We start from the raw sequence: 57671 nt of genomic DNA, 5'->3' as shown, positions 1-57671 counted from the left end.
ATCAATACGGAAGTACACATCTCCATCAACCGCATAAGCAAATCCACGCTCAACTAATTCATGAATGAACTGAATCATCTCATCCATATTTTCAGTTACTTTTGGCATTGAAGTGAATGGTAAAGCATTTAATAGCTGATTACATTCTAAAAAGTAATTTAAATATTTTTCAGCAATCTCTGCTTCAGTTACTTCTTCTTCAATGGCACGGTTAATAATTTTATCATCCACGTCTGTTACGTTTGAAACAAACTCAACCTCATATCCTAAATATTTAAAATAACGATGAACTAAGTCGAAAAATAATACAGGACGTGCATTTCCAATGTGAATATAGTTATACACGGTTGGTCCACAAATATACATTTTTACCTTATTTTCTTCAATCGGTTTAAATTCTTCTTTCTCACGCGTATACGTATTATAAATTAACATTGTGAGTCCAACTCCTATCTTTCTAGATGTTATCTTCATTTTAATATATTTCGATTAAAATGGCTAGTTAGTATACTCAATCTCATATCCTGTTTCAATCAGTTTTTGAATTAAGCGTTGTTTATGCTCAACATCTAGTGTTTCAACCACAACTGTCACTTCTAAGTCATACATTGATACACCTTCTCGATGACGACTTTGACGAATGACTACCACATTCCCTAATTCTTCGGCGATTGTGTTTAAAAAGGCACTTAATTCTCCGGGCTTATGATTAATGGACACTTTAATTTCTGTTCGTCGTCCAGTCGCAATCATTGCATGATTAATGATACTTTCAATTAGGTTAATATCAATATTTCCTCCAGAAAGAACAGCACCCACTTTCTGACCTTTAAGATCTAACTGACCTGAAAGCATAGCAGCAACTGAAACAGCACCCGCTCCTTCACAAACAAGGTTACAATTCTCGAGTAACAATAAAAAGGCTTGCGAAATTTCTGTTTCTGATACAGTCACAATCTCATCAACGTATTGTTGAATTAAAGGAAACGTTAAATCACCGGGTCTCCCAACCGCAATCCCATCTGCAATCGTCTTATTTACAGGAATTGATTCAATATGACCACTTCGAACTGACTCATACATTGAAGGGGCATTCTTTGTTTGAACGCCAATGACTTTAATATTTGGATTAATGCTCTTAACGGCTAAAGCAATCCCTGACGCAATCCCTCCCCCACCAATTGGTACTAAAATAACATCTAAATCAGGTTGCTCCTTTAAAAGTTCAAGTCCAATCGTTCCTTGACCTGCAATAACATAAGGATCATTAAAGGGATGAACAAACGTTGCCCCAGTTGCTTCTTTAATTTCTAATGCTTTTTGATAAGCCTCATCGTAAACTTCTCCTTCTAAAACAACCTCACCCCCGTATTTACGTGTCGCATAAATTTTTGCAAATGGCGCACTCTTAGGCATGACAATCGTTGATTTAATTCCTAGCTTAGTTGCACTAATCGCAACACCTTGTGCGTGATTACCCGCACTTGACGCAACAACTCCACAAGCTTTTTCTTCATCTGATAAATGAATCATTTTATTATAAGCGCCTCGAATTTTAAATGATCCTGATTGTTGAAGATTTTCTAATTTTAAATAAACTTCTCCTCCTGTTAAATCGCTTAAAGATTCAGAGTAACAAAAATCAGTCTCTTTAATAATATTTCTAAAGTTTCTTGCCGCCTCTACTATCATTTGAAATGTTACAGTTTCCACTTCAATTCCCTCCATTAAACCACTTATCATTCATCCTATATTTTCCACTTATAATTTATCTTTATTGTATCACACAATATATCGAATCATAACTCTTAAAACCATTATATGGATATGTTATAATGAAAATGATAAGTGCATTTAAAAATCCCAATCATACTCAAGGAGGAAATCAAATGAAAGTTATTGCAACACCAAATGCCCCTCAAGCCATTGGACCTTACTCTCAAGCCATTGAAGCAAATGGAACATTATATATCTCTGGTCAAATCCCACTTGATCCACAAACGATGGAATTTGTATCTGATGAGATCGAAGCTCAAGCACATCAATGTTTAAAAAATATTCAAGCGATTCTAACAGAAGCGGGATATGGTTTAGAAAATGTTGTGAAATGCGGAATCTTCTTAGCAGATATGAATGATTTTGCTGTGGTTAACACGGTTTATGGGCAATATTTCTCTGAACATAAACCTGCTCGTGCTTGTGTTCAAGTGGCTCGTTTACCACGTGATGCCAAAATCGAAATTGAAGCAATTGCTGTTAAATAATTTAAAAGGAACCGTCAAACGGTTCCTTTTTTGGTTCTGTGGATAACTTGTTTATTCTTTTCAATATATAGTTTTAATGCTTGATTAGCTCTGACTAAAGCAGTAAAGACTAACACCCAAAACCAAACAATCAAACCTAATACTCCTAATCCAATGATAGAGGTAAACAGTCCACCTATTAAATTCATCTTATTCTCTCCCCTCAATTTTTTTAAAACTACCTCATATATACTCACCCTTCTAATAAGATATTCACTTTTGATAAATTAAAAAAGAATTTTCAATGACATCCCTTACTTTTAGATGTTTTCTACATAAATTCCCTCCAAGAATCTAATCCTAATGAAGACACTAGATTTGGAGGTTAATATATGTCAAATAGACTTAAATTTCGTAAATATCTAGTCTTAGCCGCTTGTTTTTTAATCATGGCTGTTTCATTCAGTATTATCAATAACATTACGTCTTTATTTATCGATCCTGTGACAAAGCATTTAAGACTTTCGATTTCATCGTTTTCCTTTGTGTTTACGATTGGTGCCATTACAACAGCCTTGATGTCTCCTGTCATTGGTCAACTAATTTCGAAAGTTCCACTTAAAGCCATCATGTCACTAGGTGCGATTCTAGCCGGTGGCGGCTTTTTCTGTTATTCGTTGGCCACTGAGATTTGGATGTTCTATGTGATTGCTGTTATTGTTGGAATCGGAACATCGTGTTTAACAGTCATTCCTATTTCGACTGCTATAACACACTGGTTTGAAGATAAAAAAGGGATGGCACTTGGAATTGCGATGGCAGGTGCGGGAACAGGATCATTCATTTGGATGCAAATTGTTTCAAGAATGCTAACTGATCTTTCTTATCAAGAAACTTATGCCATCTTAGGTTTGATTATTTTAGTTGTTTGTCTCCCACTTACCCTTTTTGTGATGAAAATGCCCCCTGATACAACGATAGAAGCTAAAAAGAAAGAGAAAATCTCCTATAAGGATATTCACTGGAGCATGCAATTGATTCTATTCGCTTTGGGCTTATTTTTACTTGGCGTCAATATTTCAGGAACTAAAATGCATATCCAACCTTATTTAACTCACCTCGGTCACCCCTTAACGTTTAATGCAAATGTCGGTTCAACACAAGCCATTTTTGCTTTATTAGGCAACTTAATTGGCGGGTATGTTTTCGATAAATTAAACTTACGCAACTCTATTATCATTTTTGTATCAATGAGTCTTTTGAGTTACATTTGTTTAATTTATGGTGCATTCGCACCTTTATTGTTTGTTTTCGCAGCTTTGTTTGGACTGTGCTTATGCCTTCCCTCAATGCTTCCATCTTATGGAACCAGTGCTTTGTTTGGTAAAGAGCACTATGCGATGCATCTAGGATTTATTAATATGATTTTCACATTTGGTGGCGCACTAGGGCCAATGATTTCAGGATTTATTGCTGATCACTTAAACTATACCTTAGTTTGGGTAACGTACTTTGCTTTAACCGTTCTCTATTCGATTTTCTTATTAATTTCTTTAAGGTCAAAAAAACCTCAGACTTAATCTGAGGTTTTTTTGTCTTATATTAGATAAATTTCTCAATACGAGAAATAACTGTGTCTTTTCCTAATAAGGCTAAAGCTTTTGGTAAATCTGGACCATGCATTTGTCCTGTTGTTGCAATACGGCAAGGCATGAATAACATTTTCCCTTTAGCTCCGCTTGCTTTTCCAGCTGCTTTAACAGCTGCTTGGATTCCTTCAGCAGTGAAATCTTCTAAAGCTTCTAATTGTTCTTTGAATGCTTTTAATGTATCAGCAACACCTTCTTGAGCAATAAATGCTTGTGTTTCTTCATCTAATGTTAATTCTTCTGAGAAGAATTCATCGTATAAGTCAACGATTTCAGCACCGTATGATAAACGATCGTGGAATAAAGAAACTAATTCAACAGCCCATTGATGTGTGCGTCCTTCTAAAATTCCCGCTTCAACTAAGTGAGGCATACATAATTCTAATAACTCTTCCGCTTCTAAAGCTTTGATATAACGGTTATTGATGTAAGCTAATTTAGCTTTATCAAATGTTGAAGGTGATTTAGATAAACGTTTTTCATCGAATAATTCGATTAATTGTTCATGAGATAAAATTTCTTCTTCGATTCCTGGAGACCATCCTAATAAAGCAATGAAGTTGAATAATGCTTCTGGTAAGTATCCCATGTTTGCATATTGCTCAATGAATTGAACAGTATCTTTATCACGTTTTGATAATTTCTTACCATTTTCATTAACGATTAATGTCATGTGAGCAAATGTTGGTACATCCCATCCAAAAGCACGATAAACCATCATTTGTTTGGGTGTATTTGTAATATGTTCTTCTCCACGGAACACGTGAGTGATTTTCATTAAATAGTCATCCACAACAACGGCAAAGTTGTAAGTTGGGATTCCATTACTTTTCATAATGACCCAGTCACCGAAGTCTTCTGAGTTGAATGAGATTTCACCACGAACGATATCATTGAACGTATAAACTTCATTTTCAGGAACTTTAATACGAACAACATATTCTCCACGTGCCTCTAACTCAGCTAATTCTTCACCTGTTGCATTTAAACAACGACGAGAGTAATGAATATTATCATGGCCATGAGTTGACATTGCTTCGCGTTCTGCCTCAAGCTCCTCACTTGTACAATAGCATTTATAAGCTAATCCTTTTTCGATTAACTCATCTACATATTTACGGTAAATATCTAAACGCTCTAATTGGCGATATGGTCCATACTCCCCACCAACATCAAATGATTCATCCCATTCAATACCTAACCAACGTAAGTAGTTCATTTGAGATTCTTCTCCACCTTCTACGTTACGTTCAATGTCAGTATCCTCAATACGTAAGATAAAATCTCCACCGTGGTGTTTAGCAAATAAATAATTGTATAATGCCGTTCTAGCATTTCCGATATGTAAAAATCCTGTTGGACTTGGTGCATAACGAACACGAACTGTCATAATCTTGCCTCCTAATTAAAATACTACTTTTATTCTTTTCATATTATATACGATTGAAACAAAATATTAAATATTTTCACAGAAAAAAAGCTAAAGTCAACCTTTAGCTTTCAATCTCTTATAAGGAGTTTCACCTCTTTAGTATAACAGGCACTAAACATTAAAAAATGAAGTTCTTGTTAAAATCATGTTAAACCTTGATTAATTGGCACCTTTTTTAAATAATAAGACCACGCATTCAGCTGCAATTCCCTCTTCACGCCCAACGAAGCCTAATTTCTCACCACGAGTTGCTTTAACATTGACTTGATCCAAATTAGCGTCTAAATCTATTGCCAAATTTGCACGCATCGCATCAATGTGTGGTCGCATTTTAGGGCGCTCTGCATAAATCGTCGCATCTAAGTTCCCAAGAACATATCCAGCTTCATCCATCATCGCTTTCGCCCCGCGAAGTAAGACACGTGAATCAGCTCCTTTATATTGTGGGTCAGTATCTGGAAAATGCGCACCGATATCACCTCTCGCTAAAGCACCAATAATGGCTTCTGTTACCGCATGACAAAGCGCATCTGCATCACTATGACCTAGAAGTCCTTTCGTATGCTCAATTTCAACTCCACCTAAAATTAGCTTTCGTCCTTCGACTAGTTGATGAATATCCGTTGAATGTCCAATTCGAATCATCCTTATCTCTCCTTCCTGTTAATCAAATAAATCCTCTAAATCAATTAAACCTAGTGAATATTGTTCAATTAACTCAGAAACAGCCCCATATTGAAGACTTTGTTTAATTGTTGGATTATAAAAAGTGGCTGATACAAAGCTAACTACAATAATCACAATAGATGCAATACTAGAAATAATTAAATAACGTTCTAAACCCTTCTTTCGCATGTAAGTCACCAACTTTCTTAATCTAATTTTTCACTAATTCGCTTATATCCCAAGTAACCAATATAGATTGAGGCAATTCCAATATTTAAAAACAATAAACCTAATCCTAATATCGCAATCATAAGTCCTGCCGATAACTGGAATAGTAAAAAACCTCCAATAATTAAGCGAAGAGCAGTAATTAAAAAGAATAGTGAGACAAACAATGAGATAATGCAAACAACAATAAAAATTGCCTTTTTAATTACATCATCGTTTGTTTTCTCTCTTATATTAAAAACAATCTGCTTGTTTTGTGCGGATACAGTCTCTGTATCAGTAAATGATTGTTTAATCTCCTGTGCAACTTTTTTAGGTGACCCTAGTTTAGATAAGATTTCACGTTCATTGATCTTTAAGTCAATCATTTCATTAATTTGTTCCTCGTAAGATTCTAAAATATCTTTACGATCATCTTCTGAAATTCCCTGTAATTCTTGATATAACTCTTCTAACCATTGATTAAGAACATTCATTAATTAATCACACTCCTTTCAATAAACGTTGAACAGAATCTACCATCTGATCCCATTCTCTTATTAATGTTGCCAAATAAACTTCCCCTTCAACTGTCATTGAATAATATTTACGTGGAGGGCCTTCATTCGATTCTCTATTATACGTACTTAAATATCCTTCTTTCGTTAATCTTCTTAACAATGGATATATCGTACTTTCTGTGACCTCTATATAAAATGAAACTTTCTGAACTGTTTCATAACCATATAAATCATCTTGTTGAATTAATTTTAAAACACATAGCTCTAAAACACCCTTCTTATACTGTGCATTCATAATCCATCTCCTAACAACAATAAGCTGCTATTCTAACCTCCCTTTGAATAAGTTATCTATCAAAAAGACTTGTGATATGATAACACAAGTCCATTAAATTTAAAATATTTTTTCATTTTTATATCATTATTTTATATATTTATTAGTCTAATGTTGAATCCATACTTCTTGAAATAATACTTCCATCAACACCACTGATTTCAAAATCATATTCTGTTGTTCCTTCAACAACCGTCACATCATACACTAAAACACCCATTTCATAGTCAAATGAAATTTCAATAATAGTTCCATTTGGGACTTGACTTAAAGCAATTTCTCTCGCTTTCGCTTCATCAATTGTTACTCCTTGCGTATTCGTTGAATTAGAAACTTGGTTAATTAACTCTTTATCTTGACTTACAATACTACCATCAACAGCACTAATTTCAAAGTCATACTTATATGTCTCATCAACTACTGTCACATCATAAACTAAGCGAGCATCATCGTGATCTAGTTTGATACTAACAATTGTTCCTTTTACTTGATTATTTACAATTTCTTTAACCTTTGCTTCATCAATTGTCACCGTGTTCGTTCCTGTTGGATGATTTTCTAAACTTCTTTTTAAGATACTTCCGTCAACAGCGCTAATTTCATATTCATATTCAGTCGTTCCATTAAGAACCGTAATATCATAATTAGGCGTATAATCATCCATATCATATGAAAATTCAGTGACTTGACCGCCACCGGCTTCTTTTAATGCGATTTCTTTTGCTTGTTGTTCATCAATTTTTGCTTGATTCGTTGTATTAATATTCGTATTAGGATTTGAATTTGTTGTTGGATTAACCGGTTGGTTGTTTGCTGAGCATCCAAATAAAACAAATCCAGTTAATAACATTGAATATAACGCTGTCTTTCTCATAACAGTCCTCCTTATAAATTGAATTATTATTATTTTTATAAAATTTACCTTTTTTATGTATTAAATAGTTATGTATTTTATAATTTATCCTCTAATTATAAATTAACTACTATGCATTATACACTATTAGTATAACAAACACTACTGTATATTGTCTAGTAGTGTGTTAAAAAAAGTAGCTGTATCTATTCAGCTACTAATAATTGTTCAGCCATTAATAAATCTTCTGGTGTCGTTAACTTAATATTTGTATAAGCACCTTTAACGACACAAACTGGTATATCCGTATACTTTTCGATTAAACTCGCTTCATCTGTTCCTAAGAAATGTGTTTTTTTTGCAGCTTCATGAGCCTTTTTTAGTAACTCAGTCGGTGCGGCTTGAGGCGTTTGAACACTGTACATCTCATCACGATTTGGCGTTTCAACAACTACTCCATTTACGACACGCTTCATCGTATCTTTTACTGGAACAGCAACAATTGAAGGATGACCCTTTTTCGCTAATTCAAAGCATTCTGAAATCATTTGTTGTGTCACAAATGGACGTGCTCCATCATGAACTAACACCACTTCTTCACGAACAACCTGTAATCCATGATAGACACTATATTGTCGTTCTGACCCACCTGATACGATTTCAATACGAGGGTTCTTTACCCCGGCATCACTTAAAAGTTGTTGCATCGTTTCAATTTCTAATTCATTGACAACTAAAACAACTTGTCCACATGTTACATCATTTAAAAACTTTTTTATCGTATGAACAACAACTGGTTGTCCTTTGATTTGATGTAACATTTTATTATATCCAAGTCCCATACGACTTCCAATTCCCGCTGCTAAGACTATTGCACTATACATCTTTACACCTCTGATAATAAATAAGCCCCCATTTCAGTGGGGGCTCTTTCATTTTAAAAATTATAAAATAATCTCTTTAATTTGATCATCTTTACGATCTAAATAGTGAACTGATTGAATACGACGAACAGTACGAGATTTCCCACGAATTAATAATGTTTCTGTTGTTGCCATTCCATCTTCACAAATAATTCCTTCTAATAAATCACCTTTTGTGATTCCTGTTGCTGAGAACATCACGTTATCGCTCTTTGCCATATCTTCTAATTTTAAAATTTGACCTGGTTTAACACCCATTTCATCGCAACGACGTGCTTCATCTTTACTCATACGAATATTTTCTTCTGTTTCACCTTTAACATCTTTACGTAAAACTAAACGTCCTTGCATATCTCCATCTAAAGCACGAATAACAGCAGCTGAAACAACACCTTCTGGTGCTCCACCAATTCCATAAACCATATCAACTTCACTAAATGGCATACAAGTTAAGATTGAAGCAGCAACATCTCCATCTGGAATCGCAAACACACGTACACCTAAAGCTTGCATTTGTTTAATTTGCTCATCATGACGTGGTTTAGCAAGTGTCATCACTGTCAAAGCTGATAATGGCTTGTTTACTGCCTCTGCTACACGACGAATATTTTCTTCTAATGATAAATTTAAATCAATAACACCTTTTGCTTTTGGACCAACAATGAGTTTTTCCATGTACATATCTGGTGCTTTTAAGAATGACCCTTTCTCTCCAACGGCTAACGTTGTCATCGCATTTGCTTGTCCCATTGCTGTCATACGTGTTCCTTCAATTGGGTCTACTGCGATATCGACATCATCACCAAATCCAGTTCCAACACGCTCTCCGATATATAACATTGGCGCTTCATCGATTTCACCTTCACCAATGACAATCTCACCGCGAATATTAATCTCATTTAATACGTGACGCATCGCAAGTACGGCAGCTCCATCTGCTGCGTTCTTATCTCCGCGTCCTAACCATTTATACCCTGCTAAAGCAGCTGCCTCAGTGGCACGAGAAAACTCAATTGCTAATTCACGTCTCATGTTGAAACCCTCCTAAATGATAAATTTCCTCTCTCATTATATCAAAAAATGTTAATTATTGCTGAACTTTCGATGATTTCTGAAACAATTTTCACTATCTTACCGCAGTCATCTTATCCATCAAAAACACTAAACTGTCTTACAAATGGCTGACCTTCGCAACTACTTAAAATTTCCTCATTTTATAGAAGCCTAATTAATTTTCGCTTCCTAAAACATTTAGCAAAACTTTAATCTATCAGATGTAGCCATAGAGAATATCTTTTTAACAAACTAGTAGAACACTATTTATCTAGTTTTTAACGAATCAAAGATATCTGTTACGGCATATAGAACCTCTTTTAAAAAATTCAGACAATTAAAATTTATGCTAAAAAGGTGAAAAAATGATCAGTTTCTATATAACTTTTACTTCTTCCCTATCTTTCATACAAAAAAATCACCTCTAATAAATTAAGAGGTGATTTTTTTTAAATAGCTTTAGCTAATGCATCAAAACTAATCGTTAACCATTCTTGGTATTTTTCTTTTTCTATTTGTCCCACTTGTAGAAAATGATAAGCTTCAACAATCATTGAATGAGGATAATCTTTTGGATCAAGTAATAAATGCTTTTTATCTTTTTCATATAAGTCCAAATAATGTTGACTAACTTCCTGTTCACGAATAGTAAACAAGAATTTATTTCCGATATATGCCACAAAAGCCCCAATGATAAGATAAAAAACACGATTTCCAATCACAATAGATCCTGTTGTTCCAATAATAGCAGCCCCTAAAGCTTGAACGGTTATAAAAATCATCTTCAAATCATAACGATTCATATACGTCCCAATATAAGAAGCAACCAAAACAATCATTGCTAGCTGGGAATCATTTTTAAATACGCTAATTAAAATAATAAATAAAATAACACCAACAAAGGTCCCAAGGAATCGATAAATTGTTTTCTGACGACTCTCCTCGAATCCTGGCTGAACAAGGGCAAGAATAGTAAAACAAAACCAACGTCCATAAGTCAGATTAAATAATTGAACAATAAATAACGAAAGTCCAACTAAAATAGCTAATCGAAGTGAAAATTTATAAGCATATGACTCTTTATCAATTCCCTTGACAAATTGTTTTAATAATCCCTGCTTATAAAGAGGATATTCTTGCTTTTTGACACCCTGTAACACTTGAACTGCTTTTTTAAAATTAATGATTGAAACGGGCATTGCGTCCTTTTCCCACTTACTAATTAATTTGTTGGCATCTGATAAATCTCCTTCTTGTAGGTCTTTAATAAAGGTATAAAGTTCATTAAGCACTGTTTTATCAATATGCCCTGCTTTATAATCTTGGGCTACATCGTCTAATAAATAATACATTTTTTCAAATGCAATTATTTCAGTTATGCGATACATACTTTCTGGCGTTAACGGCCCTTCAAAACTTCGTCTATCGTATGTTACTTTCATAAATTGACTGACTCCATCTTGAAGCGACATCGCCTCTTCTGGATAGCTACGATTATCTCCTGCAATGATTCGTTCCATTCGCTGATGCAAACAGGTTAGTACCCTATCTAATTGTGTATTTAAAATGTTAGTGTAAGTGTTTCGATTAAATACCCATTGTAATCCAACAATCATAAACGTCCCGCCAGTTAATGCAACTAGACGTCCAGGTAATTCACTTAATGTTGGAGGAGAATTCAGGGTTAAAAATAAATAACCTAAAATAAAAGAAAAATGATACGGCTTTTTATTTCCTGCTACGGTACCGTAAGTCACATAAAAAATAAAGAAGAAATTAATTACTAATCCTAGAATAGGATTTAATAAGGTTAAATAACTTAAAATTCCCATCAATAAATTAATGATCAATAATTCAATAGTTAACACGCCTAAGTTTTGTGTTAAGTCTTTTTCAGTAATAGCTAATCCAATGATTAAAACAACAATTCCAACCATCTTATTAGTCACTCCAAAAATATTTTGAAAAAACATGACAAAGACCAAATTTAAAATAAACATAATTGTCTTTGAAATAAATTTTTGTTTCACTAGACCACCTTCCCCCAAAAAATTTAATATTGAATAATTTAACAAATAAGGATTAGAAAGTCAAATCATTATTTGTTAAATTATCTTTTGAAAGTTAATGTTTGGTCTATTTTTTATTATTTTATAAATCTTATAACCATTAAATGAAAAAATAAATTATATTGAATAATTGTAAAATTTTACAAAAATGAAATCGTTTTTCATAACTTTTTCAATTGTAAATACTGGAATATGGGGGTATAATTTCTCAATGTGAAAAAATTAGGAGGGAGTAGAAACGATGTTGTCTTACGAATTTCTATTTGACATTGCTTTAATTTTAATGAGTACAAAGCTACTCGGATTACTAACTAAAAAAATTCAATTACCACAAGTTGTAGGTGCCTTGTTGGCAGGATTATTACTCGGCCCGGCTTGTTTAAACATTTTACATGAAACAGATTTTATTCTCCAAGTCGCTGAACTAGGCGTGATTGTTTTAATGTTTACGGCAGGGCTCGAAACAGATATTAAAGAATTGAAAAAGACAGGAAAAGCTTCGATTGTGATTGCTATCCTAGGGATGATTATTCCCCTAGCTGGTGGATTCGCTCTTGCTTCAATGTTTAATAAAGGCGGAATCTCAGATGCAGCTGCTGCACCGCTATTACAAAATATCTTTATCGGAATTATTCTTACTGCGACATCGGTGAGTATTACGGTTGAAACATTAAAAGAACTCGGAAAACTAAATACTCGTGCTGGTAATGCAATTTTAGGTGCCGCCATCATCGATGATATTTTAGGAGTCATCGCCTTAACGGTCGTAACAAGTGCAACAAGTACAGATGTGAGTATCGGACTTGTATTGATTAAAATCGTATTATTCTTTATTGTTGGTGGGGTTGCCGGATTCTTATTCTCTAGAGCAATGGAACACAGCATGAACCGATATAATATGGATCTCAGACGATTCGTTGTTTTATCATTCGTCTTCTGTTTATTATTATCATTCTGTGCTGAACACTTCTTCGGAGTAGCTGATATTACTGGAGCATTCATGGCAGGGTTAGTTTTATCAAACACACCTCGTAAACATTACATCATGAATCGTTTTGAAACAACGGCTTATATGTTATTATCACCTATCTTCTTCGCAAGTATCGGAATTAAAGTTGTTATTCCAGAAATGACGCCGGCTTTAGTCGCCTTCTCAGTTGCTTTAGTTATCATGGCTATCTTAACAAAAATATTAGGTTGCGGACTTGGGGCTAAGCTATGTCGCTATACTACTAAAGAAGCCATTCAAATTGGAACAGGAATGGTTTCAAGGGGAGAAGTTGCCCTCATCGTGGCTAGTAAAGGTTCAGCCTTTGGATTAATGGGAACTGTCTTCTTTGGACCAATCGTAATTATGGTTGTTGTGACAACAGTTATTACTCCTGTCCTACTTAAAATAGTCTTTTCTAAAAAATCTAGTGTTGTTAACAACGAACCCGCTTTTGAGCAAAAAAACGCTTAATCAAAAAAAGACCAAACTTATTTGGTCTTTTTTTATTCTCTAATAATAATATTTTCAGCTGATAAAGAGTAACCAAAAAGATATAAATCATCTGACTGTTCAAAATCTTCATCATCCGTGCCTATTGATTCAAATGAAAAGAGACTGCTAAACGAGGTCATACCGCTACCCGTAGTAAATACTCGAGTTTCTTTATAACATCTATTATAATCTCCTTCTATATCTGCCACAGTTGTAAATGTTTCATACGTTACCCTTCCATCTTTACTCGTTTCAATCCGAACAATCTCTGTCATTGCTGTATATTCTTTTCCTTGATAACTAAATGTTTGTGTCCAACTATTTCCGACTTCAAGCGGCAATTTTAATAAAACTTTATTAGGTATAATCGAATTTAATAATCTGGAGTCTTTTAATTGATTATAAGGATCTTCATTATAAATCTGTTCAATAACCATTTCATCAGTAATTTCATAGGTTAATTGGAATAACCGATCCACGCTTTCTCCATACCCATCCGTCATCATCCCATCAAATATGATCTGAAAGACAGATCCAAATTCTTGAGCTTTTTTTAACGTTTGAAAGTGGCCATATTCAGCATACCCATTAAATAATTGATTCAGACCGACGGTTTTAGGAAAAATATCAAGTAACTCTTGATTATACGGATTTTCTGGAGCCATAGTCATCTCATCCGATTCTTCTTTCGGAATTTGAAGTTGATTTAAAATCTCATATGATTTAGCTTGGGTCTGGGATGGATAACTTTCTGCAATCGTGCCTGAAATGATTACACGTAATTTCATCCCCACTTCAACACCTTCGACATTTGAAACAGAAATTAAATCATAATCCCCCTCCATCCATTCTTCATAAGTCTTCACTAAGTCATCCATGCTGATTTCCTTTTTTTGAGATAATAACACCGAAGCCTCACTAATTTGAAGAACCGTCCCCTCTATCGTCATAGCATTGTCAACTTGCCAGATTTGCGAACACCCCAATAAGATGAGAATGAGGATTCCCCCACTAATCAACCATTTCTTCATCTTCTACCATCCTTTCATCGTTTCCGTTTACGTCCCCTAAATAAACATCGCATAATGAGTATGACCACGAATAAAATGACGACATATGGAACTAGCCCGATCAATTTAACTAATAACCAACGTGTCACTTGGCTAATTCGATTCAGTTGAACGGACAGCTCATTTTGAATCATTACTCCCCATCTTGAATCATCTTGGATTTCTTGCTCTTTCAGTTCAAAAATGATCGTCACTTTATTTCTCGCAACATCATCTTGAGCTTTCAAGGCAGACCATTTATCCATCTCTACTTGAACTCGTGCTAATTCTTCTTCGATTTTGATAATTTCGCTAACGGTCTCTGCCTCTGAAAGCAGTGTCTGATATTTCGATTGTTGCATACTTAAATTCGATAACCAACTATCTATATCTTCCGTTACTAAGACTTCACTATTAGTATATGTCTCCATCTGAGTAATTTGCCCTATGAGCTCAACCTGCTGTAAAAATTCTTCCACCTCTGTTGACTCAATTTCTAAGATACATGAACCCGTGTAGCTTTCCAACATTTGATCTATTGCTACTAAACTAGATGACATCACCGTCCCCGATCCCTGTTGAACTAATACATTTAATTGTGATAAACTCTCACTAATTTGTGAAACATTCATTTTAATTGAAATATTAAAATACGTCTGAGATGACTCATCATTGATTAATGACGACGAAAGCGATGGGATTACCTCATCGCTTTCGTCACTTTCTATTCTTTCCTTAAATGATAATGGAATTAAACTAACAAGAATAAGTACCATAATTGCTGTTATCATCAACCAAAAGACACGCTTTAAAAAATTCCATACTCCCAAATCCGTCGCCCCCTTCAATAAGCTGGCTACGACTAGAACTTCAAATCATCTTTAAACATTGCTTTAAGTGCATCCGAAATGGTATCAACCCCAACAATCTCCATTCCTTTTGGAGCTGTCCATCCACCTATATTTTTCTTTGGAATAATTGCGCGCGTAAACCCAAGTTTTTTCGCTTCTTTGACACGCTCTTCGATACGAGAGACACGTCGAATTTCACCGGTTAATCCAACCTCTCCCATATATACATCGCCACTTGGCGTCATCTTATCTTTATAACTTGAAACAATACTTGCCACAATCGCTAAATCGACAGCCGGTTCATCTAACTTTACACCACCAGTTACTTTTACATATGTATCTTGATTTTGTAAGAAGAATCCCATACGTTTTTCAAGCACAGCTAAAATCAAAGATACACGATTATGATCCACTCCAGATGCCATTCGTTTTGGATTACCAAATGAAGTCGGCGTTAATAATGATTGAATCTCAACTAAGATTGGACGTGTTCCTTCAATTGATGCCATAATCGCCGTTCCTGGTAATCCTTTCGTGCGATCTTCTAAGAAGACCTCTGAAGCATTCGTCACTTCATCAAGCCCCTCTTCTTTCATATCAAAGATTCCAATCTCATTCGTTGACCCAAATCGGTTTTTAACTGCTCGTAAAATACGATACGTATGATGACGATCTCCTTCAAAATATAAGACAGTATCCACCATATGCTCGAGTAAACGTGGCCCAGCGATATTTCCATCTTTCGTCACATGTCCGACAATAAAGACTGAAATTCCACCAATTTTAGCAATTTTCATCAATTGGGCCGTACATTCACGAACTTGCGAGACACTCCCAGGTGCCGATGTTACCTCTGGCATATGAATCGTCTGAATCGAGTCGATAATGACAAACTCTGGTTTTAACTGTTGAATTTGACGTTCAATTAAAGTTAAATCTGTTTCTGCGTAAATATATAAGTGCTCGCTACTTACTCCTAAACGCTCAGCACGAAGTTTAATTTGACGAGCAGATTCTTCTCCTGAAACATATAATACTTGAACATTTTTATGCGCTAAATCTTGTGCCGTTTGTAAAAGTAGTGTTGATTTCCCAATCCCAGGCTCACCCCCACACAGAACAAGTGATCCACGAACAATTCCACCACCAAGAACACGGTTAAGCTCACTCATTGATGTCTGAATACGTGCTTCCTCTTTTGTTTCTATCTCTTGTAGACGTTGAGGTTTTGCCATACTTTCACTTGCTACAAAGCCACGGCGCTGTTCTGCCTTTGTGGGCTTTAATTCCTCCACCATCGTATTCCATTCGCCACAACCTGGACATCTTCCGACCCATTTTAAACTTTCTGTCCCACATTGCTGACAGAAAAATGATGTTTTTGTTCTTGCTTTCGCCATAAAATGCCCTCCTTATAAACTATATTAATTTCTATCTTTAATTATCACATAACTCAATCAGATATCCTAGCAAGAGATAAATCTTTTTCATCCAAACGCATACAATATAATAGAGCGATATCAAACTATATGAGGACTAGTAAACTCACTTAAATTTACGATAATATTTCTATTTTACCTTTTTTCTAGTAAACTTATAGTAGTTTTTGAAAATATGACCTGAGGTGATGAAATGGAAGAAATCATTCAACGCGCCATCTTAGTTGGAGTCGATTTAAATAATGATAAAAATTTCGACTATAGCGTGGAAGAATTAAAAAATCTAGCTGAAGCATGCTCCGTTCAAGTCGTTGGCGTTCTAACGCAAAAACTTGAACGTGTGAACCCAGCTTGCTATATTGGAACAGGAAAAGTTGACGAGGTTGCTTTACTTGTTGAACAAAATGATGCTAATCTTGTCATCTTTAATGATGAATTATCCCCATCGCAAATTCGTAACCTTGAGCATGGACTACAATGTAAAGTCATCGATCGTACGATTTTAATTTTAGATATCTTCGCAAGCCGTGCTAAAACGCGTGAAGCACAACTTCAAGTTGAAGTGGCCCAACTTAAATATATGATGCCTCGTTTAATTGGACTTAATGCTTCCTTATCGCGACAAGCCGGTGGAATCGGATCGAAAGGGCCAGGGGAAAAGAAATTAGAACTTGATCGTCGTCGTATTGAAGAACAAGTTCATAAACTAAACAAAGAATTAGACTCTCTCGTTCTTGCCCGTCAAAATCAACGTAAACTTCGTAAACGCAACTCAACGCCTGTCGTTGCTTTAGTTGGATATACGAATGCCGGTAAGTCAACAACAATGAATGCTTTACTGACTGTTTCAAATGCTCAATCAGAAAAATCAGTTTTCGAGAAAAACATGCTGTTCGCAACACTTGAAACATCAACTCGACACATTCAACTACCAGATAATAAACAATTTTTATTAACAGATACGGTTGGATTCGTTAGTAAACTGCCTCACCAGTTAGTCAAAGCATTCCGTTCAACACTAGAAGAGGTAACAGAAGCTGACTTATTACTTCACGTGGTAGACTTATCACATCCAGAGTTTCAAACTCAGATTGAAATCACGAATAAAGTGCTTGATGAATTAGGAGTTAAAGAAACTCCAATGGTGTATGTCTACAATAAGGCTGATCTTGTTGAAGATGAATTCACACCTAGTACAAAAGAGGCCGTTCGTATTTCAGCTAAAAACTTAACGAATATTGATACCTTAATCGATTGTATTAAATCACACATTTTCCAACACTATGTAAAAGCTAGCTTTTTAATTCCTTACGATCGCGGAAATCTCGTTTCTTACCTAAATGAACATGCGAATGTTTTTGACACAGAGTATTTAGAAAATGGAACGTTAATTACCGTTGAATGTTCTGAGCATGATGCACATCGCTTAGCTGAATATAAAGTAAAACCACTCAACTAGTTGAGTGGTTTTTTTGCTCTTGTGGATTTGTGGATAACCCTATCTACAAAGAATGGTGTAATTTGCTATTAATGATTCAACCAGTTCATCCTGCATATCAGCATACAAGAATAAACTTTTTTCACCTAATCGAATGACTTGCAATGAAGTTTGAGAACACACATCAAAGTTATCCACAGTTGTGGATAATTCAACATAGTAACCTTTAACATCATCCACGATGATTGGTGTTACGGTATAAGATGTTTCAATATGAGGGGTTCCAATCCTATAAGTTAGATTTAGTTGATCCATAACCATTTTTAGTGTGTCAAGTGGAGTTTCTACCTGACGAGTATTGACACTCAAGTCATCATTTAAGGTAGAAATAAGGTTTAATGAATGATTGGTTGATTCCACTTTTGGAATTAAAATAAATGCCATCAAACAAACAGCAACGAATCCTAATCCACTACTCATCCATCTCCAGCTTAATCGAGACGTTAGCATTGGTTTCTCGTTCATAATATAACGCAACGTCTTTTCTTTTAGTTGTTTATCCATTTCAAGTGAATCGAGTTGTAACTTCATCGCTGATTTAATCTTCTGATCATCCATACCTCACACCTCACTTTCATTCATCATTTTTTTTAATTTTTGACGTGCTCGAGATAAACGACTACGTACTGTTCCTTCAGGAATTTTTAATATTTCAGAAATCTCTTCATATGATAACTCTTTATAATAAAACAATAAAATAACTTCTTTATATTTTGATGGTAGTTTTTGAATTAATTCATATAACTCTCGATTCGTCTCTTGTTGCGCTATATCAAAAGGTTTTTCGTAATCATTCTTCGAATCTTGATAAACCCCAAAGGTGGTGACTCGCTTAATCCAACTCGTTCTCAACATATCTTTACACGTATTGATTGTAATTCGAATGAGCCATGTTTTTTCACTGCTTTGATGTTGAAATTTATCATAATTTTTCATGACCTTATAAAAGACTTCTTGAAAAACATCTTCTGCTAATTGCGTATTTTTCATATAGAAATATGCAATTTTATAAACTTCTTGCCCGTATGTTTCAATAAGTCGTTCGACTGGTTCATGGGTGCTTAAACTCACTCATTTCACCTCTTTCATATATTAGACGTTTCATCCTATGATTTCATTCCCATATGACTGAATAAATTATAACTAAAAAAACGACAAAAAAAATATTTTTTTGTCGTTTTTACTACTTTTACTCATTTTAAAAGCGACTCCCAAGAGTCGCTTAATTTAGATAGAAATGGATAAAAACTTTAAATAAACGTCTTAATCGACCTTGAAAACAGGCTAGTAATAAAAACGGTCAAATGTTAACAGTACAAAAAATCACTGCTTCTTATCTATATAAGTCCAGATAAGTTTTTTACATCGTAAAAAACTTTTAGCTGGACTATAGTCTGCCTTTTACGGCATAACTATCAAACATTTAGTGTGTCGTGATAAATGTAGATTTTATTTCTGTTTATATAGTTAAAATTATGATAACAATGTAGAATCTACATCAACTAAGTGATCCTTATCTTTATCTTTTTGTTTTCGATCACGTTTCCCATCCATAACCACTTGAATGACAGCTGGTCCCCCATCAGTTGGTAAGGCCATATTATCAGCCCCAACTAATTGTTCAATTAATTCTTTGAAAAAACTAAACTTATGATCCTCATATTTTGAAAGAATTTGAACTAATAATTCACTCGTTAAATGAATGCCTTCCCCTTCTAAATGTTCACATAGTTCTTCAATAAAATCAGAGTCTGGTTCTAAAAACGACTCAATTCCTAAGTCCATATTCATATCCTGCTTCATCTCGTGTCACCTCTTCATACTAAAGATTAACATTTCGTGCGTATTGAATTATCGCCTACTCGTTTTATAATCTCTATTATGACGCATTTCATTTAATTAAACAACTAATTTTCTTTGATAATAGCTTCCACTCACAACATCAATTCCAAAATCCCTAATCAAATGAAGACTAGATTCATTTTCAATTTCTGAACAACAAATCTTTACATCTTTACTCATACAAACATTAATTAACGAATTCATCATACTTAAACAATTTTTCGAAGACTTAAGATATTGAATAAAACATGAACTAATTCTTAAATAATCAATACTTAAATTACGAATAGACCCTGTTAAAGCACCAGCACCATATTCATCTAATGCAATATTAACGCCAAATTCACGTAATCGTTTAATTGCCTTTTGAATTAAAACATTTTGTTCAAATAAGATATCCTCATTCACACTAATAATCACTTGATTTGGATCAATGCCATCTTCTTTTAAATGAGTTAAAATACGAGAACACAAACATTTATTTAAGAGTGTTTGACGGGAAAACTTAATAAATAGTGATAATTTAACTGAATTTTTTTCATCGTAATCCTTTAAATAATCACAACCTAATTTAAATAAATAAATCTCTTTTTCAATATTTAAAAAAGGTGATGCCTCTTCACGCTCTTCGACAGGTAATTGATTTAAAATACTATAATCATCTAAAATATTGTGGCACTCAATACCAAATAACTGATGTCCATCTCGATAATATAGAGGACTATAATTTAACGTAAATTCACCTATGTGATTAGCCTTCTCTAATAATTGATGAATTTTAACTGAAAAATTATACCGTGTGAATTTTTCCTGACAAAAGTTAACTTCATATGAGAGTTTAGACCTTGATTTTAAAATCATTCCATAAAAACTAGATTTAACGCGTTCAATAGTTTCTTCAAATGAATCTGTCGTTGATTGGGGTAAACAAAAAGTAACAAAATAAGACTGCCCAAGCTTTTCATACCATCGTTCGACTAAGCGATTGAGCTTTCTCTTAAGTTTGATTTCACTACAACACGCTTTAAAATAAAACCATAATCCTTCTTTCTCTACTGAAAAAGTAATACTTTCTCCAATAAACTCATCAATCATTTCAATCACTTGTTTCAAAAGGGATGTGTTGAAGTCACTATAGAAACAATGATCTAATTTAAAATAACCAACGACAGTTTTAGACGTATACTCGTATCGATAAGAAATAGGAAGTTGCTTCCAACTAACTACTTTATATTTTCGTTTATTTCGAATTAAATGAATCCCGTTATAATATTGTCGATAGTTATGATATATCCCTTGCATTCGATGTTTTAATCTTTGTTCTTGATAAGAAACTTGTTGAGTTAGCTTATTTAAACTATCTTGAAATTCACTCCCCTCTACTTCATTTAGTTTACCTTCACAAGATTGAGATAAAAATTGATAAACAAATCTCAACCAACCATTTTGTTGTTTACCCTTTAAATTATTGGACAGTTTTGTAATATAATCATATAATTGCTCATCATTATCATGAACGAGATGATAAGTTAAATGATAAATTAAGCAATAAACATCAGATTGTTGAGAGGCCACCAACTCTAGAAGGTTCAAATCCCACTCAATCTCATCACTACGATTTAATTGAAATAACGAATGAGCGCATATTGCCTTTTTCATTAACAAGGTATTCTCTTGAGTTTCATCCACTGGTTCTATATTTAAAATAATCTCCTCATAATTTTCAGATAGATATAACCTTAATAATTCAATTTGATATTTTAAATAATCTGAAATATCCTGATTTTGATAATCAGCAGTAAATGTTTGAAACCTCTCGATGCTTTTACGGTGACATGAAACTAGAATAATATAAATTAACCGTTCCAAAGCATACGTCGTTAATAAAGGAATCTTTTTATCACTACCAAAAGAAGCTGCCGACATATAATAAAAGTCTGCCTCTTTAAATACACCTTTCGTTTCATAAATATAGCCTAACTCAGCAAAAATGTAACCTTTTAAGAGATTATCAGTTTCTAAATTTTCTAAAATACACTCACATTCAATTAGATACTTAAGTGCCACATTATTGGCTTTCTGTTGAGAATAATAACGTGAAGCAAAAATCAACATCGGAATTAACCATTCAAAACTTTGATTTTCCCGATAATCATTTAGTATATTCTCTAATTCTAACTCATCCTTTTCTATCTGCTCATATAATATTCCCTCGACTTTTCTGTAGTTTTCTAACAGATAACATGAATCAATAAAAAAACTTAGTAACGCATCTCTTGTTACTTTCTCGGCCATCTATAGCCCCCCTCTATATTTGTTAACCGTTTTCACATAACAATAATTATACTAACTCGTCATAAAAAAATACATAGGATAAATTGTGAGATTAAGACGAATCATTGATAGTCCATATAAAAGTACATCACTGTCCTAAATACAACTCTTTTATCTTAAAAACCTAGCTCATCATTTACTAAAATAATATTAATTTATTCTTGATCAGCTTGTGGCCACATAACAACATAATTGCAATAAATACAATCTGGACTCTTACAATCACAACATTTTAACGTCTTTGTGCAAGGCATTTTTTATTTAGACGAAGTGTATTAGCAGGAGCTACAACTTCCCCATTTCACTTAATCAGCTCATCTAAATCACGAACAATCTTATTAATTACCGCTACAATCATAACCAGATTAGCCCCCTATAACAATAATGCTATTCGATTGTTACAACCATCTAAATTATATAAATCCCCATGCTCAGTAATCAAATAAACATCCGCAAAAATATTCTCGGTATAATTAATGACACTCACTCTGTGTCAACCCTTCCACCTATGTTTGAATGAAACGATAGTCATCCTTTTGAAATTCATCTAATAACCTAACTTCTTTGAACGTCATTGAACCACCAACTCCGATTAGCTTTCCCTTCTGAACTAATGATGTAACAAGGGAAAATGCGTCTTCCTTAGAATTGGCAAATGTCGCATTAAATCCATGGCGTTTCAAGGCTTCCACTGTACGTTCTACTTTTTTATTGATGACCGTCTTCACATACTCCCTCATCTTACACTCCCCCTCAATGGACACTATTACTCCTAACATATTCACTAAGTGCTAGAATAGCAACTCAAAATTTTAAAAGTCTTTAATTAAAAACATATTGATCGTGCGTATAAATATACTTCAAAAGATCGTCATATGTAATAACAGCTTCTATCACGTCCTCTTGACGGCCACTTTCAGTTAACAATAACGCATCTAATTTTTTAGGTGACGCTTGAAAGAGATGCCAAGCCTCATAAACCGTCATCGATGAAGCGATAAATTCATACTGTGATTTTTTTTCAAAGTCTAATAAATCTTTTACTGTCCCTGAAAGCTCAATTGTATTATTTTGAATATGTTTTTGTAACCATTTCGCAATCGCTCTTGAAGTAACTAACCCTATAAACTTATTATTCTCGTAAATAGGAAGTTTCAAAATTTCCTTTTCTCCAGAAAGTTTTAAAACATCTTCAATAGAATCAGTAGCATTAAATTTTATCACTTCCGCTTTAAATACACCTACTGTCGATGGGTCCACTAATTGTTGTTCAATAAATTTAATTCGTTCGACCACTTCATCACTTGGTGTTGCAATCAATTTCTCAAAGTCATCGGTTTGATGCACAATAATATTTCGTAACTTACGGAATAAATGTAACTCATCTAAATAAAGATGAATCATGGGATGCGCCTTTGCCTTATAAAGTAAATCGCTAAACGACACATTGTCATCTGAGTCCGTATATTTCTTCAGATATTTATGTATATGATTAAATGATTCAATGAATACTAGATATCCTTCTTGTTCTACCATTTTTTACACCTCCCGAATATACAACGGTTGATAAGTTAGCACTCCGTTAATATTCGTACTTTCATATAATGTAATATTATCAATCATCATTTCCTTTTGAATATCAATCCCTCGAGATAAATCAACTGATGGAACTAACAACTTTGCATTTCGACAAAGTGTCACATGAGGCGTATAAATAAACTCCTCTTGAGTCACTAAACGGGCTTCAACTAAAGCATCATGCAAATCCATTGCCACTTTCGTCAACGCTTCATTCGGATGCGTTCCCATATAAATAACGTAACGATTTTTCTTTTTAAAGAAGCCAATATGATCAAGCATCAAGATTATTTTCTCAACATCAATTGAATTGATGATTTCGATCAACTGATTGACACTCGCCTCCTCCATCATCCCTAGAAACTTGAGCGTCAGATGAAAATTATCATAACTCGTATACTTTGCTACTTCACAATATTTCTCCACCATTAACTGAGCATGTTTAAAATAATCTTTTAGCTCCGTGGAAAAACTAATACCAATAAACAATCGTTTCATAACTTCACCTAATTATCTTGTTTTTTATTAGGATACACTAAATCAACTAAAACTATTTGTCATTTTTGCACCAATCTACACTTTCTTTACAAAATTAAAAAAATCTACTTATAAAAAGTAGACTTTATTGATTCGCTTCAAAAACAATAGGTTCTGCTGTTAGCATAACTTTCCCAGCTTTCACTCGAATAACTTCATTGGTTAGTAAATTTTTATATTCACCATCCACTGTATCAACAGAAACCTCTCCTGACTTTAAACCAAAATTAAAAATTGCAATTCGTTTTTTCACCTTTGTATGATACATTAATCGAACCGTATCTAAGACTTCCCCTAATTCAATCGTATAAAATCCATCACGCATAATATCATCTTTTTTTAAAGAAGCTAACTGACACATTAAATCAGCCATTCCTGCTTCATTATAACGTAACCAATCCACCTTATCGATATCAAACAAACTTGGAGTATGCGTACAAAGTGCCTCTTGTCCCGCATAAATCATCGTGGCCCCTTTTTGTAGATACACAAATGCGGTCCACATTTTTAATTGCTCTACCGATTTAACTAGCGAAGCGATCCGTGCCTGATCATGATTCTCTAAGCAACGCAACTTCACATAATTCCCCGGATAAATAACCTCCTGCATTTGCACGCGCTTAATATATTCCCCTAATGGGGCACGTCCAAGTAAATAATCCTTATAGAAAGCAAACACATCATAATCATAACAAATATCAAACGCCTGATACATCTCACAATCACTATGCACCTCAAAACCTTGCGAACGAATATAATTAATAAATCCACCATCGACACTTTCTGCTAGCCAAATGAAGTCGGGATTAATCTCTGCAACCTCACGTCTAGCTCTTAGCCAAAACTCTACTGGTACAAACGATGCCACATCACATCGATATCCATCTACACCCAGTGCTGCCCAGTATTTTAAAGTCTCAATTAATTCATCCCATAACGCGACATCCTTAGAATAATCCAAATCGGTAATATCAGACCAATCACCCACACGGTTTGCGAATTGCCCGTCCTTATTAAGATAGAACCATTCAGGATGCTGGTTTAATAAATAAGAATCTCGAGACGTATGATTATAAACGACATCAATCATTAATTTCATTCCTTGTTTATGCGTTGCTTCAATTAACGCCTTGAAATCTTCAAGTGTTCCATACTCAGGATTAACCTCACGGTAGTTTTGAATCGAATACGGACAACCTAACTCACCTTTCTTATCTTTCTTGCCAATCGGATGAATCGGTAACAAATATAAAATATCTACTCCTAATTGCTTAATTCGCTCTAAATCTCCAATCAGTTCACGAAACGTTCCACTTTCATTATGATTACGATTATATACTTGATAAATCACCGACTGACGTAAAGATAAATTTGTATCCTTTGCCATCTTCTATATCCCTCCTATCATTAACTACTTCTAATTTATTCTCTCGAAAGTCCTTCATGTAAAAAAACATTCGACTTCTTTATGAAGAATAACTCATAAAATATAAAAAAACTCAGGAAAAGTCCTGAGTTTCTAATAAATTAACGTTAAGATATATTGAATTGAAAAACAAGCTGTCATCATCACACAAATTAATGCCACCATCGTAATCCCACGACCTATTCCACCAATGATCGGAAATCGATTATTAAACCATCCATAAATATTTTGCGTCAATAATCCAACAAATGCAAATGCTAAATAAATTCCCACATGAAGAAGTGCCATTTGCACAAAAAAAGGAATCGTCGTAAATAAAGTTGCACCATTTGCCACCACTAAAGCAACCATCGCAACCATCATATTAAAGAAAACAAACTCTGCAGGCTTATAATATGGACGAAACACCTTAAATAAAAAACCGATCATAAAAAATAACATTGGAAAAATCACTAATCCTAACATAAATCCTCATCCCCCATAAAATCAATAAACTTTATTCCATCATATCATAACACCATTCAAAATAAAAGGGCTACCAAAAAAGGTAACCCGTTAACTAATTGTTATAAAATATAAAATTGTGGATAAGTAAAACTATTAATATTCTACTAACAATCAATAAAATCTTAAGGGTACTAAAACGAAGTGCATACGACCATCCACTGATGTAAGGTTTTACAGTAGCTAAAATCTTAAGGGTACTAAAACTCTAATGCGGCAAACTGTCCGAGATAATGGGTTTTACAGTAGCTAAAATCTTAAGGGTACTAAAACCCCCATTCTTAGCCTTATCAAATAAAAAAGGTTTTACAGTAGCTAAAATCTTAAGGGTACTAAAACATACCGCTGATGGTACTAACTCAAAAGTCAGTTTTACAGTAGCTAAAATCTTAAGGGTACTAAAACGAGTGTGTCGGTGAGGGGGATAGTATAGCGGTTTTACAGTAGCTAAAATCTTAAGGGTACTAAAACTATCGAATCATCATTTATTCGATCAAGAACGTTTTACAGTAGCTAAAATCTTAAGGGTACTAAAACTACTAAATAACAGCACCAGGAGGACTTTTTGTTTTACAGTAGCTAAAATCTTAAGGGTACTAAAACGTTGATGTTGATGGCGATTGTGATGGACCTGTTTTACAGTAGCTAAAATCTTAAGGGTACTAAAACATGCTGATAGCGTCATGAGTAGATCGTCACGTTTTACAGTAGCTAAAATCTTAAGGGTACTAAAACTTGGTTGATACGGAGATGTTTAAGCGTTTAGTTTTACAGTAGCTAAAATCTTAAGGGTACTAAAACTGCCACATCCGTTCCCCCTTTAAGAGTTATGTTTTACAGTAGCTAAAATCTTAAGGGTACTAAAACCTTGTGCCTTGCCAGGGATTTTAAACTCTCGTTTTACAGTAGCTAAAATCTTAAGGGTACTAAAACATACCGCTGACGCGATCAACTCTAAGCTAGTTTTACAGTAGCTAAAATCTTAAGGGTACTAAAACGCGTTCTGCATCGAATGAGTCTAAAGCGAGTTTTACAGTAGCTAAAATCTTAAGGGTACTAAAACTGTGTTTCCTCAATTGTTTCATATGGAACAGTTTTACAGTAGCTAAAATCTTAAGGGTACTAAAACCGGTCAGTCATACACTTATTATTTAGATAAGTTTTACAGTAGCTAAAATCTTAAGGGTACTAAAACCAATGGTGACCAATTAACAACGAATATGTTGTTTTACAGTAGCTAAAATCTTAAGGGTACTAAAACCTCTCATATTTCACGCCGTCGATCACTACGGTTTTACAGTAGCTAAAATCTTAAGGGTACTAAAACAAATCCGACTAACTTAGATTATTCAAATAAGTTTTACAGTAGCTAAAATCTTAAGGGTACTAAAACCTCAAATGATGATTTAAGATTTTAATACTTAATTAAAGTATAACTGAGTACTTATAATTTATAAAGTTTTTCTTCTAAAAAATTCCATTCAAGTCTTGATAATTTAGGAGTATATCGCTGCTGATAATTATGAAAATAAAATCCTTCATTCAATAATACGAACAGTACTAAACTTTGATCATAGGGTATATAACTTTGTCCATCCTGGCTTAATAGATACGGAATAATTCTTTTGAAATAAGACAGTAATTTTTCATCTTCAATATCAAAAGAACATGGATAATTACACTGAAGATAATTATGAATACTAATCCAATCATAAAAAGGCTGACACTCTGAATCACCACAAATTAAAATTGTTTCTAATAAATCTTTTTTAATAAGTAAATCACTACTAGTAGAACCAAAGCTAATTATAGTCAACTGCCCCTTTCTACTTAATTGATGCAAATCATTTAATAATAACTCCACTTTCTCTATCGGCACTAATTTCGATAAATCTTCTAAATATAACAAATAATTAATTTCTGTATCGTTGATTAATATTGATAAAATCTTTATAAAAGCTCTCATTAAATATTCAGATTCAATAAAATCAATACAGTATACTCCATTATCCATAAAAGAAAATGTAAAATATTGTTGCGTAATATCATTCAAATTTATTCGCTTTATATCTATCTCATAATTTAAATCATATTTTTCATTCTGTTTCTTATATTCTATCGAAATTAGTTCAAGTAAGTCATTAATTTTATCAATATAATGTACGACGTCCACATTATTATTTATTAAATTAAAATAAGTTGCCCCTAAAGATCCTTTTTTTCCACTTAAATGATAAATTAAATCCTCACGATTATTTATTCTTAGAAATCGATAATCGTTCTTACCAATAGCCTTATCATTAATCATCCAAAGTAATTCCTGATTTAATAGAGATTCGATCTGCAATTCAGTATAGCGATGTCCTAGTACTGACCATTCAATTATTTGTTTCAAATACAATTGAACTTTTTTATTTTGTCCAGTAATTTGAATGAAGTTATCCGCTGAAGAAAACTCAATAGGTTTAATTAATGGATGTCTAAAGTAATAATTAATCATATTACCACCACCTTATTTACGCCTATCACTTCTTCTTGATGACTCATAACTCCAATAATCAGAGCCATTTCTTCAAATTGCTTCTCAGTTACCATTAGTAATCTAATATGTCCTAATTTAGGAGCTGACTGGTTTAATATTCGATAATATTTTTTAGCATGTTGTCTATTTGGACATGTCCGAACATAAACAGAATATTGTAACATTTCAAATCCATTCGATAATAATAATTTACGAAATTGACGATAAGCTCTCTTTTCAGCTGCAGTTTCAGTGGGCAAATCAAAAAAACATAAAATTCTCATCACATCATACCTCATGCTACTTCCTCAAAATAAAGTAAATTAGGTTCAATTAGTTTTTCTAAATTCCCACTTTCTAAAACAGCTACAAAATCAATTACATACTTTTCAAGTACTACCTGCAGTGTATACTGACCACTCTTATAATAACATCGTTTCGTCATTAAACTAATCAATGCTTGACGATGTTCACTTTTAAAATAACGTTCATTCATTAAATTTTTGTATACATAATAATCAACAAAGGGTCTGAAAGGCTCCATTAAATCGTCAACTAAATTAAATTGATTATATTCACTACGATGGAAAATTCCTAATAAAGGTGAGAGTCCATACCCTACAACTAGACGAGCTAAATGAGCACGAATAATAGAATATCCGTAGTTTAAACATACATTAATCATATTATCATCTTGTCTAGTAAACTTTTTCCCAAATAATTCATTGAAATAAACTTTAGCTGCATGTCCCTCACGGTTGGTTTGATCATATGGTTCAACATCCTGAATATACTGATTTAAACGATCAATTGATAACTCACTACTTTCACATTCCATTAAAACAGCTAACTGATTACGAAGTTTAAACTTCACTAACTGTTGCCAAATTTTTTGTTTTAACTCATTATCTAGGTTAATTTGTCGATAAATCAATTTGCTTGCCCTTGAATGGGTATTAAATGAATTAAATACTCCTATCGGATGATGTGATTCATCACACGTAACTAAGGAAATATTATATTTACTTAATTGTGTTAATAATCGTGTTGAAATTGTTGTTTATTGTCCATCTACAACAATCACTGAAATATCAGCAAGTGGGATAGTAAATACTTTTTGATTCTTTTCAATAATAATACTATCTAACTTAAGTCTTAGACTTTCTCCATCTTCTACTAAAACTGTACGCCAACTCATAAAACTCCCCCTATTTTAAATTTGAGTACAAATATAACCACCAGTGCGAACTGGTGGTTTTCTCTGCGGCTGAAAGCCTCTATTGCCGGCCTAGGCCTGAAAGGCCTCCTGAAGTCCTTAACTTCTGCACCACATTCACTTATTAATCCTCAAAGGATTTCTTGCTTACTCTCTTCATCTTGTTTTTCAGCAACCACTCATTCAAGCGTCATCAGACCAGTTACCTCTTTTTATCTCTTTACTAGCAGCTTATCGAATTTTTACACGAATTATCTTGTCACCTTTAGCCTTACTTTCTAAATAAAGTGAAATCTTCTTTTATAATTACATTCTACCTCTTGTCTCACTTCTCTTAATATTCGTCTACTTTTTACTCTAAGTACCCTTTGATTACCACGCTAAAAGCTTTCCGGAACCACCTGCATAGCAGGTGGTTTTCATTTAACACAAAAAAAGCCCCAGTGAGGGGCTGATTTCGGCATAAAGCCTTATTTTAGTAGATCCTTAAGATTTTAGCTACTGTGCAAGCGTCCTTGCATAATTATTATATAATTAATTACCAAAATTTACAATATTATTTGAACGTTAATTTTAATTTTTCCTTTTTAATAAAATGTTGATATCCCAATACATCAACTGAGATCTTATAGAACCTATTTAGTCCTTTCTTTAACGTTTTCAAACCTTCAGCTTGTTTATCATATTTTGACTTATTAATTGGTTTTACCTCTATTCGATTAGGGCTACTCAAATTACGAGCTAAGAATCGATACTGAAAGGTTTGATTATTCTCATCATTCCATTGAATAAAATCATTTTTATAAAGTGAAAAACAAAACTCAAAATTTGATTCGTTTAGTCTTCCCTCCAATAATAATTCAATTTGTTCTATACTTAATTCGATTTTCTCAGAATTCAAAATTTGTTGATATCTTTGAAGTGAAATACCATATAGTCCTGTTCCTTTTTGATATGACAAATCAGCATATTTTAACCCTGCTGCAATATATCTTTTGTCTTTCTTATTATAATAAATATCACAACGCCATGGATTTAACGACTGCAAAACAACTTTTTTAGTACTTTGATTTGCTTGTTTTAATTCAATATGTTGTCCTAATTTTGAATCATAATATTTAATACTTTGAATCTGAGGTCCATTTCCTTTTTTACTATACTTTCTAATTGGTCCATACTCTAATCGATAGGCTTGAAATGGATTCTTTTTATCAGGATAAGTTTTCATCACATCCTCTAAAATAGAAAATGTTTGAGGATCATGATGATACATTAAAAATTGAGTTTTATCTTTTTTATATCGATCCATAAATCGTTTAGCATCTACATCTTCGTAAATATTTTTAATTTTTGCGATAACATAATGCTCTTTACTATTTGAATCAAGAGTAAAACTTTTGTCACCGCTCGTTTGTTTGACTATCCCCTGTCTTGTAGAATAAATAGTTGCATCCGCAACTTGACGATTAAATTTCCGATCTACTTTATATGAGTAACGACAATCAATCGATACTTTTTCAAGTTGATAGAAAAATTGACTAAATGGTTCCTGATATGTAAGTTGATTATAACTTTGTTCGATAATTTCGCCAGTTGTTTCATCAACTCTAAATTCATCTGTACTAAATACCTTCTTTTGTTCTTTCCATAATGATAAATGTGGTACACAAGCAATAATTAAGGCATCAATCGCATGATGTGCATGATTTTCATCACGATTTTTTCTAATTCCCCAGTGTCTTCTTAACTGAGCAGTAAACTTTCCTCGAACAACTTCTACAGTTGTAGTAGGATAATTTTCTTTCATAAAATCTTGTAAAGTATTTAAGACAACCTTTGAGGCATAACGAGTGTCAACTAAGTTACGATTAATAAACCGTTGACGAACTTCATACTTATTAATATCCTCTTCAAAAAGCAATAATTCTAGTTTGGTGCGACTAAGATCACCTTTTCCATCTTTGTATAATTCAATAACATAACTTTTATAAGCCTCATAGTTCCAAGTTAAACTCGCTTTTCTTTTAAAATAACGATACGGTGTTAAATTTCCTTTTTCACGATTTTCAGTCGCATAACATAAAACTTTATTTGATAAACTATCATCATAAGAAATTGATTTAGGAATAATATGATCAATATCAAATAAATGTGGATTTTTAATTAAATCAAATATTTTAATTATTTCTCCACTATATAAACATCTTTGTTTTTGTTCATACCATAAACGCAACTTTGTATTTAAATCATTCTGCTGACGATAAGCTTCTTCCCCAAATCCATATTCATTTCTCGCTTTCTCAATGGCCTGTTTCTTCTTATTATCATTTTCTTTATTTAATTTTGTAATACGATCTTTTTCTTCTTTTTCATTACTATCACGAGGCATTTCAATAACTACTTTATCTAAAGCCCCATATTTTTTTAGTAAGGCATTAATAATCTTTATACTTTCACGGATGGAACATCTAACGACAGGATTATAAATTTCATCGACCATTGCGTCTAAAGGAATATATTTCAGTCCTTTAAAAACTTCTATATTTGATTTAAAACCCCCTAATTCACTAAATATCTGCATCTGATTTTTAGATGTTGACCACAATTCATCTACAACTTCATTCATAGCTTTCAAAGATAAACTGTGCCACTTAGAGAAAAGAGACCTGTTTTTCTTTCTAAAATCAGCTATTTTTTCAATTAACTCTTTGCTTAATCCTAAATTAAGCGATTCCAACTGAGTAATAATTTGATGATATTCTGTATTTAATGTTAGTTTAGCCGCCAATTTATCAAACATTTCAACATTTAACGTTTGAACATCAAAACCATAATCTAACATTTTGTTTCTAAATTGACGATAACTAGCAAATGAATGAAATTCGGCTTTATATTTACTATCTACCCTGTACCCCGTCACTTCTTCTTTTAGGCAACCTGTAACTTTCGTTATAATCTTCATCATATTCACTGTTTTTGATGACATAATCTGATGATAAATTTCACGTTTTTGAACTTCCGTTAACTTCTCACCAGCAATAGAAATATTATTCATGTCATTTAAAAAGTCAAACAATTGGGCTGTATAAGAAAATTTAGCAGCACGTGCCTCTTGTGGATAAATCGTACATTTTCCAATTAAAATATCAAATAAATTCTCTAGAGTTTCTCCATTTTCACGATAGATTCCATAATCAGTACGTGACTTTTTGTTGCCTGGCCCTACATAATAAGGGCGCTTAACTGTTAAAATTTCCGTGAATTTTTCTAAAAACACTTTATCTAACTCAGGATAAAACTGACCTTGTTTTAAGATGATTGCCTCAGCTTCCTTTTTATAAGCACCAGTTGGAAAAATATTAACCAATGACTCTTTTTCACCATCTTTATTATAAGTTTCAATAATCCCTCGAATTTGGCCATATTCTTCATAACGTTCTAACTGGATTTCACATGGATAATACTCTTTTAATAACTCAACATTTTGGCTCACAGAGCTACTATCTGCCTCATCTAACTCAACATCTTCTAAATAAGAAATTCCTCGATGTTTCATTAAATTATATAAAGCAGCATAAACTTCTGGCTTACTTAACTTTTCCGTTAATCCTTTTACTCGTAAATGATAAGGCGTAGGAGCTAAAACCTCTCCTTTTTCAAAACCAGCCTCTTCTAACAAGTGCGCAACTCGTTCTAAACGATGCACCTTTCGACGATTAAGACGTCTAGCCTGTCTGGAGCTACGCCGTGTTTGATTATTATCAGGATCAGCAGAAGAAAACAAACGAACTCCTGATTCTAAAATTTTCCCATCAACATTGTCAATTAAACCAAATCCAACTGATGCAATCCCAATATCTAAGCCTAGTGTATATCCCATGAGTATCTCCCTTTCATTTATTTATATACTAAATAATAACATAAAAAAATAAACATAATACAAAATATTCCATTTATAACATAAAAAGGTCTAGGGATTTATCCTAGACCTTTTTATTTATTATTTTTTACGCATTGTTGGGAATAATAATACGTCACGGATTGTTGGAGAGTTAGTTAATAACATAACTAAACGGTCAATACCAATTCCAAGTCCTCCTGCTGGTGGCATACCATATTCTAATGCTTCGATGTAGTCAATATCCATCTCAGATGCTTCATCGTTTCCTAATGCTTTCTCAGCTAATTGAGCTTCGAAACGTTCTTTTTGATCGATTGGATCATTTAACTCCGTGAAGGCATTTGCGTACTCACGAGCATCGATGAATAACTCGAAACGATCAGTGAAACGAGGATCTTGAGCATTTTTCTTCGCTAATGGAGAAACTTCTACAGGATGTCCGTAGATGAATGTTGGTTGAACGATTTTTTCTTCAACGAATGTTTCGAAGAATTCGTTGATGATGTGTCCAACACCTGTGAAGTGAGCAGGCACTTCTACATTATGTTCTTTAGCGATGGCTTTAGCTTCTTCAAATGTCATTTCTTTGAAGAAATCAACACCTGTAATTTCTTTAATAGCTTCAACCATGTGCCAACGTTTCCATCCAACTGCTAAGTTGATTTCATGTCCACCGTAAGGCACAGTCGTTGTTCCTAAAACTTCTTGTGCGATATGAGCAATCATATTTTCAGTTAAATCCATCATTGTTTCCATATCACCGTAAGCTTCATATAACTCAATTGAAGTGAACTCAGGGTTATGACGAACTGAAATCCCTTCATTACGGAAGATACGTCCGATTTCATAAACTTTTTCTAATCCACCAACTAATAAACGTTTTAAATGTAACTCAGTTGCAATACGTAAATATAAATCCATATCTAATGTATTATGGTGAGTTTCGAATGGACGAGCTGCAGCTCCACCTAATGTTGTATGTAAAATTGGAGTTTCAACTTCTAAATATCCTAAATTATCTAAATAACGGCGCATTGCAGTAATTACACGAGTACGTGTAATGAACGTTTGTTTACTTTCTTCGTTCATGATTAAATCAACATAACGACGACGGTAACGCTCTTCAACGTCAGTTAATCCATGATATTTTTCTGGTAATGGGCGTAACGCTTTTGTTAATGGTGTATATTCTTTAACTTTAATTGATAACTCACCAACTTTAGTTTTGAATACAACTCCGCGTACCCCAACAATATCACCTAAGTCAGCTTTTGTGAAGAAATTATAAGCTTCTTCACCAACTGCATCTTGGCGTACATAAATTTGAACTTGACCTTTAACGTCTTGGATATGAGCAAAACCAGCTTTCCCTTTTCCGCGTTTTGTACGGATACGTCCAGCGATTGCTACTTCAATTTCTTTTTCTTCTAATTCTTCTTTAGAGAACGCCCCAAACTCTTCAACTAACTCTGAAGATAAATGAGTACGATCGAATCGTTGTCCAAATGGATCAATTCCGTTTTGACGTAAATCTTCCATTTTGTCACGTCTAACTTGTAATTGATCGTTGATTTCAGTTGTCGACATCTGAATCACTCCATCTATATAACTATTTTTTTCATTTTTTCATTATAACATGTTAAAGCACATTTTGTCTTAATTATTGTCTATTTAGGCAAAAAATATTCAGTTCATATTAAAAAGGCAGTGTCAAATACTGACACTACCTACTCCTCAAATAAATAACCACTTAACCTCAAAAAATCGACACCCTCAATAATCGAATATCACATGGTTATTCAACCTCCATTATAAAACTAAATATCTAAAAAAACAACCCCAAACAGGAAGCGTTTACCAAAAATAGCAAACTTGTTTTAGAGTAGGTGAGCTGCTATAATACTTGTAATAAAATGGTAATTCAGGAGGTTGTTTAATGGAAACATACAAAACAACAGGCGTCTGTGCCAAAGAAATTCAATTTGAAGTTGAAGATAACAAAATCAAAAGTGTTAACTTTATCGGGGGATGTCCAGGAAATTTAATTGGAATCTCACACCTTGTAAAAGGAATGGAAGTGGAGGAAGCAATTAATAAGCTAAAAGGCATTCCATGCCGTACAAAAGAGACATCATGTCCAGATCAACTTGCACAAGCCTTAGAAAAGTATTTACAACAAAAATAAAACCAGTCCTAGAGACTGGTTTTATTTTTGTTTCTTTTTCTCAAAGTAATTAATCATTTGAAATGAAACAAACATAGAAAGAATAACTCCAAAAAACAGGACATTATTTCGCGCTAAATTAATTACCCCATTAATATCAAGTACAACAATAACAATAGAAGCAACTAACCAAAATAACGCTAAAATCCCCTTCATCCTTTTAAAACTCATCTTCACATCCCCCTTTTCCTTATTATATCAACTTAAAAAAGGTGAGACTATTAGAAGTTACTTTTTTTACAACTATTTTAAACGTTTAGCAGCCTCTAATGTATTACGAAGTAACATTGTAATTGTCATTGGTCCAACTCCACCTGGAACAGGCGTAATATAACTAACTTTTGGTTCTACTTCATCAAAAGCTACATCACCCACAAGTTTTCCAGTTTCTAATCGATTAATTCCAACATCAATGACAACTGCTCCATCTTTGACCATATCCGCTGTGATAAAGTTCGGACGTCCAATAGCCACAATGAGAAGATCAGCTGATTTCGTAAATTGAGCTAAATCTTGTGTACGAGAATGACAAACCGTTACGGTTGCATTTTCATCTAAAAGTAATTGAATAAGAGGCTTCCCAACAATATGACTACGCCCAACAATAACCGCATGACGTCCTGTCATCTCAATGTTATAAGCTTTTAATAATTCAATCACACCAGATGGTGTACATGGTTTTAAGCAATCTAGACCCGAAGCTAAAGCTCCCACCTGATACGGATGGAATCCATCGACATCTTTTTTCACCGAAATCGTTGCAATGACCTTTTCCTCACTAATATGTTTAGGTAGTGGTAACTGAACTAAAATCCCATGAACAGATGGATCTTCATTTAATTCCTTAATTTTTGTCAATAACTCCGACTCAGTTGTTTCAACAGGTAATTCAATCACCGTTGACTTAAATCCAACCTCTTCACAAGATTTTTTCTTATTTCTAACATAAGTCATTGATGCAGGATTATTACCTACAATAATCACAACTAAATGAGGTTGAATCCCTGTTTTCTCAATGAATTCTGCCGTTTCCTGGGAAATTTTATCTCTAATTTGAGAGGAAACTTTTTTCCCATCAATCAATGTTGTCATCACGATTCCTCCTACTTACAAACTTTATCTTTAAGTTTCTTCATTATAACACAAAATACCCTATAAAATAACATATGCCTCATCTATTTAATGTATGCTTAGCTCGCCACTACTATTTATACATAGCTAAGATTATCATTAAAAATCCCTTGCCTCACGCAAGGGATTTCTTATTTTTAATTATCGATTTTCATATAAAGGGAAACGTCCAGTTAATCCTAAGACTGATTGACGAATTTGAGCTAATTTTTCTTCATCCTCATGATATTTTAACGCTTCAGCAATATAACCTGCTAACTCAATCATTTCTGCTTCTTTAAATCCACGAGTTGTGACGGCAGGCGTTCCTAAACGAATTCCACTCGTAACGAATGGTTTTTCTGTATCAAATGGAATCGTATTTTTATTACACGTAATCGCCACTCGATCTAAGACAGCTTCAGCGACTTTTCCAGTTAAGCCAAATGTCGATTTCACATCAACAAGCATCAAATGATTATCTGTTCCACCTGACACAATACGTAAACCATGCTTCGCTAATTCTTCAGCTAACACTTTCGCATTTTTAATCACTTGTTTTTGATACTCTACAAAATCAGGGGTTAAAGCTTCTCCAAACGCAACAGCTTTTGCGCCAATAACATGCATTAAAGGCCCGCCTTGAATACCAGGGAATACAACTTTATCTAATTTTGTCGCAATTTCTTCATCATTCGTTAAAACCATTCCACCACGTGGCCCACGTAATGTTTTATGAGTCGTTGTTGTCACAATATGAGCATAATCCATTGGATTTTGATGTAATCCCGCTGCGACTAATCCCGCAATATGCGCCATATCTACCATTAAATAAGCCCCTACTTCATCTGCAATTTCACGGAATTTTTTGAAATCAATAGCACGTGGATAAGCAGATGCCCCTGCTACAATTAAAGCTGGCTTAACTTCAAGAGCAATTTGACGAACAACTTCATAATCAATCGTTTCAGTTTCATCACTTACTCCATATTCATAAAACTCATAATCTTTTCCTGAGAAGTTTAACGGATGACCATGAGTTAAATGTCCCCCGTGACTTAAATTCATTCCTAATACTTTTGCTCCCGGCTCTAACACTGCACGATAAGCTCCCATATTGGCTTGAGAACCCGAATGAGGTTGAACATTCGCAAATTTTGCTCCAAATAATTGTTTGGCACGATTACGTGCAATATCTTCAATCGTATCTACAAATTCACATCCACCATAATAACGTTTATTTGGATACCCTTCTGCATATTTATTTGTTAAAATAGATCCTTGAACCGCCATAACTTCTTCTGATACATAATTCTCAGACGCAATTAATTCCACATTTTCACGTTGACGCTTTAACTCTAATTGTAGCGCCTCAAAAATAGCCGTATCTTTCATCAAAAAATCACTCCTAACAAAAACTTCTATCGTCATTTTCACATAAACCTATCGAATAGCCAACTTATATGCTCTTTACTTATACTTCTAGTATATAAGTAAAGTAGTTCGCAGGTGTGTTTTTTAACCAAAAAACAAAAAAAAGTGCCTTATCATAGAAACTATTTTCTATCACAAGACACTTTATTGCAGAGTTTCTAACATTTAGCATTCACTAAATCTTATCCAGATACTTCACGGCTATCCGATAACCCTTACGCAAAACCCTACAAATTAATTATTTCCCTTGTATCAAAAAATATTCACTCATATAATAAAATAAAGGAGGAATGAATATGGAAAATATGCCCTTAACCATTTTCACTCTAATAATGGCAATATTTTTTTTCATTTTTGCCACTATTTTTGCTTTATTAAAAGAAAAAGCATGTCTCTTAATTTCAGGTTATAACTTCAAATCGAAAAAAGAACGTCTTAAATATGATGAGAAACGCCTGAGCCTGGACATGAGAAATAATTTTATCACTTACGGCATTATTTTTGTCATTGGCTCAATCCCAACTTATTTCTTCGGAATGTGGTGCTTCATTCTTACCATCATTATTTGGCTCATTTACTTTTTCAAAAATGTTCACCTAGATGATAAAAAAGCTTTCGACAAATATAAAAAATAAAAAAGTGCCTCATTATAGGAACATCTTCCTACAATAAGACACTTAACCTGTAGAGTCCATCTAATATCGAGTTTCACAACTGAATATTAGTCAGATAATATTCTTTATAATGGGCTATCTGCTACTCCATTCTAAGGCTAAATTTCTTTTTTATGTGGGAACATCAGCGAAGACCACCTTTGACTCTACACTAATAGGATATGTAGATTCAAAATTTTTATCCTTAATTCCGACATATTTTTAAATATATTTCTCATATAATAAAGTATTAATTCATCAAAACAGGGGGGAAAAATGGATTTTATAGATAATTTAATTCAAACCTTATTTGATATAATTGATAACTTATTTTGGTTTAGTCCCGGTATAGGGCCAAGAAAAATAAAGAAGCTAAATGTATTTATTGCTAGTTTTGCGATGGTCGTTTTCATTTGCTTCATCTATCAACTTATCTTATAAAACAGAGTGACTTAAATTAATAGTACTTTTTTTGGTCCGCTAATAACAAAAAATAAAAAGTGTCTTGCATAGAAACATTTTTCTAAAACAAGACACTTTTTTCTGAGAGTTTTAAAGTCTAATAACGGTATTCATTAAACTTTTTCAGATTATTACTATTTATCGTGGGCTATCCACAAACGCCACGCAACGGCCGATTCTACTGATTATAGTGGGATGATCGACAAACACCACTGCAACTCTCATTAATAGAATAACTCATTAACAAAAAAATATACAAAAAAGATGCGCTAAGCGCATCTTTTTTAATTGGAAGTAGATAAACTACTTACTTTATACTGATCTCACTATTATTATATCTAAAATTTATCCTATAAGCAATTTTTTATTACCTTAAATGATAATTAATATCAATTATTTTAAATAAATTTAAGAATTATTATTGATTTTAATCTAAAGCTAATATAAACTAGTAATAGTTACTATTTACTTTAAAAAGTCTAATTAGAGATAACGAGAATAAAGGAGAATTGAATTATGAATAACTTAAAAGGCTCTAAAACTGAAGCAAATTTAATGCATGCATTCGCTGGTGAATCAATGGCACGTAACAAATATACTTATTATGCTGCAAAAGCTCAAGAAGAAGGATATGAACAAATCTCAAACATCTTCTTAGAAACAGCTCGTAACGAAATGGAACATGCAAAATTATGGTTCAAATTATTACATGAAGGTGAAATCGCAGATACAATGACAAATTTAAAAGATGCTGCAGCTGGAGAGAACGATGAGTGGACTGACATGTATGCAACATTCGCACAACAAGCTCGCGAAGAAGGGTTCAATCGTATTGCAGCCTTATTCGAAATGGTTGGAAAAATCGAAAAACACCACGAAGAGCGTTATATACAATTATTAAAAAATATTGAAGAAGGTCAAGTATTTGAACGTGAAGAAGAAATTGCTTGGGTATGCCAAGAATGTGGACACATTCATTTCGGGAAAAAGGCGCCGAAAGTATGTCCAGTTTGCTCATACGATCAAGCACACTTCGAAATCCGTTCAGAAAACTACTAATATCTCAAAGAGCCGAATGGCTCTTTTTTTGCTCAAAAACAAAAATGTGGATAACTTCAAATGAAGTTATCCACAACACGATTAAATTGAATATGGCCAATCAAATTAATCTAAAATATTTAACTACCTTTCCTCATCTAAGGTAGTACATTTAACTAAAATTTATTTCCCTACTTAACTCAGAGAACGCAAAATTCCCGCTACTTTTTGGCCCATCTAATTCATTTGAATTTAAATATTCTTATCCTTTAGGGCAACTTTTATTCAATCCAGTTTCAAATGACAACCTTCCTATCAAGTCTCCTCCGATCACTAAACTCAAACTTCGAGTTTAGACCCCCGAAATCCGACCTGTACGGAAAGCTCAACGTCATTTTCAACCTTTTAGTTTAATCCAAGGCGTTCGAAGATTCCGTCTACTGCTTTTAAGTGATATGTATGATCGAAGCAATCATCTAAATCTTCCATTGTTAAATGGCTCATGACTGTTTCATCTGCTTCTAATAATTGACGGAATGATTGACGGTTTTCCCAAGCTTGCATTGCCTTAGGTTGAACTAAATCGTAAGCTTGCTCACGAACAAATCCTTTTTCGATTAATTTTAACATCACACGTTGAGAGAAAATAACACCATGAGTTTTGTTGATATTTTCTAACATGTTTTCTTCATAAACCGTTAAATTATCGATAAGGTTAGTAAAACGATTTAACATATAATCTAATAAAATTGTTGCATCTGGCATAATAATACGCTCTGCAGATGAATGTGAAATATCACGTTCATGCCATAAAGCAATATTGTCATATGCCGTCACCATATATCCACGTAACACACGTGCGCACCCTGCCATGTTCTCAGAACCGATTGGGTTACGTTTATGTGGCATAGCTGAAGAACCTTTTTGTCCTTTACGGAAGAACTCCTCTGCCTCACGAACCTCAGTACGTTGTAAGTGACGAACTTCAACACCCATTTTCTCGATAGATGCTCCAACTAACGCGATAGCTGCCATATAAGCAGCATGACGGTCACGTTGTAACGTTTGAGTTGAAATCTTAGCAGATTCAATTCCTAACTTCTCACAAGTGTAATCTTGAACGAAGAATGGAATATTCGCGTGCGTTCCAACGGCACCAGAAATTTTTCCACACTCAACCGCACGAGCAGCTTCCTCGAAACGAGCTTGATTACGTTTCATCTCTTCATACCATAACGCTAACTTTAATCCAAACGTCGTGATTTCAGCATGAACCCCGTGTGTACGACCCATTTGCACTGTATGTTTATATTTTTTAGCTTTCTCACCTAAAACATCAATAAAACGTTGAATATCAGCACGTAAAATATCATTCGCTTGTTTTAGTAAATATCCATTTGCTGTATCTACAACATCCGTTGACGTTAATCCATAATGTACCCACTTCTTCTCATCACCGCAAGTTTCACTTACCGCACGTGTAAAAGCTACAACATCATGGCGAGTTTCTCGCTCAATTTCATAAATACGATTCAGATCAAATGAAGCATTTTTCCATAACTTTTCAACATCTTCCATTGGAATGTGTCCTAAATGAGCCCAAGCTTCACAAGCTAAAATCTCAACCTTTAAGTATGCTTCAAACTTATTTTGTTCTGTCCAAATAGCTGCCATCTCAGGGCGCGAATAACGCTCAATCATGTCTACTTTCCCACCTTATCCTATTTTACTTTACCTATTTATTTTAACTTAAATTGCCCATTCTAACAAATCTTTCTTTTAAATTTTTGACATCATTTGTCGCAATAAAAAAAATGATAAACTACCGAAACGCTAACAAATGATTAATCCACTTTCATTTCAAATAAAAAAGGTTAAATCAGTTTATTGATTTAACCTTTTTTCATCTCATTTAATCGACGTTTACTAGAAGATGCCACATAAGGTAACTTAACACTCATACATACACCACCCTCAACATTTAGCGCCTCAACCGTACCATGATGTGTTGTCATAATACTTTGAACAATTGCTAAACCAAGACCTGACTGACCTTTATCCCCTTTATAAAAACGATCAAAAAGATAAGGTAAATCTGCCTCAGCAATTTGTGCTCCATCATTAAATAAACGAATCTCCACAACATTATTCTCAACAATCGTCTCAATCGAGATCACTGTCTTCGCATAACGAACCGCATTCGTAATAATATTCGATAACGCACGAATCATCTTATCATCATCCATTTTAACTTGAACTGATTTATCTAAATTCAACTGAAATTCAAGATTCTTATCTGCTACTAATCCTGCCATCTTATGATAAAAGCCATCTAAAAATTGATTTAAATCAACCAATTGAAGTTGATAACGATCGTGCGTCGCATCTTCAAGTTTAGATAAATATAAAATAGACTCAACTAACGTTCGAAGGGACTCACTCTCCTGAGCAATGACTTCAGCAGCCTCATCAATTGAAAAAATACCATCCTTTAATCCTTCCGCATAACCTCGAATATTCATTAAGGGGGTCTTTAATTCATGAGACGTATTTTCAAAGAATGCCTTGCGCTTACGATCATTATTAACAATCGATGTCGCCATACGAACAATATCTTCATCTAATTCTTGGATTTCATCACCTGTATAAATGGTTACCTCAGGCGCCTCCATACTTTCTTGGAAACCTCGAACCTTATTTTTCAGTAAATGAATCGGTCTTGAAATATTATTTTGAACATAGACCCCAAAAAACGCAGCAATTAACATACTGACCAGTGAAGTAATAAATAGGATACTTAAATTTAGTTGATTTAATTCACTAATCATCCCTTTTTCACTCACTAAGATAATATCAAACTTCGTATATCCAATATTCGTTTCACCTGAAACAGTTAAATAATGTTTATTTAGATATGAACTATCCCCTTTATGAGCCTGTAATTCATCATAAAGATCCTGACTATTTGTAAAAGCTAGTGTATTATCCTGGATAATAATCAAGTTAGATTGAACTAATTGCATAATATGATCTCTAATGACAGGTCCTGAGTGAAAATAATCCGTATTATAAATCATCAAGTTTTCCTTAATTAAATCTAACTCTTTTTTCATACTATCCATTAAACGATAAGTTAAAAATTGATTAGAGGCCACTGTAAATAGTGTAAATGACGTGGAGATCGCGATTAAAATAATCACAATATAACTCCAAAATAACTTGCGATCAAGTCTCATATCAACACCTAATTATAAATTATCATCGATTCGGTATCCATAACCCCAAACCGTTGTAATCTCAACCTGTGCATTCATCGCTTTTAATTTTTTACGAAGACGTTTCACTAAATCATCAATCATTCGTGATTCTCCGACATAATCATAACCCCAAATATTTTGAATTAAATTTTCGCGAGTAAATGAAATATTTTTGTTCTTTACTAAATAAGATAATAACATATACTCATTATTTGTTAATGACATCTCAGCACCATTCACTGTGCAGACACGTTTTGAATCATCAATTTTTACATCGTTAATTTGATAAAGAGTTGTCTCTTGTTCAGTTGCCATGACGGGTTCAATACGGCGGAAAATAATTTTCAAACGTACTAACAACTCGCGAGGACTAAATGGTTTTGATAAATAATCATCCGCTCCAAGCTCTAAACCAATAATACGATCCACCGCTTCATCTTTCGCTGATACGAAAATAATTGGAACTTGACTGACCGTACGAATCTTTTTACATAAATCAAGCCCATCCATTGTACCTGGCATCATAATATCTAAAACAAGGGCATCTGGTTGCATCACATTAAATGCCTCTAACACTGAATCTGCATTTTCAAATGTTGTAACCTTATATCCTTCCTTTTCTAAATATCTTAAAATTAATTGTCTAATATTTGCATCATCATCAATTACGAAAATATGTTTCATATCTATCACCTCATATTAATCTGTTAAAAAATCTTGCTCGTTAAAGCAAGATTTTTTTAAATTATTGTCCATAAGTCTCCAATAAAGCACGGTCTTGATCGATCCCTTCACCATACCCCGCTAACTTCCCATCTTTAACTTTAATTAACGCTGGTGTACCAGAAATCTCAATTTCTTCTGCGGTTTGTGGTGAACGGTTATTAAAAGCATCTTTATGATAAGCAACAAGCTCATTATTTTTATTTGTAGAAATTGTCCATCCTTCATTCGATGGATACTTCGCACTCGATTCTCCTTCATTGAAAACCTGTACCCCATTCTCAACTTTACCAATCACTTTTGTATATTTTTTATCATGAGCAGCCCAATCATACCAAGCCGCTTTATTTTCTGTTGCCGCAGCATCAACCACATAAATCGGAACATCCTTCTCATTATACGCAGCCACTAGCTCTGGACTAAACTGCAAACAGAGTGGGCAAGTTTCCTGATAAAAATAAACGTAATACTCTGACTCCTTTTGATCAAAAGTCTCTGTATAGTTAATATGTTTAAAATCAGTCAGCGAATTAACCGAAGGGAATAGGAAATTTGCTCCTACTGCAATAACAATAACTGCAACTAAGGCTATTAAAATTTTCTTCATAACTATTGCTCCTCGTATAATAAGTTTAAGCCCTTCATTTAGGGCATGAATTGTTCTTTGAAAACTGAATGAGTTTTCTTTACCTAAATGATTCATTTAGTGATCTCTTTTTGTCTCAGATACCCTCGGACGTTCCATCATATAGGTAATGGAATTGGATCCATCAGGAATATACTTTTTCCTCCTGTAGTTCGACTACATTTGAAGACTGTGACCCAGACCCAAACTGTTCGACAGACGCACAAGCTGTATCGACTCTTTCTATGTTCCTCTTCTTAACAGGGTTGAGGGCAGCACTCATAGCTAAAGTCTTTAGAATACTTATACGCGAGGTTGTCGCCACGTTTGGGACCCTAGGGATGTCCAGCCGTATCCGAGTTTATTCCAAATTCATTCAAAAGAAAGGAGGTCCCTTCCATGAAATTATTTGTCGGTATTGATGTTAGCTCTGAAAAACTTGATGTTTGTTTTCTTGATAGTTCAGACACGACGTTAAAAGAAGTTACCCTTCCTAATAACATTAACGGTGCCTCTTCTATCAAAGAAGATGTTCTCCAGTTTCACCAATCATTTAACTATGAAAAAATCGTGATTGGAATGGAGTCTACTTCGATTTACAGTTTTCATCCTGCAACTTTTTTATCTGAAGATCTTGAACTAAAATCCTTAGGTCTCGTTGAAGTCGTTATCCAAAACCCTAAGTCCATTCATCGTTATAAAGGGCTTTTTGAAGAAGATAAAAACGATCGAATGGATGCCTTTCGTATTGCCGACTTCTTACGTATTGAACGATTTAATAAGACAGTTTTAAAAGAGGAACGCTATGTCGCTCTTCAACGTCTGACTCGTTCGAGATATCAAATGGTTCATCAACTCACCGAATGTAAACAGCACTTTCTTGAGAACCTTTACTACAAGTGTAATACCCTCTCTAAAGAGCTCGATACCTCTGTTTTTGGTGCGACCATGCTCGATCTTCTTTCTGATGCACTAACCCTCGATGAAATGGCCGAAATGGAGTTAGAAGATTTAGCTAACCTTCTACAAGAAAAAGGTCGAGGTCGTTTTAGTGATCCACAGAAATTAGCTAAAACCATTAAAAAAGCTATTCGTGATTCTTATCGATTGGGTAAAGTCGTTCAAGAATCAGTAGACATGGTTTTAGCGACTTATGCACGATTAATCCAAACGTTGAAAAAACAGATTAAAGATTTAGAAAAAAGCATTGTGGCGCTCTTTGAAATTGTAACAGAAGCCCAATGTTTAAAAAGTATTCCAGGTATCGGTATTGTTTATGCCGCCGGTATTGTCGCTGAAATCGGTCAAATTGAACGTTTTGAAAATGAAGCCCAATTAGCCAAATATTGCGGTCTCTACTGGAAAAAAAATCAGTCTGGAAACTTTGAATCGGAACGTACACCACTGACACGAACAAGCAACCAATATCTTCGGTATTATATGGTTGAAGCTGCCAACTCTATCAGACGACACGAAGATACTTACCGCTTGTATTACCAGAAAAAATACGATGAAGTTCCGAAATTTAAACACAAACGAGCCCTCGTCCTAACCGCTAGAAAATTAGTGCGTTTGGTGGATACGCTGTTACGTAACCACCAACTCTACACGCCGGAAAGGAGCGTATCACTCAAAAGCTAACTGATTGCTTTTGAATCCTTTCTGTCTGGCGCTAGGCTAAATTTTTAAAAAATTAGCCGAGGGTCTAGTTCAGTGCGCCCAACTTTTAAAAATCTTTATCTATTTTTTTCAATCATATACTTGACTTAATACCACAAGTCTTTACATCCATTATTATAACTTAAAATAACCTCTTATATTAGAAAAAACTGTGAAATATATGTGAAAGGTTAAAAAGATTAGCAAGCTCTGCTGGTAACTCAATATAACCTGATGACACTAAAAACACTAAAATACCACACACAATAGCGATAAAAATAATCGTCTTCGTCACTACCTTAAACACCAGCTTACATAAAAATGCAATCGTTAACCCAACCAATACTCCTTCGAGTAAACCATATACTTCTACATAAGACTTAAATGCTTGATTAAAAACAAATAAACAGACTAAAAAAATTGCATAATACCATTTCTTCATCCAAATCACGCCCCTTTAATACCACTATTTTACATGATTTAGAAAAAAAAGCAACGCGAATTGCGTTGCCTATCTATATAAAAATTCCCACCTTGACCTTCTTAGCCTACTCCTAAAAAACAAAACAAACATCCTACCACCCATTAATAACTTCCCCATTATTAATAAGCACCTTCCATCTACCATCCACTTCAAAATTCTAACTCTCACTACTACTCTTATTCAATTAAATTCTGTTTTCTCACTAAAACCTAGTCGAAGTTTCCCCGCTTCTAATAGGTTGCTCTTACTCAAATAAACATAACTTCTCAGCTATATTCAAATTATATTAGTAGAAACTTCCCCATTTCTACTAAAACCTCTCACTCATAAATCCATCACCATCGTTTCCTCACGATAATGATACGCTAAATTATAGCAGAAGCTTCCCCACTTCCACTAAAGTCATCTATTCAATAACCATAAACCTGACTTCCCCATCAGATTCATGACTTTTTCTTACTGATTAATCTTAGTAGAGATTTCCCCTTCTCTACTCAAATCACTCACTTTACTGACATTTATAACGGCTTTCCCCACCGCTATCTCAGAATATATATAAGTAGCGATAAGTTTTTCATAGCTGAAAAAATTTTAGCGCTACTATAGTTAGCCTGGCTACCATCAAAACGAATGTACTAAGCTTATTTCGTAAAATGTGAAATCTTTTTCACTATGTATCTAAATAAATTCTCATTTCTAATTCAAAAGTTTCACTCGATTAAGAAAACTCTCGCTTCTAATAATCCTCTTGTAGTAGTCGTGCTTACTTCGTTTCTCACGACTTTCACAAAAAAGGATAACTCCGCTTGTTGCGGAGTCAAGAACAACTAACTGCACATAGTGCAGAGTTGTTCTAGAATAACGCTTTTAATAAGATTGTTTGTTCGCGGTCTGGACCAACGCTGAAGATGGCTACTTTTGCACCGATTAATTCTTCAATACGACGTAAGTAGTTTTGTGCAGCGACTGGTAATTCTTCAAATGAAGTTACTCCAGTAATATCTTCTTGCCATCCTGGCATTTCTTCATAAACTGGTGTACAACGTTCAAATTCTTTGATTGTTGATGGAACGTATTTAATCACTTGCCCATCTAATTCATAAGCTGTACAGATTTTTAGTGTCTCTAATCCTGATAATACATCTAATAAGTTAACTGAAATTCCAGTTAATCCACTTACACGACGAGTATGAGAAACAACAACACTATCGAACCATCCGATACGACGAGGACGACCTGTTACCGTTCCGTACTCACGACCGATTTCACGAATACGATTTGCAATTTCTCCTTCAATTTCAGTTGGGAACGCACCTTCACCAACACGAGTTGAATATGCTTTAACAACCCCGATAACTTCTTCAATCTTAGTTGGACCAACACCTAAACCAGTTGTTACCGCACCAGCTGATGGATTTGAAGACGTTACGAATGGATAAGTTCCGTGGTCGATATCTAACATAACCCCTTGAGCACCTTCGAATAAGACTTTTTTGTCTTCATTGAATGCTTCATCTAATTCATAAGAAGTATCCGTTACATAAGGACGAATCACGTCAGCATACTCACAATATTTTGTATAGATTTCTTCGAATGAGAATGTTGGTTTTCCGTATTTGGCTAAAATTTCATTTTTATCAGCTAATTGTTCTTTTAAACGAGTAGCAAATACTTCTTTATCCATCAACTCACCCATACGGATTCCAACACGTGCATATTTATCTGTATAACAAGGACCGATTCCACGTTTAGTTGTTCCAACTTTTTGATCTCCTTTTAACTCTTCTTGAAGACCATCTAACTCAATATGATAAGGGAAAATCACATGAGCACGATTTGAAATACGAATATGATCTGTTGAAATTCCCCCTTCATTTAAGTAAGCAATCTCCTCAAGTAATGACTCAGGATTAATAACCATTCCATTTCCTAAAATTACTTTTTCAGAATTAAAAATTCCAGAAGGAATTAAGCGTAACTTAAACTGTTGTCCATTGAACTCAATCGTATGTCCAGCATTATTTCCACCTTGGTAACGAGCTACGATATCTGCTTGTTGAGCTAAATAATCGGTAATTTTACCTTTTCCTTCATCTCCCCATTGTGTTCCTACAACTACAACTGTTTTTGCCATTAAAACTCTCCACCTTTTCTGTCAAAATGAAATTTAAATTTTTCTAGTATCTAAATGAATTGATTAGCGAAAACAATTCATCAATTTTACGCCTCATAGCGCTCTAAAATTTGACGAGCCACCCAAACTCCGCTTGCTCCAGCTTGCGCAAGTCCGCGTGTTACACCCGCTCCATCTCCACCAACGAATAAGCCCTTAACTTTTGTTTCAAACTTATCGTCAATCTCAGGACGAGCTGAATAGAATTTCGCTTCTACACCATAGAACAACGTATGCTCCGCTGCAATACCTGGTGTTACATGATCTAACGCTTCCGTCATCTCAATTAATGACTTCATCGTATTATAAGGCAGTACTAACCCTAAATCTCCAGGAACCGCCTCTTTTAATGTTGGTTCTACGAATCCTTCTTTTAAACGTTTAGCCGTCGTACGACGCCCTCTTAAAATATCTCCATATTTTTGAACAATTATTGATCCATTTGATAATTTGTTTGCTAAATGTGAAACTTCATGAGCAAACTCATTTGGTTGATCAAATGGTTCTTCAAACGTATGAGAAACAAGTAAAGCAAAGTTCGTATTCTTACTTCCTAACTTTGGATCCTTATAAGCATGACCATTTGCCAACATCGTTCCTGAATGATTTTCAACAACAACATGACCTGAAGGATTTGAACAGAACGTACGAACAACAGTCCCTACACTCGTGCGATAGACGAACTTTCCTTCATATAAATGCTCATTGATTTCTTGCATGACAATATCAGAAGTTTCCACGCGTACTCCAATGTCAACTTGTAAATTCTTCATCGGAATATTTTGACCTTTCATCACGTCTTTTAACCATACTGATCCATCACGACCTGGTGCTAAAAAGACTTGATTGGCCTTCATTGTCTCTCCATTAGCAAGTAATAACCCTTTTACTTCATTATCTTCGACGATAACATCTTTTACTTCAGTTTTAAAGTGATAATCCACACGGTCTTTCATTGCTTCATAAATGCTTTTTAAAATTTCTAAGTTTTGTTCTGTTCCTAAATGACGAACCTTTGCACGAAGTAATTTTAATCCTACCGCATATCCACGTTTCTCAATCTCACGAACCTTATCCGTCGTTGGGTCCGTAATATCAGTCGTTGCCCCATGTTCTAAATTAATTTCATCAACATAACTAATTAAATCCTCTACTACACCATTTGATAAATAATCTGTCATCCATCCACCAAACTCATGTGTAATATTAAACTTTCCATCCGAATAAGCACCAGCTCCACCAAACCCATTCGTAATTGAACAAGCAGGCATACAACCTACATGGTCCTTGATTACTGGACATTTTTTAATTTTATGTTCAAGAATTGGACATCTACGTTTATAAATATCTAACCCCTTATCTACTAAAGCCACCTTTAAATCCTTATTTTTCTTTGATAACTCATATGCAGCAAAAATCCCTGCAGGTCCTGCCCCAACAATAACAACATCGTAATTACTCATTGCTCTCTACTCCTTTAAACAAATCTGGTATATACCAACAAAAAAGCACCCTATGCGAACATAGAGTGCTAGATACTTAAAATATATATGAAATTTGTCAATTTAGTTTCCAAATTTGTTAGTTTCATTATTTTGTCACCTTTTTATATAGGATTTAACGTTACTATTATATCAAAGAAATCTCAATATGCAATCCCCTAATTTTGAAAAATTTGATATTGATTCCGACCATTTTTCTTACTTTCATACAAAGCATGATCAGCCTGCTGATAAAGCTTTTCTAAATCAACGGCCTCCCCTCTATAAAAAGAAATCCCAATTGAAACGGTCACTTCAAAATATTCACTATAACCTTTCAAATCTTCTCTAATACTTTCTACAACTGAAATAGCAACTTCCTTACTATGATCTCTAATACAAATCACAAACTCATCACCACCTAATCGACAAATCACACTATTCTGTGGACAACATTTCTTCAACACATTCGCCACATAAGTAATAACTTGATCGCCAACTAAATGACCATACGTATCATTAATTGACTTAAAATGATCAATATCCATAATGGCAAAAGTAAACGGCTCACCCTTATTCATCATCTTATCCATCTGATTCATATAACCTAATCGATTCAAAAGTCCTGTCGCATAATCCGTATATTTCAAATGCTCCGTCTTCTTATCCAAATAACGCATACATGCCAACACCAAAATAATAGATGTACATAGAATAGTCCCTCCAGCAAACAAAAATTGTTGCTGATGCATCAAATATAAATCATGCTTCAATGAAGACATCTCAAACAAGTACATTTCACTTGAAAGGAGCATCTCATACTTCAATCGCACCTCATCATCTTCAAAATCATGTACTTTAATCGCATCAAATAATGTCATAAAATTTTGATTATCTCTAACCATTAAAGAGAAAATATACTTACCAATTTTCCCTTTATACGACAAATTGTACTGTTCAAAATAATCTAAATAAACAGGATCTAGTAATAAATAATCAATCTTTCTTTCAACTAGCCCCTCATGTAACTTACTAATCGAATCTTCAACTCGAACATTCATCTCACTTCTTAAAAATCCTTCACTGGATACACTTCCTAGCACTGTATTAAGATTAGTACCCACCGCCTCTTGAAACATCACTTGATTAAATAGCCCATACGCATTTATCTGACCTTGATAAATCTCATAATTATTTCCCTCTAAAAATAATTTCTCATTAGACTCCATCTCAAAAACAGGTAATATATCAATCACCCCCTGTTGATAAGCCCCTACTAACTCTTCATAATCACCAAAAACAAACTCAAACTTGACACCAAAATTGTTATGAATCTGCTTCAAAACATAATCTAACATCCCAGATAACGTATCCTCATCCTCGTTATAATACATAAAAGGTGGTACATCATAAATCCCAACCTTTATCACAGGTTGCCGATAAAATAACCATTCATATGTCGATTTATCTAAATTATATAGCTTCCCAATTAATGCATTCTGATGGTTGAAGAAATAATCCGCATGCTTTTCCATCGTCTGCATCTTAGACATAATCCTATCTATAATTGAGATTAAATTAGGTTCATCTGAAATAAAATACCATGCCGATGACAAATATTCCGTTGATTTCACCTCTCGTAACTCATGCACTAAACTTTGATACTGAAACAAATCTCTCAGTACAAAAATCGCATCAATCTCACCATTATTAAGACCAGCATATAGAGCCATATAATTTGGATAACTAATAATATCTTTAAAAGATAATAAATACTTTTCAATCTTATCATCATTATTAACAATCCCAATTTTATACTTCATCAAGTCTTCTGTATTTTTCGCATTATTTCCTTGATTCACATAAAAAGTATACTCGAATTCATGAATAGGGGAGCTATAATAAAACTCCTTATATGCCTCCATCTTACCTGATACAAATAAATCGATAATCCCATATTTTAATAAACTTTCATTTTCTGCAATATCTGAAATTAAATATGAAGATAAATTCTTATCAGTTAAATTAGAAAATTCTTGAGAAATATCATTAATAACTCCCTTTAACGAACTATAAAAATAGTAATAATTTAATGGTGTAATAGAAGAAGGGTACCCTATCTTAAACTTACTCTGACTTTTTTCTAATAATCATTCCTCATCAGAATTATTGAAAACACTAGACGCTTCTATACAAAAATCATCCCCACTATTTATCATCGAACATATAGCGATTTAAAAAATAAACAAGTAATTCTTCATCCTACCCATCCTCAACTCTGAATTCGTTTTCACCCATAATTATATCATATTTTTACCAATAAAATAAAAAAAGTAGTTAGATCTCGAGCCCACTTTTTAATTCTAAAAAGCTCTTACTCTCAATCCAACTACAAATCTATAAACTAAATATTATACTAAACTATTCTAAACTAAATTCCATAGCTGCTTTCACAAAATCACGGAATAAAGGCTGTGGTTTTTGTGGACGTGATAAGAATTCTGGATGGAATTGTCCTGCCACAAACCAACGATGTCCAGGAATTTCGATAATTTCTACTAATCCGGTTTGAGGATTAATTCCTGAGAATTCTAATCCTGCATTTTCTAAAATCGTTTTATATTGATTATTGAACTCATAACGGTGACGATGACGTTCCTTAACATTTACTGATTGATAAGCATCATATGCTTTAGTTCCTTCTTTAACATAACAATCATATAAACCTAAACGTAACGTTCCCCCCATTTTAATACCTTCATATTGATCTGGTAAATAATCAAAAATAGCATGAGGTGTATTTTCATCAAACTCAGTAGAGTTAGCACCTTCTAATTTTGCAACATTACGAGCATATTCAATCGCAGCAATTTGCATACCTAAACAAATTCCAAAATAGGGAATATTTTTAGTGCGCGCATATTGACAAGATAAAATCTTACCTTCTACACCTCGATTACCAAATCCACCTGGTACTAAGATTCCATCTACATCAGCAAAGATTTCATTAACTATTTCTTCTGTAACTCTCTCAGAATCAATCCATTTAATCTTAACCTTTTTACCAAAATGGTAACCAGCATGTTTTAATGCCTCAACTACTGATAAATAAGCATCTGGTAATGCAACATATTTACCAACTAAGGCAATTGATACTTCACCATCTAAATTACGAACAGTATCAATTAACTCCTGCCATTTTGTCATATCTGCTTCCGGCGCTTCAATACCAAAATGTTTACATACATAATCATCTAATCCTTGAGCTTTTAAATGCATAGGAACTTCATATAAAATATCAGCATCAATTGCTTGAACAACAGCCTCTTTAGGTACGTTACAGAATGAAGAAATCTTCTCTTTAACATGATCTTCAATATCAACTTCAGTACGTAAAACAATAACATCTGGTTGAATTCCTAATGAAAGTAATTCTTTAACACTATGCTGTGTTGGTTTTGTTTTAATTTCACCAGCTGCTTTTAAATATGGTACTAAAGTATTATGAATATATAATGTATTATTATATCCAAAATCTTTACGTGCCTGGCGAATGGCTTCTAAAAAAGGTAAAGATTCAATATCACCAACAGTACCACCAATTTCAGTAATGATAACATCAGCATCACTATCTTGAGCAGCAGCAACTAATTTTGATTTAATTTCATTAGTAATATGAGGAATAACTTGAACCGTAGCACCTAGATATTCCCCGCGACGTTCTTTTTCAATAACATTAGAATAAACGCGACCTGTAGTAATATTTGAATTTTGTGATAAGTTTTCGTCGATAAAACGTTCATAATGACCTAAATCTAAATCCGTTTCGGCCCCATCATCCGTAACAAAAACCTCACCATGTTGATATGGACTCATTGTACCTGGATCAACATTGATATAAGGGTCAAATTTTTGCATAAAAACTTTAAGACCTCTATTTTTTAATAATCGGCCAAGAGAAGAAGCTGTGATTCCTTTTCCTAATGATGAAACAACTCCACCCGTAACAAAAATATATTTTGTCATGTATTATTCCTCCCATTAATAAGTTTCTGTTTTTAGATAAAAAAAAAATATGCTCTCCGTAATGGAGAGCATTTTTTAGGGCTCTTGAATATATTATCAGATATAATTTAATAATACAATAATAAATATTAATAAAGTCGAATATAAACGAAATTTTTGAAAAATTAAATTCTCACAAGGGATAAAAAAAGCACTCAAAGAGTGCGACTATTCGAATTGGAGCGGGTGAAGAGAATCGAACTCTCACAGTCAGCTTGGAAGGCTGAAGTTCTACCATTAAACTACACCCGCATATAGGTTTGGCCCAGCGACGTCCTACTCTCGCACTTGCGTACTACCCTCGGCGCTAAGGAGCTTAACTTCTGTGTTCGGTATGGGAACAGGTGTGCCCTCCTTGCCATCATCACTAGACCATTGAAAGATGTTGTTAATCTTCCAAAACTAGATATCTTCTTCAGTTTCTTTGGTTAAGTCCTCGATCGATTAGTATCAGTCCGCTCCATGTGTCACCACACTTCCACTCCTGACCTATCAACCTCGTCGTCTTCAAGGGATCTTACTTCTTTCGAATGGGAAATCTCATCTTGAGGGGGGCTTCACGCTTAGATGCTTTCAGCGTTTATCCCGTCCACACGTAGCTACCCAGCTATGCTCCTGGCAGAACAACTGGTACACCAGCGGTGTGTCCATCCCGGTCCTCTCGTACTAAGGACAGCTCCTCTCAAATTTCCTACGCCCACGACGGATAGGGACCGAACTGTCTCACGACGTTCTGAACCCAGCTCGCGTACCGCTTTAATGGGCGAACAGCCCAACCCTTGGGACCGACTACAGCCCCAGGATGCGATGAGCCGACATCGAGGTGCCAAACCTCCCCGTCGATGTGAACTCTTGGGGGAGATCAGCCTGTTATCCCCGGGGTAGCTTTTATCCGTTGAGCGACGGCCCTTCCATTCGGTACCGCCGGATCACTAAGCCCGACTTTCGTCCCTGCTCGACTTGTAGGTCTCGCAGTCAAGCTCCCTTCTGCCTTTACACTCTTCGAATGATTTCCAACCATTCTGAGGGAACCTTTGGGCGCCTCCGTTACTCTTTGGGAGGCGACCGCCCCAGTCAAACTGCCCACCTGACACTGTTCCCTGACCCGATAAGGGCCACGGGTTAGAACCCCAGTGACACAAGGGTAGTATCCCAACAGCGACTCCACCAAGACTGGCGTCCTGGTTTCTTCGTCTCCTACCTATCCTGTACATGTGCCACCAGTGCTCAATATCAAGCTACAGTAAAGCTCCACGGGGTCTTTCCGTCCTGTCGCGGGTAACCTGCATCTTCACAGGTACTATGATTTCACCGAGTCTCTTGTTGAGACAGCGCCCAGATCGTTACGCCTTTCGTGCGGGTCGGAACTTACCCGACAAGGAATTTCGCTACCTTAGGACCGTTATAGTTACGGCCGCCGTTTACTGGGGCTTCAATTCAAAGCTTCGCTTGCGCTAACCTCTCCTCTTAACCTTCCAGCACCGGGCAGGCGTCAGCCCCTATACATCACCTTGCGGTTTAGCAGAGACCTGTGTTTTTGATAAACAGTCGCCTGGGCCTATTCACTGCGGCTTGCTTTCACAAGCACCCCTTCTCCCGAAGTTACGGGGTCATTTTGCCGAGTTCCTTAACAAGAGTTCTCTCGCTCATCTTAGGATTCTCTCCTCGCCTACCTGTGTCGGTTATCGGTACGGGCACTTATTAAATTAACCCTAGAAGCTTTTCTTGGAAGCGTGACGTCAGTTGACTTCGCCATTCGGCTTCGGCATCACAGCTCAATGTTATGCCATGCGGATTTGCCTACATGACCACCTCACTGCTTACACGTGAATCCAATCACACGCTCAACTTAGCCTTCTCCGTCACTCCATCAGTTTAATAAGTGGTACAGGAATATCAACCTGTTGTCCATCGGCTACGCCTTTCGGCCTCACCTTAGGTCCCGACTTACCCAGGGCGGACGAGCCTTCCCCTGGAAACCTTAGGCTTTCGATGGATAGGATTCTCACCTATCTTTCGCTACTCACACCGGCATTCTCACTTCTAACCGCTCCACAGCTCCTTCCGGTACTGCTTCACCGCTGTTAGAACGCTCTCCTACCACTGACTCTAAAGTCAATCCGCAGCTTCGGCGGTCCGTTTAGCCCCGGTACA

50 protein-coding genes, 1 tRNA gene, 2 rRNA genes and 1 CRISPR repeat array (2 of these 54 only partly in view) are annotated in these 57671 nt (G+C 34.4%); of the genes, 8 read left to right on the top strand and 45 right to left on the bottom strand.

The genetic code is table 11. The annotated features are described in order from the left end of the window. Both cysS and ilvA read right to left on the bottom strand, forming a co-directional pair. On the bottom strand, window positions 1-435 hold the 5' end (the start) of the coding sequence (cysS, locus tag AT726_RS06600) for a cysteine--tRNA ligase (RefSeq protein WP_055275524.1). 906 nt of this gene lie to the left of the window's left edge; 435 of the gene's 1341 nt are visible here — the first part of the coding sequence; the start codon lies at window positions 433-435; its stop codon lies beyond the left edge, outside the window. Between the two features lie 63 nt (window positions 436-498). Beyond that, window positions 499-1713 carry a threonine ammonia-lyase gene (gene ilvA / locus AT726_RS06595; RefSeq protein WP_082411201.1) on the bottom strand — a complete coding sequence of 405 codons (1215 nt, stop codon included), beginning with the start codon at window positions 1711-1713 and terminating at the stop codon, window positions 499-501. 176 nt (window positions 1714-1889) lie between these two features. Here ilvA and AT726_RS06590 point away from each other — a divergent pair, with 176 nt between their 5' ends. Next, window positions 1890-2264, top strand: coding sequence for a RidA family protein (locus AT726_RS06590; protein WP_055243058.1), 375 nt, complete (start codon window positions 1890-1892; stop codon window positions 2262-2264). 14 nt (window positions 2265-2278) lie between these two features. Here the strand turns inward: AT726_RS06590 and AT726_RS13025 are convergent, their stop codons facing one another. Beyond that, window positions 2279-2452 (bottom strand): hypothetical protein, encoded by a 174-nt coding sequence (locus AT726_RS13025; protein ID WP_201023041.1) that lies wholly within the window; start codon window positions 2450-2452, stop codon window positions 2279-2281. 183 nt (window positions 2453-2635) lie between these two features. Here AT726_RS13025 and AT726_RS06585 point away from each other — a divergent pair, with 183 nt between their 5' ends. Further along, complete coding sequence (locus tag AT726_RS06585; RefSeq protein ID WP_055305257.1) at window positions 2636-3823, top strand: MFS transporter; 1188 nt, start codon at window positions 2636-2638, stop codon at window positions 3821-3823. Window positions 3824-3845: 22 nt separating this feature from the next. Here the strand turns inward: AT726_RS06585 and gltX are convergent, their stop codons facing one another. The 9 genes from gltX to AT726_RS06540 form a co-directional block, all read right to left on the bottom strand. Further along, entirely contained in the window at window positions 3846-5282 is a 1437-nt protein-coding gene (gene gltX, locus AT726_RS06580; protein ID WP_068759270.1) for a glutamate--tRNA ligase, read from the bottom strand. A 201-nt stretch (window positions 5283-5483) separates the two neighbouring features. After that, window positions 5484-5969 (bottom strand): 2-C-methyl-D-erythritol 2,4-cyclodiphosphate synthase, encoded by a 486-nt coding sequence (ispF, locus tag AT726_RS06575; RefSeq protein ID WP_055275520.1) that lies wholly within the window; start codon window positions 5967-5969, stop codon window positions 5484-5486. Between the two features lie 18 nt (window positions 5970-5987). Next, on the bottom strand, window positions 5988-6179 hold the full coding sequence (locus tag AT726_RS06570; RefSeq protein ID WP_055243067.1) for a hypothetical protein: 192 nt from the start codon (window positions 6177-6179) through the stop codon (window positions 5988-5990). 17 nt (window positions 6180-6196) lie between these two features. Beyond that, entirely contained in the window at window positions 6197-6694 is a 498-nt protein-coding gene (locus AT726_RS06565) for a DUF1700 domain-containing protein (protein WP_055275518.1), read from the bottom strand. A gap of 7 nt (window positions 6695-6701) precedes the next feature. After that, the gene (locus tag AT726_RS06560) at window positions 6702-7013 is read right to left on the bottom strand and encodes a PadR family transcriptional regulator (RefSeq protein ID WP_055243069.1); all 312 of its coding nucleotides are present in this window, start codon (window positions 7011-7013) and stop codon (window positions 6702-6704) included. Between the two features lie 142 nt (window positions 7014-7155). Then, window positions 7156-7926, bottom strand: coding sequence for a PepSY domain-containing protein (locus AT726_RS06555; protein ID WP_055243070.1), 771 nt, complete (start codon window positions 7924-7926; stop codon window positions 7156-7158). A gap of 185 nt (window positions 7927-8111) precedes the next feature. Then, the gene (ispD, locus tag AT726_RS06550) at window positions 8112-8789 is read right to left on the bottom strand and encodes a 2-C-methyl-D-erythritol 4-phosphate cytidylyltransferase (protein WP_055243073.1); all 678 of its coding nucleotides are present in this window, start codon (window positions 8787-8789) and stop codon (window positions 8112-8114) included. 60 nt (window positions 8790-8849) lie between these two features. Next, a complete protein-coding gene (glpX, locus tag AT726_RS06545) occupies window positions 8850-9860 on the bottom strand; it encodes a class II fructose-bisphosphatase (protein ID WP_055243076.1) in 1011 nt (336 codons plus the stop codon). 470 nt (window positions 9861-10330) lie between these two features. After that, on the bottom strand, window positions 10331-11911 hold the full coding sequence (locus AT726_RS06540) for an FUSC family protein (RefSeq protein ID WP_068759269.1): 1581 nt from the start codon (window positions 11909-11911) through the stop codon (window positions 10331-10333). Between the two features lie 280 nt (window positions 11912-12191). Here AT726_RS06540 and AT726_RS06535 point away from each other — a divergent pair, with 280 nt between their 5' ends. Then, on the top strand, window positions 12192-13412 hold the full coding sequence (locus AT726_RS06535) for a cation:proton antiporter (RefSeq protein WP_068759268.1): 1221 nt from the start codon (window positions 12192-12194) through the stop codon (window positions 13410-13412). A 32-nt stretch (window positions 13413-13444) separates the two neighbouring features. Here the strand turns inward: AT726_RS06535 and AT726_RS06530 are convergent, their stop codons facing one another. The 3 genes from AT726_RS06530 to radA are packed head-to-tail and all read right to left on the bottom strand — an operon-like array spanning window position 13445 to window position 16733. Next, complete coding sequence (locus tag AT726_RS06530; protein ID WP_068759267.1) at window positions 13445-14464, bottom strand: YobA family protein; 1020 nt, start codon at window positions 14462-14464, stop codon at window positions 13445-13447. 14 nt (window positions 14465-14478) lie between these two features. Further along, on the bottom strand, window positions 14479-15312 hold the full coding sequence (locus AT726_RS06525; protein ID WP_068759266.1) for a DUF4349 domain-containing protein: 834 nt from the start codon (window positions 15310-15312) through the stop codon (window positions 14479-14481). 32 nt (window positions 15313-15344) lie between these two features. Continuing rightward, window positions 15345-16733: a DNA repair protein RadA gene (radA, locus tag AT726_RS06520; RefSeq protein WP_068759265.1), complete on the bottom strand. Its 1389-nt coding sequence runs from the start codon at window positions 16731-16733 to the stop codon at window positions 15345-15347. 232 nt (window positions 16734-16965) lie between these two features. Here radA and hflX point away from each other — a divergent pair, with 232 nt between their 5' ends. Then, window positions 16966-18231 carry a GTPase HflX gene (gene hflX / locus AT726_RS06515; protein ID WP_055275505.1) on the top strand — a complete coding sequence of 422 codons (1266 nt, stop codon included), beginning with the start codon at window positions 16966-16968 and terminating at the stop codon, window positions 18229-18231. 39 nt (window positions 18232-18270) lie between these two features. Here the strand turns inward: hflX and AT726_RS06510 are convergent, their stop codons facing one another. From AT726_RS06510 to lysS, 15 genes are all read right to left on the bottom strand, one after another. Beyond that, window positions 18271-18828 carry a hypothetical protein gene (locus AT726_RS06510; protein WP_068759264.1) on the bottom strand — a complete coding sequence of 186 codons (558 nt, stop codon included), beginning with the start codon at window positions 18826-18828 and terminating at the stop codon, window positions 18271-18273. Window positions 18829-18831: 3 nt separating this feature from the next. Beyond that, on the bottom strand, window positions 18832-19341 hold the full coding sequence (locus tag AT726_RS06505) for an RNA polymerase sigma factor (protein WP_055243497.1): 510 nt from the start codon (window positions 19339-19341) through the stop codon (window positions 18832-18834). Between the two features lie 402 nt (window positions 19342-19743). Beyond that, complete coding sequence (locus tag AT726_RS06500; protein ID WP_055243496.1) at window positions 19744-20073, bottom strand: hypothetical protein; 330 nt, start codon at window positions 20071-20073, stop codon at window positions 19744-19746. 96 nt (window positions 20074-20169) lie between these two features. Continuing rightward, window positions 20170-22407, bottom strand: a complete 2238-nt coding sequence (locus tag AT726_RS06495; RefSeq protein ID WP_055305272.1) for an EAL domain-containing protein — start codon at window positions 22405-22407, stop codon at window positions 20170-20172. A 545-nt stretch (window positions 22408-22952) separates the two neighbouring features. Beyond that, a complete protein-coding gene (locus tag AT726_RS13180) occupies window positions 22953-23186 on the bottom strand; it encodes an LUD domain-containing protein (RefSeq protein WP_237252772.1) in 234 nt (77 codons plus the stop codon). 82 nt (window positions 23187-23268) lie between these two features. Further along, window positions 23269-23982 carry a CBS domain-containing protein gene (locus tag AT726_RS06485; RefSeq protein WP_055305273.1) on the bottom strand — a complete coding sequence of 238 codons (714 nt, stop codon included), beginning with the start codon at window positions 23980-23982 and terminating at the stop codon, window positions 23269-23271. 3 nt (window positions 23983-23985) lie between these two features. Then, window positions 23986-24522: an RNA 2',3'-cyclic phosphodiesterase gene (gene thpR / locus AT726_RS06480; protein ID WP_068759263.1), complete on the bottom strand. Its 537-nt coding sequence runs from the start codon at window positions 24520-24522 to the stop codon at window positions 23986-23988. A gap of 124 nt (window positions 24523-24646) precedes the next feature. Next, window positions 24647-25948 (bottom strand): alpha-amylase family glycosyl hydrolase, encoded by a 1302-nt coding sequence (locus AT726_RS06475; protein WP_055275499.1) that lies wholly within the window; start codon window positions 25946-25948, stop codon window positions 24647-24649. A 132-nt stretch (window positions 25949-26080) separates the two neighbouring features. Next, window positions 26081-26452: a hypothetical protein gene (locus AT726_RS06470; protein WP_055275498.1), complete on the bottom strand. Its 372-nt coding sequence runs from the start codon at window positions 26450-26452 to the stop codon at window positions 26081-26083. A 210-nt stretch (window positions 26453-26662) separates the two neighbouring features. Further along, window positions 26663-27884: a CRISPR direct-repeat array (repeat unit 36 nt; unit sequence GTTTTACAGTAGCTAAAATCTTAAGGGTACTAAAAC). A gap of 51 nt (window positions 27885-27935) precedes the next feature. Further along, window positions 27936-28991, bottom strand: coding sequence for a CRISPR-associated protein Csn2-St (gene csn2-St, locus AT726_RS06465; RefSeq protein ID WP_068759262.1), 1056 nt, complete (start codon window positions 28989-28991; stop codon window positions 27936-27938). Next, entirely contained in the window at window positions 28988-29296 is a 309-nt protein-coding gene (gene cas2 / locus AT726_RS06460; protein WP_237297003.1) for a CRISPR-associated endonuclease Cas2, read from the bottom strand. Before cas2 ends, csn2-St begins: the two co-directional genes overlap by 4 nt. An 11-nt stretch (window positions 29297-29307) precedes the next feature. Next, entirely contained in the window at window positions 29308-30027 is a 720-nt protein-coding gene (gene cas1 / locus AT726_RS06455; protein ID WP_237297241.1) for a type II CRISPR-associated endonuclease Cas1, read from the bottom strand. 45 nt (window positions 30028-30072) lie between these two features. After that, the gene (locus AT726_RS13020) at window positions 30073-30210 is read right to left on the bottom strand and encodes a hypothetical protein (protein ID WP_201023040.1); all 138 of its coding nucleotides are present in this window, start codon (window positions 30208-30210) and stop codon (window positions 30073-30075) included. Between the two features lie 574 nt (window positions 30211-30784). Then, entirely contained in the window at window positions 30785-34108 is a 3324-nt protein-coding gene (gene cas9, locus AT726_RS06450; RefSeq protein ID WP_068759260.1) for a type II CRISPR RNA-guided endonuclease Cas9, read from the bottom strand. A 120-nt stretch (window positions 34109-34228) separates the two neighbouring features. After that, entirely contained in the window at window positions 34229-35716 is a 1488-nt protein-coding gene (gene lysS, locus AT726_RS06445; RefSeq protein WP_055305277.1) for a lysine--tRNA ligase, read from the bottom strand. A 349-nt stretch (window positions 35717-36065) separates the two neighbouring features. Here lysS and AT726_RS06440 point away from each other — a divergent pair, with 349 nt between their 5' ends. After that, complete coding sequence (locus tag AT726_RS06440) at window positions 36066-36314, top strand: TIGR03905 family TSCPD domain-containing protein (protein WP_068759259.1); 249 nt, start codon at window positions 36066-36068, stop codon at window positions 36312-36314. A 21-nt stretch (window positions 36315-36335) separates the two neighbouring features. On the opposite strand, the gene AT726_RS06435 is transcribed toward AT726_RS06440, so the two are convergent. The 3 genes from AT726_RS06435 to glyA all read right to left on the bottom strand — a co-directional run bounded on the left by AT726_RS06435 (window position 36336) and on the right by glyA (window position 38858). Continuing rightward, a complete protein-coding gene (locus AT726_RS06435) occupies window positions 36336-36524 on the bottom strand; it encodes a hypothetical protein (protein ID WP_055243488.1) in 189 nt (62 codons plus the stop codon). A 72-nt stretch (window positions 36525-36596) separates the two neighbouring features. After that, window positions 36597-37445, bottom strand: coding sequence for a bifunctional methylenetetrahydrofolate dehydrogenase/methenyltetrahydrofolate cyclohydrolase FolD (gene folD, locus AT726_RS06430; protein ID WP_055275492.1), 849 nt, complete (start codon window positions 37443-37445; stop codon window positions 36597-36599). Between the two features lie 180 nt (window positions 37446-37625). Then, window positions 37626-38858: a serine hydroxymethyltransferase gene (gene glyA, locus AT726_RS06425; RefSeq protein WP_055243486.1), complete on the bottom strand. Its 1233-nt coding sequence runs from the start codon at window positions 38856-38858 to the stop codon at window positions 37626-37628. A 335-nt stretch (window positions 38859-39193) separates the two neighbouring features. Here glyA and AT726_RS06420 point away from each other — a divergent pair, with 335 nt between their 5' ends. Beyond that, window positions 39194-39532 (top strand): DUF3784 domain-containing protein, encoded by a 339-nt coding sequence (locus AT726_RS06420; RefSeq protein ID WP_237252796.1) that lies wholly within the window; start codon window positions 39194-39196, stop codon window positions 39530-39532. A gap of 996 nt (window positions 39533-40528) precedes the next feature. Next, window positions 40529-41071 (top strand): rubrerythrin, encoded by a 543-nt coding sequence (gene rbr, locus AT726_RS06415; protein ID WP_068759257.1) that lies wholly within the window; start codon window positions 40529-40531, stop codon window positions 41069-41071. Window positions 41072-41455: 384 nt separating this feature from the next. On the opposite strand, the gene purB is transcribed toward rbr, so the two are convergent. The 4 genes from purB to AT726_RS06395 form a co-directional block, all read right to left on the bottom strand. Then, on the bottom strand, window positions 41456-42751 hold the full coding sequence (purB, locus tag AT726_RS06410) for an adenylosuccinate lyase (RefSeq protein WP_055305288.1): 1296 nt from the start codon (window positions 42749-42751) through the stop codon (window positions 41456-41458). A gap of 191 nt (window positions 42752-42942) precedes the next feature. Then, window positions 42943-44286: a sensor histidine kinase gene (locus tag AT726_RS06405; protein WP_055305911.1), complete on the bottom strand. Its 1344-nt coding sequence runs from the start codon at window positions 44284-44286 to the stop codon at window positions 42943-42945. A 12-nt stretch (window positions 44287-44298) separates the two neighbouring features. Continuing rightward, on the bottom strand, window positions 44299-44991 hold the full coding sequence (locus AT726_RS06400; RefSeq protein ID WP_055245009.1) for a response regulator transcription factor: 693 nt from the start codon (window positions 44989-44991) through the stop codon (window positions 44299-44301). A gap of 61 nt (window positions 44992-45052) precedes the next feature. Continuing rightward, window positions 45053-45637 (bottom strand): hypothetical protein, encoded by a 585-nt coding sequence (locus AT726_RS06395; RefSeq protein ID WP_055245011.1) that lies wholly within the window; start codon window positions 45635-45637, stop codon window positions 45053-45055. Between the two features lie 417 nt (window positions 45638-46054). On the opposite strand from AT726_RS06395, the gene AT726_RS06390 reads away from it, so the two are divergent. Then, window positions 46055-47296, top strand: coding sequence for an IS110 family transposase (locus AT726_RS06390; protein ID WP_068759256.1), 1242 nt, complete (start codon window positions 46055-46057; stop codon window positions 47294-47296). A 178-nt stretch (window positions 47297-47474) separates the two neighbouring features. On the opposite strand, the gene AT726_RS06385 is transcribed toward AT726_RS06390, so the two are convergent. The 8 genes from AT726_RS06385 to AT726_RS06350 form a co-directional block, all read right to left on the bottom strand. Then, the gene (locus tag AT726_RS06385; RefSeq protein ID WP_055277659.1) at window positions 47475-47756 is read right to left on the bottom strand and encodes a hypothetical protein; all 282 of its coding nucleotides are present in this window, start codon (window positions 47754-47756) and stop codon (window positions 47475-47477) included. Between the two features lie 895 nt (window positions 47757-48651). Continuing rightward, a complete protein-coding gene (locus AT726_RS06380; protein ID WP_055245016.1) occupies window positions 48652-49932 on the bottom strand; it encodes an adenylosuccinate synthase in 1281 nt (426 codons plus the stop codon). An 86-nt stretch (window positions 49933-50018) separates the two neighbouring features. Beyond that, the gene (locus AT726_RS06375) at window positions 50019-51434 is read right to left on the bottom strand and encodes an NAD(P)/FAD-dependent oxidoreductase (protein WP_055245018.1); all 1416 of its coding nucleotides are present in this window, start codon (window positions 51432-51434) and stop codon (window positions 50019-50021) included. Window positions 51435-51631: 197 nt separating this feature from the next. Continuing rightward, window positions 51632-53377 carry a diguanylate cyclase gene (locus AT726_RS06370; protein ID WP_144436959.1) on the bottom strand — a complete coding sequence of 582 codons (1746 nt, stop codon included), beginning with the start codon at window positions 53375-53377 and terminating at the stop codon, window positions 51632-51634. Window positions 53378-53873: 496 nt separating this feature from the next. Further along, window positions 53874-55478, bottom strand: coding sequence for a CTP synthase (locus AT726_RS06365; RefSeq protein WP_068759255.1), 1605 nt, complete (start codon window positions 55476-55478; stop codon window positions 53874-53876). 217 nt (window positions 55479-55695) lie between these two features. Beyond that, window positions 55696-55769: transfer RNA gene (locus tag AT726_RS06360), tRNA-Gly, on the bottom strand. 11 nt (window positions 55770-55780) lie between these two features. Continuing rightward, window positions 55781-55889: ribosomal RNA gene (rrf, locus tag AT726_RS06355) — 5S ribosomal RNA — on the bottom strand. A 52-nt stretch (window positions 55890-55941) separates the two neighbouring features. After that, window positions 55942-57671: ribosomal RNA gene (locus AT726_RS06350) — 23S ribosomal RNA — on the bottom strand; it runs 1161 nt beyond the window's last position.

This window comes from Turicibacter sp. H121 (assembly GCF_001543345.1).
GTDB lineage: Bacteria > Bacillota_I > Bacilli_A > MOL361 > Turicibacteraceae > Turicibacter > Turicibacter bilis.
This window is presented reverse-complemented; position numbering and strand designations above follow the sequence as displayed.

Excerpts from the sequence above, each read along its gene's own strand:
- AT726_RS06590 (WP_055243058.1), top strand. The coding sequence starts at position 1,890 with ATGAAAGTTATTGCAACACCAAATGCCCCTCAAGCCATTGGACCTTAC.
- AT726_RS13025 (WP_201023041.1), bottom strand. The coding sequence starts at position 2,452 with ATGAATTTAATAGGTGGACTGTTTACCTCTATCATTGGATTAGGAGTA.
- AT726_RS06585 (WP_055305257.1), top strand. The coding sequence starts at position 2,636 with ATGTCAAATAGACTTAAATTTCGTAAATATCTAGTCTTAGCCGCTTGT.
- gltX (WP_068759270.1), bottom strand. The coding sequence starts at position 5,282 with ATGACAGTTCGTGTTCGTTATGCACCAAGTCCAACAGGATTTTTACAT.
- ispF (WP_055275520.1), bottom strand. The coding sequence starts at position 5,969 with ATGATTCGAATTGGACATTCAACGGATATTCATCAACTAGTCGAAGGA.
- AT726_RS06570 (WP_055243067.1), bottom strand. The coding sequence starts at position 6,179 with ATGCGAAAGAAGGGTTTAGAACGTTATTTAATTATTTCTAGTATTGCA.
- AT726_RS06565 (WP_055275518.1), bottom strand. The coding sequence starts at position 6,694 with ATGAATGTTCTTAATCAATGGTTAGAAGAGTTATATCAAGAATTACAG.
- AT726_RS06560 (WP_055243069.1), bottom strand. The coding sequence starts at position 7,013 with ATGAATGCACAGTATAAGAAGGGTGTTTTAGAGCTATGTGTTTTAAAA.
- AT726_RS06555 (WP_055243070.1), bottom strand. The coding sequence starts at position 7,926 with ATGAGAAAGACAGCGTTATATTCAATGTTATTAACTGGATTTGTTTTA.
- ispD (WP_055243073.1), bottom strand. The coding sequence starts at position 8,789 with ATGTATAGTGCAATAGTCTTAGCAGCGGGAATTGGAAGTCGTATGGGA.
- glpX (WP_055243076.1), bottom strand. The coding sequence starts at position 9,860 with ATGAGACGTGAATTAGCAATTGAGTTTTCTCGTGCCACTGAGGCAGCT.
- AT726_RS06535 (WP_068759268.1), top strand. The coding sequence starts at position 12,192 with ATGTTGTCTTACGAATTTCTATTTGACATTGCTTTAATTTTAATGAGT.
- AT726_RS06530 (WP_068759267.1), bottom strand. The coding sequence starts at position 14,464 with ATGAAGAAATGGTTGATTAGTGGGGGAATCCTCATTCTCATCTTATTG.
- radA (WP_068759265.1), bottom strand. The coding sequence starts at position 16,733 with ATGGCGAAAGCAAGAACAAAAACATCATTTTTCTGTCAGCAATGTGGG.
- hflX (WP_055275505.1), top strand. The coding sequence starts at position 16,966 with ATGGAAGAAATCATTCAACGCGCCATCTTAGTTGGAGTCGATTTAAAT.
- AT726_RS06510 (WP_068759264.1), bottom strand. The coding sequence starts at position 18,828 with ATGGATGATCAGAAGATTAAATCAGCGATGAAGTTACAACTCGATTCA.
- AT726_RS06500 (WP_055243496.1), bottom strand. The coding sequence starts at position 20,073 with ATGAAGCAGGATATGAATATGGACTTAGGAATTGAGTCGTTTTTAGAA.
- AT726_RS06495 (WP_055305272.1), bottom strand. The coding sequence starts at position 22,407 with ATGGCCGAGAAAGTAACAAGAGATGCGTTACTAAGTTTTTTTATTGAT.
- AT726_RS13180 (WP_237252772.1), bottom strand. The coding sequence starts at position 23,186 with ATGAGGGAGTATGTGAAGACGGTCATCAATAAAAAAGTAGAACGTACA.
- AT726_RS06485 (WP_055305273.1), bottom strand. The coding sequence starts at position 23,982 with ATGGTAGAACAAGAAGGATATCTAGTATTCATTGAATCATTTAATCAT.
- thpR (WP_068759263.1), bottom strand. The coding sequence starts at position 24,522 with ATGAAACGATTGTTTATTGGTATTAGTTTTTCCACGGAGCTAAAAGAT.
- AT726_RS06475 (WP_055275499.1), bottom strand. The coding sequence starts at position 25,948 with ATGGCAAAGGATACAAATTTATCTTTACGTCAGTCGGTGATTTATCAA.
- AT726_RS06470 (WP_055275498.1), bottom strand. The coding sequence starts at position 26,452 with ATGTTAGGATTAGTGATTTTTCCAATGTTATTTTTTATGATCGGTTTT.
- csn2-St (WP_068759262.1), bottom strand. The coding sequence starts at position 28,991 with ATGATTAATTATTACTTTAGACATCCATTAATTAAACCTATTGAGTTT.
- cas2 (WP_237297003.1), bottom strand. The coding sequence starts at position 29,296 with ATGAGAATTTTATGTTTTTTTGATTTGCCCACTGAAACTGCAGCTGAA.
- AT726_RS13020 (WP_201023040.1), bottom strand. The coding sequence starts at position 30,210 with ATGAGTTGGCGTACAGTTTTAGTAGAAGATGGAGAAAGTCTAAGACTT.
- cas9 (WP_068759260.1), bottom strand. The coding sequence starts at position 34,108 with ATGGGATATACACTAGGCTTAGATATTGGGATTGCATCAGTTGGATTT.
- lysS (WP_055305277.1), bottom strand. The coding sequence starts at position 35,716 with ATGTCGACAACTGAAATCAACGATCAATTACAAGTTAGACGTGACAAA.
- AT726_RS06440 (WP_068759259.1), top strand. The coding sequence starts at position 36,066 with ATGGAAACATACAAAACAACAGGCGTCTGTGCCAAAGAAATTCAATTT.
- AT726_RS06435 (WP_055243488.1), bottom strand. The coding sequence starts at position 36,524 with ATGAGTTTTAAAAGGATGAAGGGGATTTTAGCGTTATTTTGGTTAGTT.
- folD (WP_055275492.1), bottom strand. The coding sequence starts at position 37,445 with ATGACAACATTGATTGATGGGAAAAAAGTTTCCTCTCAAATTAGAGAT.
- glyA (WP_055243486.1), bottom strand. The coding sequence starts at position 38,858 with ATGAAAGATACGGCTATTTTTGAGGCGCTACAATTAGAGTTAAAGCGT.
- AT726_RS06420 (WP_237252796.1), top strand. The coding sequence starts at position 39,194 with ATGGAAAATATGCCCTTAACCATTTTCACTCTAATAATGGCAATATTT.
- rbr (WP_068759257.1), top strand. The coding sequence starts at position 40,529 with ATGAATAACTTAAAAGGCTCTAAAACTGAAGCAAATTTAATGCATGCA.
- purB (WP_055305288.1), bottom strand. The coding sequence starts at position 42,751 with ATGATTGAGCGTTATTCGCGCCCTGAGATGGCAGCTATTTGGACAGAA.
- AT726_RS06405 (WP_055305911.1), bottom strand. The coding sequence starts at position 44,286 with ATGAGACTTGATCGCAAGTTATTTTGGAGTTATATTGTGATTATTTTA.
- AT726_RS06400 (WP_055245009.1), bottom strand. The coding sequence starts at position 44,991 with ATGAAACATATTTTCGTAATTGATGATGATGCAAATATTAGACAATTA.
- AT726_RS06395 (WP_055245011.1), bottom strand. The coding sequence starts at position 45,637 with ATGAAGAAAATTTTAATAGCCTTAGTTGCAGTTATTGTTATTGCAGTA.
- AT726_RS06390 (WP_068759256.1), top strand. The coding sequence starts at position 46,055 with ATGAAATTATTTGTCGGTATTGATGTTAGCTCTGAAAAACTTGATGTT.
- AT726_RS06385 (WP_055277659.1), bottom strand. The coding sequence starts at position 47,756 with ATGAAGAAATGGTATTATGCAATTTTTTTAGTCTGTTTATTTGTTTTT.
- AT726_RS06380 (WP_055245016.1), bottom strand. The coding sequence starts at position 49,932 with ATGGCAAAAACAGTTGTAGTTGTAGGAACACAATGGGGAGATGAAGGA.
- AT726_RS06375 (WP_055245018.1), bottom strand. The coding sequence starts at position 51,434 with ATGAGTAATTACGATGTTGTTATTGTTGGGGCAGGACCTGCAGGGATT.
- AT726_RS06370 (WP_144436959.1), bottom strand. The coding sequence starts at position 53,377 with ATGGAGGCATATAAGGAGTTTTATTATAGCTCCCCTATTCATGAATTC.
- AT726_RS06365 (WP_068759255.1), bottom strand. The coding sequence starts at position 55,478 with ATGACAAAATATATTTTTGTTACGGGTGGAGTTGTTTCATCATTAGGA.